This is a genomic window from Pseudomonas sp. PDM18 (genome assembly GCF_014852585.1).
Lineage (GTDB): Bacteria > Pseudomonadota > Gammaproteobacteria > Pseudomonadales > Pseudomonadaceae > Pseudomonas.
Genome location: NZ_JACVBX010000010.1, coordinates 57,672 through 114,734 on the forward strand (window position 1 = coordinate 57,672; position 57,063 = coordinate 114,734).

At 65.8% G+C, this 57,063-nt stretch carries 48 protein-coding genes, 2 tRNA genes, 1 pseudogene and 1 riboswitch (2 of these 52 running past the window's edge); of the genes and pseudogenes, 37 read left to right on the plus strand and 14 right to left on the minus strand.

The genetic code is table 11. The annotated features are described in order from the left end of the window. Positions 1 to 634: the 3' portion of a class II aldolase/adducin family protein gene (locus IB274_RS19920; protein WP_192434036.1), read on the plus strand. The gene continues 155 nt to the left of window position 1, outside the view; the window shows 634 of its 789 coding nt (coding positions 156-789); its start codon lies off the left edge, out of view; the stop codon is at positions 632 to 634. A 97-nt stretch (positions 635 to 731) separates the two neighbouring features. On the opposite strand, the gene IB274_RS19925 is transcribed toward IB274_RS19920, so the two are convergent. After that, entirely contained in the window at positions 732 to 2,180 is a 1,449-nt protein-coding gene (locus tag IB274_RS19925; RefSeq protein ID WP_192434039.1) for a TolC family outer membrane protein, read from the minus strand. 172 nt (positions 2,181 to 2,352) lie between these two features. After that, a riboswitch (TPP riboswitch) is annotated at positions 2,353 to 2,460 on the plus strand. Positions 2,461 to 2,573: 113 nt separating this feature from the next. Here IB274_RS19925 and thiC point away from each other — a divergent pair. Together thiC and cytX are read left to right on the plus strand one after the other, a co-directional pair. After that, positions 2,574 to 4,454, plus strand: coding sequence for a phosphomethylpyrimidine synthase ThiC (thiC, locus tag IB274_RS19930; RefSeq protein ID WP_192434041.1), 1,881 nt, complete (start codon positions 2,574 to 2,576; stop codon positions 4,452 to 4,454). 163 nt (positions 4,455 to 4,617) lie between these two features. Continuing rightward, positions 4,618 to 5,904 (plus strand): putative hydroxymethylpyrimidine transporter CytX, encoded by a 1,287-nt coding sequence (cytX, locus tag IB274_RS19935; protein ID WP_192434043.1) that lies wholly within the window; start codon positions 4,618 to 4,620, stop codon positions 5,902 to 5,904. 163 nt (positions 5,905 to 6,067) lie between these two features. On the opposite strand, the gene IB274_RS19940 is transcribed toward cytX, so the two are convergent. Next, complete coding sequence (locus IB274_RS19940; protein ID WP_192434045.1) at positions 6,068 to 6,820, minus strand: RsiV family protein; 753 nt, start codon at positions 6,818 to 6,820, stop codon at positions 6,068 to 6,070. Positions 6,821 to 7,048: 228 nt separating this feature from the next. On the opposite strand from IB274_RS19940, the gene IB274_RS19945 reads away from it, so the two are divergent. The 11 genes from IB274_RS19945 to IB274_RS19995 all read left to right on the plus strand — a co-directional run bounded on the left by IB274_RS19945 (position 7,049) and on the right by IB274_RS19995 (position 19,443). Next, on the plus strand, positions 7,049 to 7,666 hold the full coding sequence (locus IB274_RS19945; protein ID WP_192434047.1) for an NUDIX domain-containing protein: 618 nt from the start codon (positions 7,049 to 7,051) through the stop codon (positions 7,664 to 7,666). Then, the gene (locus tag IB274_RS19950) at positions 7,657 to 8,115 is read left to right on the plus strand and encodes a DUF1249 domain-containing protein (protein ID WP_192434049.1); all 459 of its coding nucleotides are present in this window, start codon (positions 7,657 to 7,659) and stop codon (positions 8,113 to 8,115) included. The genes IB274_RS19945 and IB274_RS19950 overlap by 10 nt, the downstream gene beginning before the upstream one ends. Positions 8,116 to 8,274: 159 nt before the next feature. After that, a complete protein-coding gene (cpdA, locus tag IB274_RS19955; protein ID WP_192434051.1) occupies positions 8,275 to 9,084 on the plus strand; it encodes a 3',5'-cyclic-AMP phosphodiesterase in 810 nt (269 codons plus the stop codon). A gap of 75 nt (positions 9,085 to 9,159) precedes the next feature. Next, on the plus strand, positions 9,160 to 9,789 hold the full coding sequence (locus tag IB274_RS19960) for a YqiA/YcfP family alpha/beta fold hydrolase (protein ID WP_192434053.1): 630 nt from the start codon (positions 9,160 to 9,162) through the stop codon (positions 9,787 to 9,789). A gap of 11 nt (positions 9,790 to 9,800) precedes the next feature. Beyond that, the gene (gene parE, locus IB274_RS19965) at positions 9,801 to 11,696 is read left to right on the plus strand and encodes a DNA topoisomerase IV subunit B (RefSeq protein WP_192434055.1); all 1,896 of its coding nucleotides are present in this window, start codon (positions 9,801 to 9,803) and stop codon (positions 11,694 to 11,696) included. Continuing rightward, on the plus strand, positions 11,696 to 12,736 hold the full coding sequence (locus IB274_RS19970) for an esterase-like activity of phytase family protein (protein ID WP_192434057.1): 1,041 nt from the start codon (positions 11,696 to 11,698) through the stop codon (positions 12,734 to 12,736). The genes parE and IB274_RS19970 overlap by 1 nt, the downstream gene beginning before the upstream one ends. Next, on the plus strand, positions 12,733 to 13,257 hold the full coding sequence (locus IB274_RS19975) for a TIGR02281 family clan AA aspartic protease (protein WP_192434059.1): 525 nt from the start codon (positions 12,733 to 12,735) through the stop codon (positions 13,255 to 13,257). The genes IB274_RS19970 and IB274_RS19975 overlap by 4 nt, the downstream gene beginning before the upstream one ends. A 7-nt stretch (positions 13,258 to 13,264) precedes the next feature. After that, positions 13,265 to 15,529 carry a DNA topoisomerase IV subunit A gene (gene parC, locus IB274_RS19980; RefSeq protein ID WP_192434060.1) on the plus strand — a complete coding sequence of 755 codons (2,265 nt, stop codon included), beginning with the start codon at positions 13,265 to 13,267 and terminating at the stop codon, positions 15,527 to 15,529. A 151-nt stretch (positions 15,530 to 15,680) separates the two neighbouring features. Then, positions 15,681 to 16,403 (plus strand): membrane integrity-associated transporter subunit PqiC, encoded by a 723-nt coding sequence (locus tag IB274_RS19985; RefSeq protein ID WP_192434062.1) that lies wholly within the window; start codon positions 15,681 to 15,683, stop codon positions 16,401 to 16,403. Positions 16,404 to 16,648: 245 nt separating this feature from the next. Then, positions 16,649 to 18,205: a phospholipid carrier-dependent glycosyltransferase gene (locus tag IB274_RS19990; RefSeq protein WP_192434386.1), complete on the plus strand. Its 1,557-nt coding sequence runs from the start codon at positions 16,649 to 16,651 to the stop codon at positions 18,203 to 18,205. Next, positions 18,205 to 19,443 carry a calcineurin gene (locus IB274_RS19995; protein WP_192434388.1) on the plus strand — a complete coding sequence of 413 codons (1,239 nt, stop codon included), beginning with the start codon at positions 18,205 to 18,207 and terminating at the stop codon, positions 19,441 to 19,443. The genes IB274_RS19990 and IB274_RS19995 overlap by 1 nt, the downstream gene beginning before the upstream one ends. 1 nt (position 19,444) lies before the next feature. Here IB274_RS19995 and IB274_RS20000 read toward each other — a convergent pair whose 3' ends face one another. Both IB274_RS20000 and IB274_RS20005 read right to left on the minus strand, forming a co-directional pair. After that, positions 19,445 to 19,981 carry a metal-dependent hydrolase gene (locus IB274_RS20000; protein WP_192434064.1) on the minus strand — a complete coding sequence of 179 codons (537 nt, stop codon included), beginning with the start codon at positions 19,979 to 19,981 and terminating at the stop codon, positions 19,445 to 19,447. A 49-nt stretch (positions 19,982 to 20,030) separates the two neighbouring features. Beyond that, complete coding sequence (locus tag IB274_RS20005; RefSeq protein ID WP_192434066.1) at positions 20,031 to 21,599, minus strand: AhpA/YtjB family protein; 1,569 nt, start codon at positions 21,597 to 21,599, stop codon at positions 20,031 to 20,033. A gap of 223 nt (positions 21,600 to 21,822) precedes the next feature. Between IB274_RS20005 and serB the strand changes: the two genes are divergently transcribed. Next, entirely contained in the window at positions 21,823 to 23,034 is a 1,212-nt protein-coding gene (gene serB / locus IB274_RS20010; protein ID WP_138524114.1) for a phosphoserine phosphatase SerB, read from the plus strand. Between the two features lie 70 nt (positions 23,035 to 23,104). Here serB and IB274_RS20015 read toward each other — a convergent pair whose 3' ends face one another. The 6 genes from IB274_RS20015 to IB274_RS20040 all read right to left on the minus strand — a co-directional run bounded on the left by IB274_RS20015 (position 23,105) and on the right by IB274_RS20040 (position 31,571). Continuing rightward, positions 23,105 to 25,189, minus strand: coding sequence for an EAL domain-containing protein (locus IB274_RS20015; protein WP_192434068.1), 2,085 nt, complete (start codon positions 25,187 to 25,189; stop codon positions 23,105 to 23,107). A 65-nt stretch (positions 25,190 to 25,254) separates the two neighbouring features. Beyond that, positions 25,255 to 27,063 carry a molecular chaperone gene (locus tag IB274_RS20020; protein ID WP_192434070.1) on the minus strand — a complete coding sequence of 603 codons (1,809 nt, stop codon included), beginning with the start codon at positions 27,061 to 27,063 and terminating at the stop codon, positions 25,255 to 25,257. Positions 27,064 to 27,191: 128 nt separating this feature from the next. Next, complete coding sequence (locus IB274_RS20025; protein WP_192434072.1) at positions 27,192 to 28,169, minus strand: HPP family protein; 978 nt, start codon at positions 28,167 to 28,169, stop codon at positions 27,192 to 27,194. 75 nt (positions 28,170 to 28,244) lie between these two features. Next, positions 28,245 to 29,114 carry an archaetidylserine decarboxylase gene (gene asd / locus IB274_RS20030; protein ID WP_192434074.1) on the minus strand — a complete coding sequence of 290 codons (870 nt, stop codon included), beginning with the start codon at positions 29,112 to 29,114 and terminating at the stop codon, positions 28,245 to 28,247. Between the two features lie 3 nt (positions 29,115 to 29,117). Continuing rightward, complete coding sequence (gene rhdA / locus IB274_RS20035) at positions 29,118 to 29,933, minus strand: thiosulfate sulfurtransferase (RefSeq protein WP_192434076.1); 816 nt, start codon at positions 29,931 to 29,933, stop codon at positions 29,118 to 29,120. Positions 29,934 to 30,047: 114 nt separating this feature from the next. After that, entirely contained in the window at positions 30,048 to 31,571 is a 1,524-nt protein-coding gene (locus IB274_RS20040) for an HDOD domain-containing protein (protein WP_225614941.1), read from the minus strand. Between the two features lie 121 nt (positions 31,572 to 31,692). On the opposite strand from IB274_RS20040, the gene motA reads away from it, so the two are divergent. Continuing rightward, a complete protein-coding gene (gene motA / locus IB274_RS20045; protein ID WP_081515523.1) occupies positions 31,693 to 32,544 on the plus strand; it encodes a flagellar motor stator protein MotA in 852 nt (283 codons plus the stop codon). 15 nt (positions 32,545 to 32,559) lie between these two features. Next, a complete protein-coding gene (motB, locus tag IB274_RS20050) occupies positions 32,560 to 33,618 on the plus strand; it encodes a flagellar motor protein MotB (RefSeq protein WP_151188499.1) in 1,059 nt (352 codons plus the stop codon). Positions 33,619 to 33,713: 95 nt separating this feature from the next. On the opposite strand, the gene rsgA is transcribed toward motB, so the two are convergent. Beyond that, positions 33,714 to 34,745 carry a small ribosomal subunit biogenesis GTPase RsgA gene (gene rsgA, locus IB274_RS20055; protein ID WP_184595179.1) on the minus strand — a complete coding sequence of 344 codons (1,032 nt, stop codon included), beginning with the start codon at positions 34,743 to 34,745 and terminating at the stop codon, positions 33,714 to 33,716. 89 nt (positions 34,746 to 34,834) lie between these two features. Here rsgA and orn point away from each other — a divergent pair, with 89 nt between their 5' ends. After that, entirely contained in the window at positions 34,835 to 35,377 is a 543-nt protein-coding gene (gene orn, locus IB274_RS20060) for an oligoribonuclease (RefSeq protein ID WP_192434078.1), read from the plus strand. 53 nt (positions 35,378 to 35,430) lie between these two features. Here orn and queG read toward each other — a convergent pair whose 3' ends face one another. Next, entirely contained in the window at positions 35,431 to 36,498 is a 1,068-nt protein-coding gene (gene queG / locus IB274_RS20065) for a tRNA epoxyqueuosine(34) reductase QueG (RefSeq protein ID WP_192434392.1), read from the minus strand. 98 nt (positions 36,499 to 36,596) lie between these two features. On the opposite strand from queG, the gene IB274_RS20070 reads away from it, so the two are divergent. From IB274_RS20070 to IB274_RS30170, 14 genes and pseudogenes are all read left to right on the plus strand, one after another. Further along, positions 36,597 to 38,099 (plus strand): NAD(P)H-hydrate dehydratase, encoded by a 1,503-nt coding sequence (locus tag IB274_RS20070; protein WP_318652903.1) that lies wholly within the window; start codon positions 36,597 to 36,599, stop codon positions 38,097 to 38,099. Further along, positions 38,087 to 38,554 (plus strand): tRNA (adenosine(37)-N6)-threonylcarbamoyltransferase complex ATPase subunit type 1 TsaE, encoded by a 468-nt coding sequence (tsaE, locus tag IB274_RS20075; RefSeq protein ID WP_192434089.1) that lies wholly within the window; start codon positions 38,087 to 38,089, stop codon positions 38,552 to 38,554. The genes IB274_RS20070 and tsaE overlap by 13 nt, the downstream gene beginning before the upstream one ends. 7 nt (positions 38,555 to 38,561) lie before the next feature. Further along, positions 38,562 to 39,992, plus strand: a complete 1,431-nt coding sequence (amiB, locus tag IB274_RS20080; protein WP_081515529.1) for an N-acetylmuramoyl-L-alanine amidase AmiB — start codon at positions 38,562 to 38,564, stop codon at positions 39,990 to 39,992. Next, positions 39,989 to 41,893 (plus strand): DNA mismatch repair endonuclease MutL, encoded by a 1,905-nt coding sequence (gene mutL / locus IB274_RS20085; RefSeq protein WP_192434091.1) that lies wholly within the window; start codon positions 39,989 to 39,991, stop codon positions 41,891 to 41,893. Before amiB ends, mutL begins: the two co-directional genes overlap by 4 nt. Positions 41,894 to 41,971: 78 nt before the next feature. Continuing rightward, positions 41,972 to 42,934, plus strand: coding sequence for a tRNA (adenosine(37)-N6)-dimethylallyltransferase MiaA (gene miaA, locus IB274_RS20090; RefSeq protein ID WP_192434093.1), 963 nt, complete (start codon positions 41,972 to 41,974; stop codon positions 42,932 to 42,934). Positions 42,935 to 43,040: 106 nt separating this feature from the next. Then, positions 43,041 to 43,289, plus strand: coding sequence for an RNA chaperone Hfq (hfq, locus tag IB274_RS20095; protein ID WP_017520393.1), 249 nt, complete (start codon positions 43,041 to 43,043; stop codon positions 43,287 to 43,289). 12 nt (positions 43,290 to 43,301) lie between these two features. Next, positions 43,302 to 44,603 carry a ribosome rescue GTPase HflX gene (hflX, locus tag IB274_RS20100; protein WP_081515532.1) on the plus strand — a complete coding sequence of 434 codons (1,302 nt, stop codon included), beginning with the start codon at positions 43,302 to 43,304 and terminating at the stop codon, positions 44,601 to 44,603. A 95-nt stretch (positions 44,604 to 44,698) separates the two neighbouring features. Then, a complete protein-coding gene (hflK, locus tag IB274_RS20105; RefSeq protein WP_192434095.1) occupies positions 44,699 to 45,871 on the plus strand; it encodes an FtsH protease activity modulator HflK in 1,173 nt (390 codons plus the stop codon). Beyond that, a complete protein-coding gene (gene hflC, locus IB274_RS20110) occupies positions 45,871 to 46,740 on the plus strand; it encodes a protease modulator HflC (protein ID WP_081515534.1) in 870 nt (289 codons plus the stop codon). The genes hflK and hflC overlap by 1 nt, the downstream gene beginning before the upstream one ends. A gap of 107 nt (positions 46,741 to 46,847) precedes the next feature. After that, complete coding sequence (locus IB274_RS20115) at positions 46,848 to 47,033, plus strand: DUF2065 domain-containing protein (RefSeq protein WP_192434097.1); 186 nt, start codon at positions 46,848 to 46,850, stop codon at positions 47,031 to 47,033. 34 nt (positions 47,034 to 47,067) lie between these two features. Beyond that, complete coding sequence (locus IB274_RS20120) at positions 47,068 to 48,246, plus strand: ATP phosphoribosyltransferase regulatory subunit (protein ID WP_192434099.1); 1,179 nt, start codon at positions 47,068 to 47,070, stop codon at positions 48,244 to 48,246. 66 nt (positions 48,247 to 48,312) lie between these two features. After that, positions 48,313 to 49,608 carry an adenylosuccinate synthase gene (locus IB274_RS20125; protein WP_192434101.1) on the plus strand — a complete coding sequence of 432 codons (1,296 nt, stop codon included), beginning with the start codon at positions 48,313 to 48,315 and terminating at the stop codon, positions 49,606 to 49,608. A 221-nt stretch (positions 49,609 to 49,829) separates the two neighbouring features. Further along, positions 49,830 to 50,831, plus strand: a pseudogene (locus tag IB274_RS30165) (HAMP domain-containing protein); the annotation flags it as partial. Further along, positions 50,805 to 51,689, plus strand: a complete 885-nt coding sequence (locus IB274_RS30170; protein WP_412548442.1) for a methyl-accepting chemotaxis protein — start codon at positions 50,805 to 50,807, stop codon at positions 51,687 to 51,689. The pseudogene IB274_RS30165 and the gene IB274_RS30170, both read left to right, overlap by 27 nt. Before the next feature lie 98 nt (positions 51,690 to 51,787). Here the strand turns inward: IB274_RS30170 and IB274_RS20135 are convergent. Both IB274_RS20135 and IB274_RS20140 read right to left on the minus strand, forming a co-directional pair. Further along, positions 51,788 to 51,874, minus strand: a tRNA-Leu gene (locus IB274_RS20135). 146 nt (positions 51,875 to 52,020) lie between these two features. Further along, positions 52,021 to 52,107 (minus strand) — tRNA-Leu (locus IB274_RS20140). Positions 52,108 to 52,312: 205 nt separating this feature from the next. On the opposite strand from IB274_RS20140, the gene rnr reads away from it, so the two are divergent. From rnr to IB274_RS20165, 5 genes are all read left to right on the plus strand, one after another. Further along, complete coding sequence (gene rnr, locus IB274_RS20145; RefSeq protein WP_192434105.1) at positions 52,313 to 55,042, plus strand: ribonuclease R; 2,730 nt, start codon at positions 52,313 to 52,315, stop codon at positions 55,040 to 55,042. Then, the gene (gene rlmB / locus IB274_RS20150) at positions 55,039 to 55,791 is read left to right on the plus strand and encodes a 23S rRNA (guanosine(2251)-2'-O)-methyltransferase RlmB (RefSeq protein WP_192434107.1); all 753 of its coding nucleotides are present in this window, start codon (positions 55,039 to 55,041) and stop codon (positions 55,789 to 55,791) included. The genes rnr and rlmB overlap by 4 nt, the downstream gene beginning before the upstream one ends. 203 nt (positions 55,792 to 55,994) lie before the next feature. Further along, positions 55,995 to 56,411, plus strand: a complete 417-nt coding sequence (rpsF, locus tag IB274_RS20155) for a 30S ribosomal protein S6 (protein WP_017518275.1) — start codon at positions 55,995 to 55,997, stop codon at positions 56,409 to 56,411. 29 nt (positions 56,412 to 56,440) lie between these two features. Continuing rightward, positions 56,441 to 56,671: a 30S ribosomal protein S18 gene (gene rpsR / locus IB274_RS20160; protein WP_003095634.1), complete on the plus strand. Its 231-nt coding sequence runs from the start codon at positions 56,441 to 56,443 to the stop codon at positions 56,669 to 56,671. A 34-nt stretch (positions 56,672 to 56,705) separates the two neighbouring features. Next, positions 56,706 to 57,063: the 5' portion of a hypothetical protein gene (locus tag IB274_RS20165; protein ID WP_192434109.1), read on the plus strand. 512 nt of this gene lie beyond the right edge of the window; the window shows 358 of its 870 coding nt (coding positions 1-358); its start codon is at positions 56,706 to 56,708; its stop codon lies off the right edge, out of view.

A 57,063-nucleotide genomic window follows, 5' to 3' on the forward strand; every position in this document is an offset into this window, starting at 1 on the left:
CCATTTCCTGATCAATCCCTATGGACTGATGTTCGACGAGATCACCGCCTCCAGCCTGGTGAAGATCGATCTCACCGGTCATGCCGTGGAGCCGTCGCCGTACAAGGTCAACCCGGCCGGCTTCGTGATCCACAGCGCCATCCACGGGGCTCGCGAAGACGCGCAGTGCGTGTTGCACACCCACACCCGCGCGGGTTGTGCGGTGGCGGCGCAGGCCTGTGGCTTGCTGCCGCTGAACCAGATATCCCTGGAATTCTACGGACGCATCGGCTACCACAACTACGAAGGTATCGCCCTGTCGATGGACGAGCAGGAGCGCCTGGTACGCGACCTGGGTGACCACTACGGCCTGATGCTGCGCAACCACGGTCTGCTGACCGTAGGGCAGACGGTGCAGCAGGCGTTCCTGCGCATGTACTACTTGGAGAAGGCCTGCGACATCCAGCTGGCGGCCCAGGCGGGCGGTGAACTGGTGATCCCGCCGGAAGAGGTGTGCCGTCACACCGAGCAGCAATTCAACGCTCCGGCGCGGCCGCTGGCGGAAGGGGAACTGAGCGACCCGGATGGCTACGACCTGGCGTGGTCGGCATTGCTGCGCATGCTGGACCGGGTGTCGCCGGGGTATCGCGACTGACCGGCGCCGTCGTTTCGGTCCGCTTCTGCGATCAATGCCAGGGCGATTGTCCGGCAAGAAAAAGCCCCGCGATGCGGGGCTTTTTCTTGGGGCAGGATCAGTACTTCGCGCCGGCCTTGAGCTGCGCCTCGGCGGCCTTGGCCAGGTCCGGCGGGAGGAAGTCCTTGTCCGGGTTGTAGTCTGGCTTCAGGTAGGTGCCCAGGGCCTCCAGGTCGCTCGGCGCGAGGGTGCCGGCGGTCTGCTTGAGGCTCAGGTTGTCGAGGATGTAGTCGTAGCGCGTGTTGTTGTAGTCGCGCACCGAGTTGTACAGCGAACGCTGGGCGTCCAGTACGTCGACGATGTTGCGGGTACCGACCTGGTAACCGATCTCGGTGGCTTCCAGCGAGCTCTGGTTGGAGATGATCGCCTGGCGACGCGCCTTTACCTGCTCCACGTCGGTGTTCACCGCGCGGTGCTGGTTGCGGGCGTCCTGGACCACCTGGCGGCGCTGGCTTTCGCGCAGTTGCTCGCTCTGGTTCAAGCGCTGGTAGGCCTCGCGGACCTGGGAACTGGTCAGGCCACCGCTGTAGATCGGCACGTTCAGCTGCAGGCCGATGCTGCTCTGGTCGACGTACTTGCCGTAATGCGGCTGGCTTCCATCGTTGGCAAAGCCCAGCGCGTCGTTGTCACCCTTCTGGTACTGGGCCACGGCGTCGACGGTCGGCAGGTGGCCGGCCTTGCGCTGGCGCAGGGTCTCTTCGGCGGCATCGACCGCGTAGTTGCTGGCCTGCAGGCGTAGGTTCTGCTGGACCGAGGTGTCCACCCAGGCCTTCGCGTCGTTGGGAACCGGCGCGACGACCGGCAGCGAATGGAGGATGCCCTCGATGGCGCTGTACTCGCGGTTGGTCAGGGTCACCAGTGCCTGGAAGGCGTCATCCACCTGCTGCTCGGCCACAAGGCGGTTGGCCCGCGCGGTGTCATAGCTGGCTTGGGATTCGAGTACGTCGGTCTTGTCGGAGAGGCCGACGTCGAAGCGTTCGTTGGATTGGTCCAGCTGGCGCTTGAACGCTGCTTCCTCGGCCTTGCTGGCGGCCAGGTTGTCCTGGGCGCGGAGCACGCCGAAGTAGGTCTGGGCGGTCTGCAGGATCAGCTGCTGCTGGGTTGCGGAGAATTCGAGCTGGGCCTGTTCGGTGGTGTTTTCCGCGGCTTTGAGCTGGAACCAGCGATCCGCGCGGAACAGCGGCTGGCTCAGGGTTGCCTGCACCAGCTGGGTATTGCGGTTCAGCGTGGCGCTGGGGGTGTCCAGCGAGGTGCGGGTGCTGCCCGTGCTGGCCCCGGCGTTGATCTGCGGCAGCAGGCCGGAGCGTGCCTGGGGCACGGCTTCCTTGCGCGCCAGGTAGTCGGCCTGGGCGGCGGCGAGGTCGGCGTTGTTGTCGACCGCGTCCTTGTAGACGCTGATCAGATCCGTCTTGGTGGGCAGAGAAGGGGCGGCCGGAGCGGGCTGTGCAGCCCAGGCAAAGCCTGTCGTTGCGGCTACAGCGACAGCCAGAGAGAGTCTGCGCAGCATTCGTTCATCCTGGAAAGTGATGCGAGGTGGGGCAAGGCTACGGTCGCCGCCGGTGGCGGTCAAGGCACGTTCGTACGAGCCTTCCGAGGCAGGAGTGTAGCCGCGTGTAGGCAATTGCGCGTTTTCGGCCGGGCGGCGTTGGCTTATCCGTGTGCACTTGATTAGACTGCGGGCGTTCTTGTCGGGGTGCCCCATTGCGAGGGGCTGAGATCGGATAGTTCCGGATCCCGTTGAACCTGATCGGGTTAGCACCCGCGTAGGGAACAAGAAGTACGCATCCCGCGGCGCATTCCGCCCCGGCCCCAGCCCTCTTCGGGATGCGTCCCTTCGCTGCAGCCAGCAGCTCCTCTCGTCCCAGGTTCTCCCCCGGCAATCAACCCCAGGAGAGCCAGGATGAGCACCCAGAAAAACAACGTCACCCGCCTTGAACAGCTGGACCGCCAGTCGACCCAGCCCTTTCCGAATTCGAAGAAGGTCTACCTGACCGGCTCGCGCCCGGACATCCGCGTCCCGGTGCGGGAAATCTCCCTCGCCGACACTCCGACCGCCTTCGGTGGCGAGAAGAACGCCCCGGTGATGGTCTACGACACCTCCGGCCCCTACACCGACCCGGACGTGCGCATCGACCTGCGCAAGGGCCTGCCGGACGTGCGCTCGCGCTGGATCGACGAGCGTGGCGACACCGAAATCCTTCCCGGCCTGACCTCCGAGTTCGGCCAGTCGCGCCTGGCCGATGCAAGCCTTGACGCCCTGCGCTTCGCCCACGTACGTACCCCGCGCCGCGCCAAGGCCGGGAAGAACGTCACGCAGATGCACTACGCGCGCCAGGGCATCATCACGCCGGAGATGGAATACATCGCCATCCGCGAGAACATGAAGCTGCAGGAAGCCCGCGCCGCCGGCCTGCTCGATGCCCAACATCCGGGCCAGAGCTTCGGCGCGAGCATCCCGAAGGAAATCACCCCCGAGTTCGTCCGCGAGGAAGTCGCTCGCGGCCGCGCAATCATCCCGGCGAACATCAACCACATCGAACTGGAACCGATGATCATCGGCCGCAACTTCCTGGTGAAGGTCAACGGCAACATCGGCAACAGCGCGCTGGGCTCCTCCATCGAGGAAGAAGTGGAGAAGCTCACCTGGGGCATCCGCTGGGGCGCCGACACGGTGATGGACCTGTCCACCGGCAAGCATATCCACGAGACCCGCGAGTGGATCCTGCGCAATAGCCCGGTACCCATCGGCACCGTGCCGATCTACCAGGCGCTGGAGAAGGTCAACGGTGTCGCCGAGGACCTGACCTGGGAAATCTTCCGCGACACCCTGATTGAACAGGCCGAGCAGGGCGTGGACTACTTCACCATCCATGCCGGCGTGCTGCTGCGCTACGTGCCGCTGACCGCCAAGCGCGTCACCGGCATCGTCTCCCGTGGTGGCTCGATCATGGCCAAGTGGTGCCTGGCCCATCACCAGGAGAATTTCCTCTACACCCACTTCGAGGAAATCTGCCAGATCATGAAGGCCTACGACGTCAGCTTCTCGCTGGGCGACGGCCTGCGTCCGGGCTCGGTGGCCGACGCCAACGACGCCGCGCAGTTCGGCGAGCTGGAGACCTTGGGCGAGCTGACCCGCATCGCCTGGAAGCATGATGTCCAGGTTCTGATCGAGGGCCCCGGCCACGTGCCGATGCACCTGATCAAGGAGAACATGGACAAGCAGCTGGAGTGCTGCGACGAGGCGCCGTTCTACACCCTCGGCCCGCTGACCACCGACATCGCGCCGGGCTATGACCACATCACCTCGGGCATCGGCGCGGCGATGATCGGCTGGTTCGGCTGCGCCATGCTCTGCTACGTCACGCCCAAGGAGCACCTGGGCCTGCCGAACAAGGATGACGTGAAGACCGGCATCATCACCTACAAGATCGCCGCGCACGCCGCCGACCTCGCCAAGGGCCATCCGGGCGCGCAGATCCGCGACAACGCGCTGTCCAAGGCGCGCTTCGAGTTCCGCTGGGAGGACCAGTTCAACCTCGGCCTGGACCCGGACACTGCTCGCGCCTTCCACGACGAGACCCTGCCCAAGGACTCGGCCAAGGTGGCGCACTTCTGCTCCATGTGCGGGCCGAAATTCTGCTCCATGAAGATCACCCAGGAAGTCCGCGACTACGCCAAGGAGAACGGCCTCACCGATGAGCAGAAAGCCATCGAGGCCGGTTTCCAGGAGCAGGCCGCGCGCTTCAAGGACGAAGGTTCGGTGATCTACAAGCAGGTGTGACCGGTCGCGCTCACCCTTGACGACAAGGGTGGGCAGACTTGTAGGAGCGAGCTTGCTCGCGAACAGCCCAACTGCGGAGCCGCCAGCGGGCACCGTTCGCGAGCAAGCTCGCTCCTACGAAAAACAACAAAATCCTATTCAACTTTCGAGCCCTGCACGCATCGTGACCACTACCGCCATCGACTATTCACCGACCTCCGCCGTGGGCAGCGCCCAGCGCGTGCTCGGCCTGCGCGACCTGTTCTCCCTCTGGTTCTCCCTGGGCATCGGCCTGATGGTGCTGCAGACCGGCGCCCTGCTGGCGCCGGGCCTGGGCCTGGCCGGCGCACTCGGTGCAATCCTGCTCGGCACCCTGGTCGGCGTGCTGCTGCTGGCCAGCGCCGGGGTGATCGGCACCGACACCGGCCTGTCCGCCATGGCCTCGCTCAAGCTCAGCCTGGGCAGCCACGGCGCCGCGCTGCCGGCTCTGCTGAACCTGATGCAGCTGATTGGCTGGGGCGCCTTCGAGATCATCGTCATGCGCGACGCCGCCAGCCTGCTGGCGACCCGCGCTTTCGGCGAGGGCAGCCTGTGGACCAATCCAGCCCTCTGGACCCTGGCATTCGGCGCGCTGGCGACTCTGCTCGCGGTTGCCGGACCGCTCGCTTTCGTGCGCAAGGTGCTGCGTCGCTGGGGCATCTGGCTGCTGCTCGCGGCGTGCGTCTGGCTGACCTTCGACCTGTTCCAGCGCGCAGACCTGGCCGCGCTCTGGGCCAAGGCCGGCGACGGCTCGCTGTCCTTCGCCGTGGGCTTCGACATCGCCATCGCCATGCCGCTGTCCTGGCTGCCGCTGATCGCCGACTACTCGCGCTTCGGCAAGCACGCCGGGCAGACCTTCACCGGCGCGGCGCTGGGCTTCTTCATCGGCTGCTTCTGGCTGATGGGCCTGGGCGTGGCCTACACCCTGGCGTTCGCCCAAGGCAGCGACGCCAATGCGCTGCTGCTGGCGCTGGCCGGCGCCGGCATGGGCATCCCGCTGCTGCTGATCCTGCTGGACGAGTCGGAGAAGGCCTTCGCCGACATCCACTCGGCGGCGGTTTCCAGCGGCATCCTGCTGCCGCTCAAGGTCGAGCTGCTGGCCCTGGCCATCGGCGTGATCTGCACCCTGATCGCCTGGTTTGCGCCACTTGAGCAGTACCAGAACTTCCTGCTGCTGATCGGCTCGGTGTTCGCCCCGCTGTTCGGCGTGGTGCTGATCGACCACTTCGTCCTGCGCCGCCGCGCCCCGGCAGCGATTCCCCACGGCCTGCGCTGGGGCTCGCTGATCGCCTGGGGCGGTGGCGTGGTGGTGTATCACCTGCTGGCGAACTACCAGCCGGACCTGGGGGCGACCCTGCCGGCGCTGGTGGTGGCCGGGGTGCTGCAGTTGCTGCTGGGGCGCGTCGGCGCCAGGGTACCGGCTTCGGCGTGATGCTGTTCGCGAGCAAGCTCGCTCCTACAGGCTCGACGCCGGTGCAACGGCTCTTGTAGGGCCGAGGGGGCGCCTAGCCCTTGCTCGCGAACACATCCAATACTGGCCTTGCCGGCTAATCGAGGATGAATCCGCGATTGACTACCGGTCGCTGTGAACCAACCTACTGCGCCCCGCGCCCCGGGAAGTAGTAGGGCTTCACGATGCCATTCAGGCGCGGATACGGAATCTTCAGCTCCGGGTGCCCGACCGAATGCGGCGCGATGCGGTCGATGTCGTACTTGAGCGTCATCGCCCCGAAGGTCAGGGCGAAGTGCTCGGTGGGCTGGAACGGCCAGTCCTTCGAGAAGTTCGGGTCCTGCTCGTCCAGCTTGTTCTGCAGGATCCACGCCTGGTGTGCCATGCGCGCCACTTTCCAGAAGTTGTCCTCCTGGCCGGGCAGAAGAATGTCCTGCAGGGCGAGCACCTTGTGGATGCGTCGATCATAATTGATGAACGCGCGGCCGGGCTGGCCGTACTCGCCGCCGGTGAAGCGATAGCTGGACAGCTCGATGATCACCAGACCGTCATGCTGTTCGCGGATCTTGGCCTGCAGGTAGCTGCTCCAGCCGGGCTGGGCCGAATCGAGGAAGCGTTTCTCGTAGACGTCCAGGCTCGCCGGGGGCGCACCGTCGCCTTCGCGGGACAGTTGCAGCAGTTGCGTGTTGATCGCTTCGTTGAGCGCCGGCTCGTCGTCGAAGCTTACGGTGTCGAGGTTGAACAGCGGGCATTGGTCACCCTGGCAACCCGGCTTGGCATGTTCGAAGGCGGTGTGTTGCGCAGGCAGCGGTTCGTCGAGCGCGGGCTTGAACAGACCCTGGCACGCCCCCAGTGACAGGCTGATGCCGCACAGGGCTGCTAGTTTCAGAAGTCGCATGGGATTCCTTGTCGTGGACGTTCGCCGGCAATGGAGTGGTTCGACCGCCATCGGCGCTGCCGGTTCGGCGGTTGATTATGAACCACTTTGCGAACCCCGGCTGCGTGCGGCGGTCACAGCCAATCTGGCCGTCCGGCCGCCCGCGAAAGAGGCTGCGTCGCCTTCGGCGGCGCGATAGGATGGCGCGAAGTTCAATGCACTGTCAGTAGGAACGGGAGTAGGAACGGGATGTCGGAAACGTTCAAACCAGGCCCCCTGGACATCGAGATCCAGAAGCGCGAGCAGTGCTTCAAGGGCTTCTACAAGGTCGACCGCCTGCACCTGCGGCACCGCCAGTTCGCCGGCGGCATGGGCCCGGTGCTCAAGCGCGAGTTGTTCGTGCGCCACGATGCCGTGTGCGTGCTGCCCTACGATCCGCAACGCGATGAAGTGGTGCTGATCGAACAGTTCCGCATTGGCGCCATGGACGCCGGGGTCAACCCCTGGCTGATGGAGCTGGTGGCCGGGCTGATCGACAAGGACGAGGAACCCGAGGAGGTCGCCCGCCGCGAAGCGGTGGAAGAGGCCGGCCTGACCCTCGGCGCACTCTGGCCGATCGCCCAGTACCTGCCGTCGCCCGGCGGCAGCAATGAGCTGGTCCACCTGTTCGTCGGCCGCTGCGACAGCAGCAACGCCTCGGGCATCCACGGGCTGGAGGAGGAGGGCGAGGACATTCGCGTCCACGTCATGCCGTTCGAGGAAGCACTGCAGGCCGTACGTGACGGTCGCATCAACAACGCGGCGAGCATGCTCGCCCTGCAATGGCTGGCGCTCAATCGCGCCGAGGTAAGGGGGTTATGGGTGTGAATCTGTTGCGCGAGCGCTATCGCGTCGACCTGGCGGGCCTGCAGGCGACCTGCGAGGCGAACTACTTGCGCCTGATGCGCCTGCTGCCGGAAATGCGCGAGACCCAGGTCTCGCGCCGTGTGGCGCTCAGTGAAGGCGAGCGGTTGCTCGGCGTGCTGGCGCTGGACGTGATCGAAGCCTGCCCCTACACCACCGTGCTGCAGGTGCGCCAGGAACTGGGGCTGCCCTGGCTGCCGGCACCCAGGCTGGAAGTGCGGGTCTACCACGACGCGCGCATGGCCGAAGTGGTCGGCGCCGAGCAGGCGCGCCGCCTGCTGGCGATCTACCCCTACCCGAACCAGGCGATGCACCAGCCGGACGAGAAGAACCAGCTCAACCAGTTCCTCGGCGAATGGCTGAGCCACTGCCTGTCCTGCGGCCACGAGCTGGAGCCGGTGCTGCAACGCTGAAATCAGGATGATGGCGGCATGCCATGATATCCTGCCCGCCCATCGCACACTCGTGTCCCTAACTGTGATCTGTGACGCTTTCCCGGTTTGCTCAGGGGGGCGCCTGTCACCATACTTCGTCACGAATCCCCGCACGCCCGCCTCACAGGAGAAGGCGTTTTGCCCACCCAGTCCAGCGCTTCCGATTCCGTCCTGGTCGTCCAGCTTTCTGACAGCCACCTGTTCGCGCAAGAGAACGGCCGGCTGCTGGGCATGGACACCGCCGACAGCCTGACCCAGGTCGTCCGCCTTGTGGGCGAGGAGCAACCGGCGATCGATCTGGTGCTGGCCACGGGGGATCTCTCCCAGGACGGCTCGGTCGAGTCCTACCGGCGCTTTCGCGACATTACTGCGCCCATCGCTGCGCTGACCCGCTGGTTCCCCGGCAATCACGACGAAATGGAGCCGATGCGCGAAGCCGCCGCGGGTACCGACCTGCTCGACCCGGTGATCGACCTGGGCGCCTGGCGGGTGATCCTGCTGGACTCGACCATTCCCGGGGCGGTGCCGGGCCAGATGACCGTCGAACAGATCCAGCTGCTGGAGCGTGCCATCCAGGCTGCGCCGGACAAACACCTGCTGATCAGCTTCCACCACCACCCGGTGTCCATCGGCAGCCAGTGGATGGATCGCATCGGCATCTACAACCCGGAACGCCTGTTCGCCGTCATCGACCGTCACCCGAACGTACGCTGCCTGCTCTGGGGACACGTGCACCAGGAGATCGACCGCATGCGCGGCGACGTGCGTCTGCTCGCCTCGCCGTCGACCTGCGTGCAGTTCACTCCGGGCAGCGAGGACTTCTGCGTCGACAGCCCGGCGCCGGGCTATCGCTGGCTGCGCCTGCTGCCCGATGGTCAGGTCGAGACCGGCGTTTCGCGTGTGACCGACATCGAGTTTGAAGTCGACTACAGCATCAAGGGCTATTGAACGGTCACGCTTCGAACGCCTTGCGACGCTGACCCACTTGCGGCATGCCACTTGCAGCTTGTAGCCTCCCGGCCCATGACCGCATTCCTCTATATCCACGGATTCAACAGTTCGCCCGGCTCGCAGAAGGCGCGCCAGTTCACGGCTGCCATGGAGCGCCTGGGTCTGGCCGACCAGCTGCGCGTGCCCGCGCTGCATCACCATCCGCGCAAGGCTTTGGCGCAATTGGAAGCCGCCATCGCCGAACTGGGCCAGCCGCTGCTGATCGGCAGCTCCCTGGGCGGTTACTACGCGACGTACCTGGCCGAGCGCCATGGCCTGAAGGCCGTGCTGATCAACCCGGCCGTGGCGCCGCACCGGCTGTTTGACGGCCAGCTCGGCCCGCAGACCAACTACTACAGTGGCGAGACCTGGGAACTGACCCCGGACCACGTCGCTGCGCTGGCGGAACTTGAAGTCCCCGCGCCCATCGACGGCTCGCGCTACCAGGTGTGGCTGCAGACCGCCGACGAAACCCTCGATTACCGCGCCGCCGAGCGCTACTACCGGGCCGGTGCGTTGCGCATCGAGTCCGGCGGCGACCACGGCTTCCAGCGCTTCGTCAGCCATCTGCCGGCTCTCCTGGCCTTTGCCGGGGTGCCGTCCAGCCAGTGGCGCGACGTGGATTTCTCCGAATTTGAAGCCATCACCTCTTCGACTGATTAAGCAGGAACCCCATGGCCCAGCAGAACGCCTATAACGCAGACGCCATCGAGGTTCTCTCCGGCCTCGACCCGGTGCGCAAGCGCCCGGGCATGTATACCGACACCTCGCGGCCCAACCACCTGGCCCAGGAAGTCATCGACAACAGCGTCGACGAAGCCCTTGCCGGCCACGCCAAGAGCGTGCAGGTGATCCTCCACGAGGACAACTCGCTGGAAGTGATCGACGACGGCCGTGGCATGCCAGTGGACATCCACCCCGAAGAAGGCGTGCCCGGCGTCGAACTGATCCTCACCAAGCTGCACGCCGGCGGCAAGTTCTCCAACAAGAACTACCAGTTCTCCGGCGGCCTGCACGGCGTGGGCATCTCGGTGGTGAACGCGCTGTCGACCCTGGTCGAGGTGCGGGTCAAGCGTGACGGTAACGAGTACCGCATGACCTTCGCCGACGGCTTCAAGTCCAGCGACCTCGAGGTCGTCGGCACCGTCGGCAAACGCAATACCGGCACCAGCGTGCACTTCTGGCCGGACGCCAAGTACTTCGATTCGCACAAGTTCTCCGTCAGCCGCCTCAAGCACGTGCTCAAGGCCAAGGCCGTGCTGTGCCCGGGCCTGCTGGTCAGCTTCGAGGACAAGTCCACCGGCGAGCGCATCGAGTGGCACTACGAGGACGGCCTGCGTTCCTACCTCGTCGACTCAGTCTCCGAGAACCTGCGCCTGCCCGACGAGCCGTTCTGCGGCTCGTTGGCCGGCAACAAGGAAGCGGTGGACTGGGCCCTGCTGTGGCTGCCCGAGGGCGGCGAATCGCTGCAGGAAAGCTACGTCAACCTGATTCCCACCGCCCAGGGCGGCACCCACGTCAACGGACTGCGCCAGGGCCTGCTGGATGCGATGCGCGAGTTCTGCGAGTTCCGCAACCTGCTGCCGCGCGGCGTCAAGCTGGCGCCGGAAGACGTCTGGGAGCGCATCGCCTTCGTCCTCTCGATGAAGATGCAGGAGCCGCAGTTCTCCGGCCAGACCAAGGAACGCCTGTCCTCCCGCGAGGCCGCGGCGTTCGTCTCCGGCGTGGTCAAGGACGCGTTCAGCCTGTGGCTCAATGCCCACCCCGAGTTGGGCCTGCAACTGGCCGAACTGGCTATCAGCAACGCCGGCCGCCGCCTCAAGGCGGGCAAGAAGGTCGAGCGCAAGAAGGTCACCCAGGGCCCGGCGCTGCCCGGCAAGCTGGCTGACTGCGCGGGGCAGGACCCGATGCGTTCCGAGCTGTTCCTGGTGGAAGGTGACTCCGCCGGCGGTTCGGCCAAGCAAGCGCGCGACAAGGAATTCCAGGCGATCATGCCGCTGCGCGGGAAAATCCTGAACACCTGGGAAGTGGATGGCGGCGAAGTGCTCGCCAGTCAGGAAGTCCACGACATCGCCGTGGCCATCGGCGTCGATCCGGGCGCGGCCGACCTCAGCCAGCTGCGCTACGGCAAGATCTGCATCCTCGCCGACGCCGACTCCGACGGCCTGCACATCGCCACCCTGCTGTGCGCGCTGTTCGTCCGCCACTTCCGCCCGCTGGTGGAAGCCGGCCACGTCTACGTCGCCATGCCGCCGCTGTTCCGTATCGACCTGGGCAAGGAAGTCTTCTACGCCCTGGACGAAGCCGAGCGCGATGGCATCCTTGACCGCCTGGCCGCCGAGAAGCGCCGTGGCAAGCCGCAGGTCACCCGATTCAAGGGCCTGGGCGAGATGAACCCGCCGCAGCTGCGTGAAACCACCATGGACCCGAACACCCGCCGGCTGGTCCAGCTGACCCTGGAAGACACCGAGGGCACCGTGGAAATGATGGACATGCTGCTGGCCAAGAAGCGCGCCGGCGACCGCAAGTCCTGGCTGGAAACCAAGGGCAACCTGGCGGACATCGCCTGATGCGCTGGCTGTTGCTCTCCCTTGGGCTTTGCGCCGGCCTTGCCGTCGCCGCCCAGGCGCCCGAGCAGGCTCCCAAGGCTGCCGCGCCGCTCGCCACCCCCCTGGCGCCAGCGTCGCTGCAGTTCGTCGCGGAACACCCGGTGGAAGGCATGCCCAGCGGCAATCTTTCCGGGCTGGCGCTGTGCGGCAACGAGATGTGGACGGTGTCCGACCGTGATGACGACCGCATCTACCGCCTGCTGGTCGACGAGACGCCGGGCAAGGCCTGGCAGGCCAGCGCCGAACCCTTCGTGGTGCCGGGTCCGCCGGAAAGCGGCCTGTCCTGGGGCACTCGCGCGCGGGTCAGCATCGGCGGCCTGCTGCGTGGCGGCGCCATGGACTTCGAAGGCATCAGCTGCGATCAGGCGGGCAACCGCTATTTGGTCAGCGAAGGTTATGCCGCCGTCCTGCTGCTGCCCGCCGTCGGTGAGCCGAGCTGGCTGCCTTTACCGCAGAACCTGCTGCGCCAGGCCCGCGCCAGTGGCCTGCTGATGGAATTCAATGCGCTTTACGAAGGCATCGCCATCAGCGCCGATGGTAAGCAGCTCTGGCTGGCCGCCGAGCGTCAGCGTCGCGGCCTGCTCAAGGTGCATAACGAAAACGGCACCTGGAAGTGCGATGGCAACTGCGTAATGCTCAGCGAAGGCGGCACCGCGCTGCCGCCGCCTGAACTGGGCGCCGAGCGCGCCCTGCCGATCGATTTCTCCGACCTCGCGCTGTACAAGGACAAGTTGTTCACCCTGGAGCGCCTGGCGCACCAGATCTGCCGCCGCGATGCCAAAAGCGGCGCGCAGGAGCTGTGCTGGTCCTTCGCCGCCGGTGCGCTGGCCCCGGAACGGCGCTATGACCTGCCTTATGGCGTGGCCGAAGCGCTGATCCTCGACGACCAGGGCGCCTGGATCGGCCTGGACAACGGCGAGCATGCCCGTGCCGATGGCGACAGTCGCCCCTACGTGCTGCGCTTCGCGGCGCCGGCCGGCGGCTGGCTCGGTGGCAAATGAACGACGCGGTGCCGGGCAAGCGGATCGGCAAGATCATGATGTTCCTCGCTTGGGGCGCGGGTATCCTGCTGGCCACCCGCTATTTCGGCGCCTGGGAAACTCGTCAGCACAACCCCAACCCGCAGCCGCAGTCGACCCGCGGCGACGGCTACGTGGAAGTACGGCTGATCGGCAATCGTGGCGGCCACTACGTGGTGGACGGCAGGATCGGCAGCGAGACGGTGACCTTCATGCTCGACACCGGTGCCACCCAGGTGGCCCTGCCGCAGCGCCTGGCCGACCGCCTCGGCCTGCCGCGCGGCTTGCCGGTGACCCTGGACACCGCCAACGGCCGCAGCCAGGGCTGGCGCACGCGCCTGCCCAGCCTGCAGCTTGGCGACATCCGCCTGACCGATGTGCCGGCGCTGATCGCGCCGGGCATGGAAGGCGACGAGGTGCTGCTCGGCATGAGCGCACTCAGACAACTCGATTTCACCCAGCAGGACGGCACCCTGGTGCTGCGCCAGCGATCTACACCGTGAGGCACGCATGAGCGAAACCCTCGATCTGAGTCTGGAGGGCGTGGAGCGCCGGTCACTGGCCGACTTCACCGAACAGGCTTACCTGAACTATTCCATGTACGTGATCATGGACCGCGCCCTGCCGCACATCGGCGACGGTCTGAAGCCCGTGCAGCGGCGCATCGTCTACGCCATGAGCGAACTGGGCCTGGACGCGGATTCCAAGCACAAGAAGTCGGCGCGTACCGTCGGTGACGTGCTGGGTAAATACCACCCCCACGGCGACTCGGCGTGCTACGAAGCCATGGTGCTGATGGCGCAGCCGTTCTCCTACCGCTACCCGCTGGTGGACGGCCAGGGCAACTGGGGTGCGCCGGACGATCCCAAGTCCTTCGCCGCCATGCGTTACACCGAGGCCCGCCTGTCGCGCTACGCCGAGACCCTGCTGTCCGAGCTGGGCCAGGGCACCGCGGACTGGGTGCCGAACTTCGACGGCACCCTGGACGAGCCGGCCGTGCTGCCGGCGCGCCTGCCGAACCTGCTGCTCAACGGCACCACCGGCATCGCCGTGGGCATGGCCACAGACATTCCGCCGCACAACCTGCGCGAAGTGGCCGCTGCCTGTATCCGCCTGCTGGATGAGCCGCAGGCGACCATCCCCGACCTGATGGAGCATGTACAGGGCCCGGACTTCCCCACCGAAGCGGAAATCATCACCCCGCGCGCCGACCTGCAGAAGATCTACGAAACCGGCCGTGGCTCGGTGCGCATGCGCGCCGTGTACCGCGTCGAGGACGGCGACATCGTGGTCACCGCGCTGCCGCACCAGGTCTCCGGGGCCAAGGTGCTGGAGCAGATCGCCGGGCAAATGCAGGCCAAGAAGCTGCCGATGGTGGCCGACCTGCGCGACGAGTCGGACCACGAGAACCCGACCCGCATCGTCATCATTCCGCGCTCCAACCGCGTGGACGCCGAAGAGCTGATGACCCACCTGTTCGCCACCACCGACCTGGAAAGCTCGTACCGGGTGAACATGAACGTCATCGGCCTGGACGGCAAACCCCAGGTCAAGGACCTGCGCCAGGTACTGAGCGAGTGGCTGACCTACCGCACCGACACCGTGCGCCGTCGCCTGCAGTTCCGCCTGGACAAGGTCGAGAAGCGCCTGCACCTGTTGGAAGGCTTGCTGGTCGCCTTCCTCAACCTCGACGAAGTCATCCACATCATCCGCACCGAGGACCAGCCCAAGCCGGTCCTGATGCAGCGCTTCGAGCTCTCCGAGCTGCAGGCCGACTACATCCTCGACACTCGCCTGCGTCAACTGGCGCGCCTGGAAGAGATGAAGATACGCGGCGAGCAGGACGAGCTGGCCAAGGAGCGCGCCAAACTACTGGCGATCCTGGGTTCCAACGCCAAGCTGCGCAAGCTGGTGCGTGACGAGCTGCTGGCCGACGCCGAGACCTACGGCGACGACCGCCGCTCGCCCATCGTCGCCCGCGCCGAGGCCCGTGCCCTGTCGGAAACCGAGCTGATGCCGACCGAGCCGGTGACCGTGGTGCTGTCCGAGAAAGGCTGGGTGCGTTGCGCCAAGGGCCACGATATCGACGCCACCGGCCTGTCTTACAAGGCTGGCGACGGTTTCAAGGTGGCCGCGCCGGGCCGCTCGAACCAGTACGCGGTGTTCATCGATTCCACGGGGCGCAGCTACTCGCTGGCGGCCCACAGCCTGCCGTCCGCCCGTGGCCAGGGCGAGCCGCTCACCGGTCGCCTGACGCCGCCGCCGGGCGCCTCCTTCGATCGCGTGCTGCTGCCGGAGGATAATGCCCTGTATGTGCTGGCCTCCGACGCCGGCTACGGCTTCGTCGCCAAGGGCGAGGATATGCAGGCCAAGAACAAGGCCGGCAAGGCGCTGCTCAGCCTGCCCAACGGCGCGCAGGTCATGGCGCCGCGCCCGGTAAACGATTTGGAACAGGACTGGATCGCCGCAGTCACTACCGAAGGTCGCCTGCTGTTGTTCAAGGTGTCCGACCTGCCGCAGCTGGCCAAGGGCAAGGGCAACAAGATCATCAGCGTGCCGGGCGACCGCGTGGCGAGCCGCGAGGAGTACCTCACCGACCTCGCCGTTCTTCCGACGGGCGCGACCCTGGTGCTGCAGGCTGGCAAGCGGACGCTCTCGCTCAAGGGTGACGACCTGGAACACTACAAGGGTGAAAGGGGCCGCCGGGGCAATAAACTGCCGCGCGGTTTCCAGCGAGTGGACGCCTTGCTGGTAGAATCGCTGTCTCAGGATTGAAACGCGGCTCGATACACTCTGCCTCTGGAGCTGAGGCGCCGGTTAAGGGATGATACGTCCCTTTGGGTAGCCGGCGCCGCGGCGCGTTGCCTGAAGTCATATTGGTTTTGTTGGAAGTAGCGCCGATATTCGGCGAATGACGGTGATCCAGATGAGCGCATTGCGCGCCTTGGCCTATCTTTCCCTCGTCAGCCTCCTCGGGCTGGCGGGTTGCACGGTGAATCGACCGACCCAGCTGTTCCAGCTGGATGCGGGCGCGGTTCCCGTCCCTACCCGTGACAACGGCGTTGCCGTACTGCTCGGCCCGGTCTCCCTGGCCGATTACCTGAAGCGCGAGACCATGGTCCAGCGTCAGGCAGACGGTATCCTCAACCTGTCCACCGAAGCCCGCTGGGCCGGCAGCCTCGAGACCAACGTCAGCCAGCAGCTGATGCGCCTGCTCTCGGGCGAGCTGGACAGCACCCGGCTGGCGCTGTTCCCGGAGAAGCCCGGCTTCACCCCGCAGGTCCAGGTCATGCTGACCATCAGCCGCCTGGACTCCGGCCCCAAGGAGCCGGCGGTGCTGGAGGCGCGCTGGCGCCTGCTCGACCAGAAGGGTGAACTGCGCGACAGCCGCGTTTTCCGCGAGGAAGAGGCGCATTCGGGTAGCGTGCAGGACCAGGTACGGGCGCAAGGCGACCTGCTGCGCAAGCTGTCCGTGCAACTGGCCCGTGACGTGCGCCCGGTTGCCGCAGCGGTTGCCGAGCAGCAGGCTGCGCCGCCACGCAAGCCGGCGGTGGCCAACACCGAGCAAGCGGCGAAGCCCAAGGAAGAAGGACCGAAGATCCCGCTGGTGGTGCCGATCCGCACTGATGTCGAGGTCTACCGCTTCTAAGTCGATCTTCGTGATCGCAGCATTCACGGCCCGCAGAGCATAGCTTTGCGGGCCTTTTTGCTTCTACTGTGGCCCGTTTTGACATCTTCTTGACGGCCCCCGTGGTATCTACAGGGGCTTGTGCAGGTGATTGGCGCTCGGACGCTTTCCGCGCGGAACCTGCGAGAGACTCGCGCGTGTCTTCACTCCCTCAATTCTCCGGTGTTCAGGCGGATTCCGCCCTGGGTCGTCAGACGCTGTGCGTGATGCTGGCGGCGCTGGTGCTGTTCCTGCTTGGTGTGCAGGGCGATGCCTTCGTCGGCTTCGATTCGCGCTTCGTGTTGTTCGCGCGCGAAATGCTGCGCCACGGGCCAGGCTGGTTCCCGACCACCTACGGCGCACCCTATCCGGACTATCCGGCCACCTCGACCTTCCTGACCTACCTGTTGTCGCTGCCGCTGGGCCGGGTCACCGAGTTCACCGCATGGCTGCCCACCGCGCTGGCCGGGGCGATCTGCGCCGGCGTCGTGTACCGCCTGGTGGCTCCGTTCTCGCGCTCCTGGGCGCTGGTCAGCGTGGCTATGCTGCTGCTGACCGCCACCTTCGTCAGCGAAACACGGGCTGTCTCCCTGGATCTGATGGTGGCCGCCGTCGGCCTGCTTGCCTTCTACGTTGCCTTCCACGCCGAACGCCATGGCGTCCCGGGCTTGCTGCTGCGCCTCTTGCCGCTGTTGCTGCTCGGTTTCGCTCTGCGTGGCCCGTTAGGGCTGGTGGTGCCGGCGGGCATGGTGTGCAGCCAGTTGCTGCTGGACCGGCGCTGGAAGCCACTGTTCGCCTTCTCGGCGAGCGCGCTGGCGCTGCTGATTCTCTGCGTCTTCGCGCTGATCGCCCTGGCGCGCTCGGTAGGGGGCGAAGTCTTCGTCCAGGACGTCCTGCGGATGCAAGTGATCGGTCGACTGGACGGTTCTGCTGGTTCCAGCGACGCGCTGTATTACTTCCGAAGCTCCCTGGGCAATTACGCGTTGGCCTTCCCGCTGGCTCTTCCGGCACTGGCGCTGCTCTGGCAGCGTCGCCGCGAGCCGGCGTTCCGTCTGGTAGCGGGCTGCGCCCTGGCGGCGCTGGTGGTCATGGCCGGGTTGTCGGTGCCGCAGGCCAAGAAGGCCCGCTACATCATCGCGCTGGCTCCGCTGGCCGCCATCGTGGCGGGGTACCCGTTCATGGTCGCCGGCAGTCGACTGGCGCAAGTGCTGCGGGGTTTGCTGAGTGTGCTGTGGGTGGCCCTGCCGGCCTTGCTGCTGGTGGGGTTGTGGCTGGCCTGGAAGCGTTATCCACAGGAGCTTGCCACGTTGGGCTGGCGCTTGCCGGCGTGTATCGTCGTGCTTGCCGCGCTGCTGGTATTTGGCGCGCTGCGCTGGCGACGTCCGGCAACATTGGCGCTGGGCGCCGCGCTCGCGCTTTGGGCAAGTTACATCCTGGTCTTCGAGCCGATGGAACACCGCCTGTATGACAGCCAGGGCTTTTCCCGCGAAGTGCTGCGCCAGCTCGATGCCGAGCCTGCGCCCCTGGCGCTCTATGGCATGGCGCCGGACGCGCAGGCGATCAAGCTCATGGTCAACCTCGACCGCGACCTGAGGCCACTGTTCCTCGACCGCCCGGAACAGTTGGCAGCGCAAGGCGGCCCGTTCTACCTCATGATCCAGGCCCGTGATGCCAAGCGCATTGCCGCCTCCTTGCCTGCCGCCTCCGAGTTGCTGTTCGAAGGCAGCTTCGACAAGGAAACCTTCCGCCTGCTGCGCCTTCCCGGAGTGGGCTCCAACCCGTGATGAAAGCATTGACTTCCCTGCTTGCCGGCTGCCTGTTGCTGAGCGGCTGCGGCGATTCCGATACCCAGGATGTGGTCGAGCGGGACCAGGCATTCTTCCGCCAGCACCCGTTGCCAGCGCTGGAGATCGCTTCAGGCGACGGCAGCTTCGTGCTGCCGTTGTTGCCTGATACCCAGTTCTACGCGGAGAACAACCACCGCAAGCGTCACCTGTTTCGCAGCGAGCAGCGCTTCCCCGGCCTGCCGTATCAGCCGGCGCTGGCGTTCTTCGCGCAGACTTTCTGGCTGGCCAAGTACGCCGAGGTACTGCAGGTCCCGCTGGTGGTGCACCTGGGCGACGTGGTGGAAAACGCCGGTGTCGCCACCCAGTGGCAGACCGCCAGCGGCGCCATGCGTACGCTGGAGGAGCGCGGTGTGCCATATAGCATCGCTACGGGTGAGCGTGATGTGCACGAAGAGGCCAGCACGGATGACCGCCGCTCCTTCCTCGATCGTTTCGCGGATCACTTCGGCCCCGAGCGAGCCGCCTGGCAGAGCACCTACGTCGGCAGCGATCCCAAGGGCCTGAGCCAGGTGCACCTGTTCCAGCGCTACGGTCAGTCGTTCCTTCTGCTGGCACTGGACTGGAGCCCTTCCGAGGCTACCCTGGCGTGGGCGCAGAGCGTCATCGATGAGCATCCCCATGTGCCGGTGATCCTCGCCTCGCATAGCATCCTGAGGCCCAGCGCTGGTGGCGTGGCGGAGCTGTCCCGCGAAGACAACGCCAGCGGCGCGCGGTTGTGGGATCGGCTCATTCGCCGTAACGATCAGGTATTCCTCACCCTGAACGCCCATTCCGATGGGGCAGTGCATACGCGGATGCTCAACGACCTGGGGCACAGCGTGGACATGGTGATGGTGGACTACCAGCACCAGTACTTGGGCGGTAATGGCCTGCTGCAACTGCTGGAACTGGACCTGCGGCGCAACAGCCTCGCCGGTTTGTCGCTGTCGCCCTGGGTGCTGTGGAAGCGCCAGTTCTACCCTCAGGCGTACAAACCCTGCGCGACGCCGCAGGCCCTGCATGATTGCGATCAGCTGATGCCTGAAGATTCTCCCGGCTGGGACAACCGCTTCCGGCTCGAACTGGATTACCAGGCGCGGTTCAGCAGCTTCAAGGGTTACAGCGCGAAGCTGCCTTTGCCGAGCGCGCAGGCGCCGTTGCTGGAGCAGCTTCAGGTGCAGCTGGGCAAGCGCTGAGTCAGTTGCTCCGACGCACTGCGCGGCGTAGGCCGATGCCGGCCGCCGCCACGCCCAGGCAGGGCAGCCAGACCCAGCGCGCCTCCGAGATCAACACCTCCAGCCCGCGCTGGCTGAAGAAGCGCGATAGGCCGATGGGCGAGACTTCGATGGGGTGCAGCGGCAGGAAGTAGCGCTGATCGCTCCACGGCCAGAACCATGCGACGCCCAGGCCGCCGTCTGTCATCGCATCCAGCACGCTGTGGGAGGCGGTGGCGAGTCCCATCCACAGGCCGGCCTTCAGCGGGCCGCTGCCCAGCGGGCGGCAGCACAGCGCCCCGAGCGCACCCATGCATGCCGCGAACAGCAGGGAATGGCTGAAGCCGCGATGGCCGAACGCGTCGTTGTAGGCAATGCCCAGCTTGAAGGCAAGCACATCGAGGTCGGGTAGGCAGGCGGCGAGCATGCCGGCCAGGAGCAGGCGTGGCGGGATGAAGCGCGAGCCGAGCGCAAGACCCACGGCGAGCGCGGGCAGGGGATGGGTGATCAGGGTGGTCATGGAATCCTTTCCACGAGGGGCCCGGCGGCCCCTTTCTTTCTATTGGGGGTCAGGTGGTGCGCAGGGCGCGCATGCGCGAGAGCTGGCGTTCGAGCATGGAAGGATAAGGTTCCTTCAGCCATTCCACGCAGCAGGCGTTTTCCGGGCTGGCGATAGGACGAATACGTGCGCGCTCGCGGACTTTTTCATCGTCGCCGATGGACTTCTCCACCAGCAGCAGGTTGCGGCTGTGCTGGCTGAGGGCTAGCGCATCCTGAGCGGAAGAGTCCTGCAGCAGCTCGGACTGTTCGAGGTCGGCGATGTCCTCGCCCAGCACCAGGCCCAGTTGCAGTTGCAGAGTGATGCCGCTGTCGGCCACTTCGATCTGCAGGGCATGGCCCAGGGCGCGCATCAGCTCGCCGCAGCACAGGGCGTTGGTGAGGAACTCTTCGTCCTGGTCGCGGCTGTGGAAGAGGATCAGGCTGCCGCCGTCGCTGAGGGTGTAAAGCGTGCCCTTGTACAGGCGCGCGGCCTGTTCCAGGCAGTCGCGGTAGCGCTGCAACAAATCGACCAGTCGCGCCCGCGGCAGGCGGCGCAGTTGTTCCTGGGCGCCCAGTTGTACGGCCAGCACGGCGCTTGTGCCGGCGGAAACCGGCTCCGGCTCGGCTTCGGGCTCTTGTTCTTCGACGCCGATCTCGTCTTCGGCTTCCTCGTCCGTCACCGCCTCGAACTCTTCCTCGGGGAAGTCCTCGTCGGCTTCGGACTTGCGGCGCGCGGCGGGAGCGAGCAGTTCGTCGTCGGAGAAGATGTTCTCGTCGAATTCGTGTTCGTCAGTGGCGTCGGCAGCTTCCAGAGAAGGCTCCTTGGCTGCGGGCTTGCCAGCCTTGGCAGGCGCTTTCGGACGCGGTGCGGGGGTGCTGATCACCGGCTCGGGGACCGGCGGCTTCTCTGGCGCCAGGCGCGCCTGGAGCTGGCGGGCGAGGTCGCCGATCTCGTTCTGTAGACCGGCGCCGGGCGCGCTGTCGTCCGGATCGCGCAGCCAGACACGAAGCTGTAGCAGGGGGGTGGAAATCTGCCGCCCCAGGCGCAGGCCGAAGGTCAGGGTGAGCAGCAACAGGATCAGGCTGATCAGCCCCATGCTCTGCAGGCTGACGGTCATCGGCTGCTCGAATTGGTGCATGTCGAGGCTGATGCGCAGGTGGCCGGCGATCACTTCCTGGAAGGTGATGGGCGTGGAGTACAGGCCCTCGGCGTCGCCCAGCAGGCCTTGCTTGGGTCGCGTGCCGGACTCGGCAAGGATGCGGTTGTCCACGCTGTAGATGGCTGCGTGGGCCACCAGCGGGTTTTTGGTCAGGTTGTTGAGCAGCACATTGAGGCTGAGGATGTCATTGGACACCAGCAGCTCGGTGGCCGACTGCGCGGTCTGCGTGGTCAGGCTCTGGCCAAGGGCATCGGCCTGCTGCTGCATGGCCTGCTTGAACTGCAGGCCCATCACGCAGGCGTAGATCACCAGGGCCGTGGCCACCAGCAGCAAGCCGTGGACGGCAATGCGCAGGGCAATCGGCACGCGGCGCTGGCGCAGGGCGTGGAAGAGCAGCAGGAAGAAATTGTCAGGCTTGACGGAGGTGGGCCGGGTCACAGCGGGCTCGGTCTTCTTTAGGGCAGATGCGGGGCAGTATAACGATGCCCTACCGAGGGGCAAAGCGCCGCAGGCGCTGTCAAGGCGGCGAAAGTCTGCGCGCTGCATCGATCAGGCGTGCATTCCGATCGGCGGCGCCGTCTCGCGGGCGGGCGAGCGGAGCATCCGCAGGCACTGAAAGCAGGTAGAATGACTGCCTTTTTTCCATGGCGGAGACAGCGCCTTGCGCGAGATCGTCCTGATCAACATCACCGGGGAAGACCGCCCCGGCCTCACCGCGGCCATTACCGGCGTCCTGGCGCAGGGTGGCGTGAACATCCTCGATATCGGCCAGGCGGTGATCCACGACACCCTGTCCTTCGGCATTCTGGTGGAAATCCCGGATAACGAGCGGGCCTCGTCGGTGCTCAAGGACGTGCTGTTCACGGCCTACAAGCTCGACCAGCAGGTGCGCTTCACTCCGGTCTCCGAAGACGATTACCGCCAGTGGGTCGGTGGTCAGGGCAAGCCCCGCCACATCGTCACCCTGCTGACTCGCCGGGTGACCGCCGAGCAGCTGCAGCGGGTCAGCTCGATCACCGCCAAGTACGGCCTGAACATCGACCAGATCGATCGCCTGTCCGGGCGCATGCCGCTGGATATGCCGGCCGACGAGGGCAAGGGCTGCATCGAGTTCTCCGTGCGTGGCGAGCCTGCCGATCCGGCGGCCCTGCGCGCCGAGTTCCTCAGCGTGGCCCAGGAACTGAACGTCGACATCGCCTTCCAGCAGGACTCGGTGTTCCGCCGCAATCGCCGTCTGGCGGTGTTCGACATGGACTCGACACTGATCGAGGCCGAAGTGATCGACGAGCTGGCCAAGGCCGCCGGCGTCGGCGAGCAGGTGTCCGAGATCACCGAGCGTGCCATGCGCGGTGAGCTGGACTTCCGAGCCAGCTTCAAGGAGCGCCTGGCGCTGCTGCAGGGCCTCTCCGAGGATGTGCTGGAAGAGATCGGCGCCTCGCTGCGCCTGACGGAGGGCGCCGAGACCCTGTTCGCCGAGCTCAAGCGCCTGGGCTACAAGACCGCGATTCTTTCTGGCGGCTTCAGCTACTTCGCCAAGCAGCTGCAGGCGAAGCTGGGCATCGACTATGTGTTCGCCAACGAGCTGCAGATCGTCGACGGCAAGCTGACCGGCGTGGCCATCGAGCCCATCGTCGACGCTCAGCGCAAGGCCGACCTGCTGCGCGAGCTGGCGGCGAAGGAAGGTCTGCAACTGGAGCAGACGATCGCCGTGGGCGACGGCGCCAACGACCTGCCGATGCTTGGCCTGGCCGGCCTGGGCGTGGCGTTCCGCGCCAAGCCGCTGGTCAAGCAGTCGGCCAAGCAGGCGATCTCCACCCTCGGGTTGGATGGCATCCTGTACCTGCTCGGCTTCCGTGACCGCGAAGGCGCCTGACCAGCGCTGATCTACGCCGGAATGAAAAAGCCGCCCCTTGGGGCGGCTTTCTTGTTTCTGCCGGTCGGAATTACTCGTCCGAAGCGAAGTCGTAGTCCATCGCTTGGCTCGGGCCCTGCAGGTAGCGGCCCTGGATGTAGTTGGCGCCGGCCTGCCACAGGGTGGCGAGGGCCGTGGCGCTTTCCACCATGGGCACGATGGTCAGCTTGGCCTGGGCGTGCAGGCTGGCCATCAGGGTCTTCAGGTTTTCCTGGTTCTCCGGGACGTTCAGGTCCTGCACGTAGGAGCCGTCGACTTTCACGAAGTCGACGTTCATGTGCTTGAGCGTGTTGAACGGGTTTAGCGCGCAGCCGAACTGGCAGAGCGCGACCTGGCAGTGCAGCTCGGCCAGCCCCTGGCTCAGCACCTTGGCCTGGCGCAGGAAGGCGATGGCGTCCGGTTCGCTGATCTGGATGATCAGGGCGTCGGCCGGCAGGCGCGAAGCCTTGAGGGCCACGCTCAGCCACGGCAGCAGTTCCGGGTCCTGCAGGCTGGAGCTGGAGAGGTGCACGAAAAGTTTGGTCTCGTGTCCCTTGGCGCGGTGCTCTGAGAGCAGCTTGATGGAGTTGAGCAGTACCCAGCGGTCGATCTTCTCGGCCAGGCCGCTGGCCTTGGCGGCGTTGAGGAAATCCGCCGGCGGCACTTCCTCGCCCTGCGGGTTGAGCAGGCGCAGCAGTACTTCATAGTGTTCGTGGGTGTCGCCGCGCAGGCTGATGATCGGCTGGAACAGCAGGCGGAAGCTGTTCTGTTCCAGCGCCTGGCGGATGATCGCGCTAATGTCGCCGCGGTAGGCGGCGGCGGCCAGTTCGTCGGCTGGGTTGTAGACCTTCAGGCCGTTACCGTTCTTTTGCGCGACCTCGTCGGCGCCGCGGTGGGCGCGTTCGATGACTTCCTGGGCGCGGGTAGTCTTCTCGTCCAGCCCGGCAGTGCCGATGGAGAGGGTGACCTGTGCGCTGCGGCCATGGATGTCGAACAGGTGGCCTTCGATTTTCTTCAGCAGCGAGCTGAAGCGTGGTGCGGAGTGCTCCGGGGCCTCGCCCGGCAGCAGCACGGCGAATACGTCGTCGCTCAGGCGCGCCAACTGGGCCGGCTCTGGGAATTGCCCGCGCAGGAGGTTGCCCAGGTCCGCCAGCAGCAGGTCGATGCTGGCGACGCCCAGGTCCAGTTGCAACGCCTGGGCGCGGTCGAGTTGCATGTAGGCGAAGGTGGCCGGCTGGCCGGCGGTCACCGCGCGCTCCACGGCGCTGTCCATCAGGTCGAGGAAGTGGGCGCGGTTGTACAGGCCGGTGACCAGGTCCTGGCTGCTGACTTCGCGGAGTTTTTCCTCAAGCTGGGCGTTGTCAGACTCGGCGCGGATCACCACCTGGATGCACGGCTCGCCGTCATAGGTGGCGGGCGAGAAGGTCATGCGCGCGGCGAAGGCCTGGCCGTCGCTGCGGATGCCGCTGCAGGCGAGGTCGGCGTTGTCTTCGCTGCTTTCCTTGGTGATGTGGTAGCCCTTGAGGAAGTCCTTGAAGGTGGCCTGGTCGCAGCCGGCGATCAGGTCGATCATCGGCATGCCTTCCAGTTCCTCGGCGTCCTCGTAGCCGAACAGGCCGACGTAGGCGCGGTTGGCGTAGATGTGCATGCCGTCGTGGACGTAGGTGATGGCGTCCACCGAGCTGTCCAGCAGCAACTGGCAGCGCTTCTCCGCTTCGCGCAGGGCGACTTCGGCGGAGCGGCGCGCGCGGCGTTCCTCAAGGTTGGCCAGCTCGCGGTTGGCCACCAGGATCAGGCGCTCGTCCTCGCCTTGCGGCAGGGCATCCTGAGCGCCGAGGGCCAGGGCCTCGGTCACGGCTTCGGAATCATTGCCGCTGACCAGCTGGATGAAGGGAATGTCCTTGGCCTGGCGGCGAATGGCGCCCAGCGCTTCGCTCGGGTCCAGCGCCTCGGCTTCCGGGGCGGCGATCAACAGGTCCCAGCCCTGGGGCAGGATGTCCGTCAGGTCTTCACTGGAGGTAATGCGGTGGACGCGGGTCGCACGACCGGCGTTGCGGAACAGGCTGACCAGGCGCTCGGCTTCGTTCTGCGAGTCTTCCAGGATCAGCAGGCGGATGGTTTTCTTTTCATTGGCCATGAGGAAGGCTGCTTATACCGCGCTGGACGGCAGCAAAAAGGCGACGAAAGGGAAGTCCCCGGAATCTACAGAGACTTCCACAGCGAGTCAAAGTCTTCCTCCCCGCCAGGGCCGCGAGCGTTCGGGGCTGTGATGGGCTTATCGCTCGGCGCGCCGGCGGCATCCTGTGCCTGGTATTCGAACTGGGTGAAGCTGGCGGTGGCGGTGACCTTGCGCGTCAGGCTGGCGCGGCGTTCATCCCCATGCAGGTTGAGCTGCACTCGGTTGCCTTCCTGGAAGGGCAGGCGCGGGGTGATGACGGTGGCCGGGCGGGAGATCGCGGCGATTTCCGGCAGCAGCAGGGCGCGCAGGTACTGGCTGCCCTGCTCGGTCTTGCGCAGCAGCTGCAGGCCACAGGGCTGGGCGAGCGGGGCGATCAGCTCGATACCCATCTGCGTGCCGCCGCCACGGACCTGGCGGATCCAGCGCACCACGGCGACGCTCCAGCTGTGCTCCGGGGTGTCCTGGATGCCGAGCAGTTCGCCGGCTTGCAGCTGGCTGGGAATGTCCTTCGGCCAGGTCAGGCAGTAGCCGCCGGGGCTGTGGTTTACAATGGCCAGGGTGTGTACCGGGTAATCGTCGCGCGGAGTTTCCGTCACCCCACCCAGGGCACTCTCATCGGTGGAGCGCGGTGCGGTGTACTCGATCTCTTCCAGCGGCATGCCGGGTTGCCAGTCGTTGAGCTTCTGCGCGTCGAAGGCGTCGGACCAGGCGTCTTTCACCTCGGTCTTGAAGGTCGGTATCTGTTCCTGCACCTGAATCTTCAGCAGGTCATTGAAGCTTCTGCGGCCGGCGAGGAAGTAGTGCAGGGCGCTCATGCCGATGCACAGGGTCAGTTGGCCCTGACCGGGCGTGCGGTGGAAGGTGCGCTCGGCGATATCGCCCCAGGCCGCGGCGAGGTGCTGCAGCAGATCGATGCTGACGCCCTCGGGCACCTTGAGGCGGGCCTGCGCGCGGTTTTCCGGGGGCAGCAGGAGGTATTCGCGGATCACGTCCACCAGCGGCTGCGGGTCGATGCCCAGAGCGCCGACGAGGTCGCTCTCCTTGAACAGGGTGCGATAGCGCGGCGGGCCATCCACTTGCGGAACTACGACGAACAGGGTGGAGGGCGCATCGGCGGCCTGCACTTTCACCTGCGCCGCCCAGCCCTCGAGGACTTCGGCAACGCGGGCGATGTTGTTCTGGCGCATCTGGTTGCAGCGCGCAGAGCCGAGCATCAGCGCCACCAGGTAGGACTGTTCGATGGACAGTCCCTGGGCCTGGCGGGCCAGCGCGTCGCGCACCGGGGTGTGTTGCAGACCGTGCTGGCGGGCCAGTTGGTAGAGCTGGTGGAGTTCCAGCCAGAGGTTTTCCGGCACCGGGCAGTACAGCTGCGAGGCGCGCACCAGCGGACCGCAGAGGCTTCGGATCGCGCGCTGGATGGCAGCGGTCATGACCTGGGCGCGCTCGCGGGTGAAGCGCGAGGCTTCGCGTACGACAATCAGCTTGTAGCCGATGGCCAAGTGGTTCTGCAGTGCCTGGCAGAGGTTGGCGACCTTGCGCGGACGTTCGTCCAGGACGATGGACTGGTTGAGGAAGTGGCGTTCCAGGTTATGGCAGACGAAGTGCACTTCCGGGCGGAACAATTCCAGCAATTGCAGACGCGTCTCGACCGGCAGCTTGAGCTGGTTGAGTTCGATCAGCCCCTGGTAGAGCTGGCGGGCCGTTTCCCCGAGGTTGGCCTTGGGCAGGTGATCCAGCCAGTTTTTCAGCTCGCGCGGGTTGGCGTTGCAGAAGCTCAGGCTCTCGTGCGTCGGGGTGGGAACACGCAGAAACTGCTGGGGACTGTTGTCCATGGCGGGAATGGTTTCTCCACAATCCGCTTCGTTGTACGAACCGGTTGGTCATAACTGTCGGCTTTTTCCGAACTCTAGCAGCATCCGTCGCCCGCCGCAGCCCATCGCCCGGATGGTGCGCGCGCAGGTCACGCTGGCGGCGCTTCGCCTTTGATCTGGCGTTGCAAGGCGTTTTTCGCCGAGTCCTGCGCCGTGCTGCGTACCCAGCCGTCGCCCTGGGCGATCACCGGATGGGCGGCCCAGTCGAGCAGATCCTGGCGGCGGCACACGCCGGTGTTGCCCTTGCCGGCGCCGGCCACCACCTTGTAGACCACCTGGTCCTGGCGGCCGCGCTTGTCCGGGTGGTCGTCGATTACCTGGCGCACGGCCCAGGCGTCGCCGCTCAGGGCGTTGCTGTAGCAGGCGCCGAGCTGGATGTCGTCTGGCCTCAGGCGCTGCGCCTGGGCGTGTTCCTGGGCCAGTTGGAGGATCTTCAGCAGGTCGTCGAACTGCACGTCGATGAAGGAATCCATTTTGCGCAGCGCGTGGTAGAGGTCTTCCGGGGACGGGCCGGCGGGCAGCTTTGGCGAGCCCGGCAGGCGCGCCAGCGGCGCGGGGTAGCGGCGCCAGGCGAACAGTCCATTGAACAGCACGGCGACGGTGAGGATCAGCACCACGTTGAGCAGCACCGGGCTGAGCACGTAGTGGAAGCCCAGCGTGGTGACGGCCGGGCCGCCGGAAACCGCTGCAAGCGCGGTGGCGCCACCCGGTGGATGGATGCAACGCGCGTAGTGCATGACCAGGATCGCCGCGCCTACCGCCAGGGCGGGGGTGAAGGGCTGGTCGGGAAAGAGTTTCTGGCAGACCACCCCGACGATGGCCGAGAGGACCTGGCCGCCAAGCACGGCCCAGGGCTGCGACAGCGCGCCATGGGGCACGGCGAACAGCAGCACGGCGCTGGCGCCCATCGAGGCGACGACCCAGATGGCCGCTTCGCTGGGCAGGACCCAGTGAGTGACGGCATAGATGGCGGCGATGCCGCACAGCGCTCCAATTGCGGAGAGCCATTTTTCCAGATGACTGGTGGCATTTGTCCGCCAGCCGAAGAGATGCAGGAAGTGTTTCATGGCAGGGAAGTGGCACGGTGAGGCGAAAAGCGATGGCGGGCGACTCGTTGGCCGCCCGCCTTATAAGAGTGGGCGTCAGCCCTGGCGCGCGCCACCCAGGCGCTCGCCCATGCGCACGGCGCTGGTGGCGGCGAGGTTTTCCGCCCAGCTGACTTGCTCGGGTCCGAACAGCACGATGGCGGTGGAGCCCAGCTTGAAGCGGCCCAGTTCTGCGCCCTTTTCCAGGTGGATCGGCGCGCGGGACGCTTCGTCGTAGGAGAAGGACTTCAGCTCGCGCTTGGGCGGCGTGACCAGGCCGGCCCAGACGGTCTCGATGGAGGCGACGATCATCGCCCCTACCAGAACCACGGCCATCGGCCCGCGCTCGGTGTCGAAGATGCACACCACGCGCTCGTTGCGGGCGAAGAGTTCCGGCACCTGCTCGGCGGTCAGCTGGTTCACCGAGAACAGGCGGCCCGGTACGTAGACCATCTCGCGCAGGGTGCCGGCCAGCGGCATGTGTACGCGGTGGTAGTCCTTGGGCGACAGGTAGACGGTGGCGAACTCGCCGCCCATGAAGGGCGCGGCGCGCTCGGCGTCGCCGCCCAGCAGCTCCATCAGGCTGTAGCTGTGGCCCTTGGCCTGGAACACGCGGCCGTGCTCGATCGGGCCGAGCTGGCTGATGGCGCCATCAGCGGGGCAGAGCACCGCGCCTTCACTTTCGTCCAGCGGGCGCGCGCCTTCTTTCAGGGCGCGGGTGAAGAAGGCGTTGAAGTGCTCGTAGGCATGCAGGTCCTCGACCTGGGCTTCGCGCATGTCCACCTGATAGCGGCGAGCGAACCAGGGAATCAGCCGGTCCTTGAACCAGGGCGCGCGGCATTCCGCGGCGCAGCCGATCAGGCGCGACAGCAGGTGATGCGGCAGCAGGTACTGGGCGAGGATGAACAGACGATCTTTGAACGACATTCCTTAAACCTCTACGGGGGTGTCGGGATGGTTGCCCCATTCCGACCAGGAACCGGCATAGCCCTTGACCCGCGGATAGCCGAGGGCCTTGGCCACCAGGTAGGTGAAGCCGGAGCGGTGGTGGGTCTGGCAGTGGGTGATCACTTCCTTGTCCGGGGTGATGCCCAGGTCCTTGAGGATCTGCGGCATATCGGTACGGATGCGCAGGGCGCGGGCCGGGTCCATGCCGGCGGTCCATTCGAAATTGACGGCGCCGGGCACGTGGCCGGCCTTGGCGGCGAGGACTTTCTGGCCGCTGTATTCGCTGGGGTTACGGGCGTCCCAGACGGCCAGGTCGGCGGCGCCCAGGCGGCTCTGCAGGTATTCGCGGGTGGCGGTGGGCTCGTCGTGCAGGGTCAGCGGCAGTGGGCCGCCGGCCGGCGCCGGGACGTCCTCGGAGAGCGGCAGGCCGTCGGCGAGCCAGGCGTGCAGGCCGCCGTCGACGTAGTGGTAGTTGCTGTGGCCGATCACATCCAGCAGCCATATGAAGCGGCCGGCCCAGCCGCCGCCTTCATCGTCGTAGACCACGTAGACGGCATCAGGGTTGTGCCCCAGTTCGCCGAACAGCGCTTCCAGGTCGGCCTTCGCCGGCAGCAGGCCCGGTGCCGGCGTGCCGCCCAGCTGGGTGCGCGCAGGGGCAACGAAGTGGGCGCCGGGGATGTGGCCCTGGGCATAGCGCGCAGCGCTGGTCAGGTCGACCAGAATCAGTTCGGGGGCGTCGAGGCGGCTGGCGAGGTCAGCCGGTTCGATCACCAGGGGCAGGGCGGAGAAAGCGGACATGTCGGAGTCTCCCGGCGGGAACGGTGGGGGAGGCAACGTGAGCAGGCGCCCTGGGCTACCCCGTGAGGGCGGTTAGTTTAAAGGGGACGCGGCGGGGCGCAAACCTTTCGCGGATCAAGCGCCTCGCGCCATGTGTTTCACCGCGTGCTCGACGCACTGCATGGTGCGGCCAAAGGCCTGCGCGTGCAGGTCTGCCAGCGGCTGGCCGTGGCGATCGCAGACGACCAGCATGACGACCCGCACGCCATTGCCCAGCGAGCGCAGCAGCAGGTGTTCGCTGGGGATCAGCGCCTTCAGCGCGCCGGGAATCAGCGCCGAGAACTCAGCCATGTTGGCCGGGCTCAGGCGTAACTGTCCGGGTTGTTGCAGGAGTTTGCGCAGCACCGGGCTGGCGGCGACTTCCAGCTTGAAGTCGCCGATCTCGCTGTCCAGGCCGAAATGCCGACGCGCCTGCAGCCAACTGCCGCTCTTGTCGGCCAGCAGGATGATCCCGCGTTGCAGCCCGCAGGCCTTTAGTGCGTCGGTGGCGCAGTCGAGCAGTTGCACGGCGTTGCCGAACGGGCTGGGCGTCTGCATCAGGCGGGTGCAGTGCTGGCGCCATTGCGCCAGGGTGTCTGGCGCCTTGGCGGGTTCCTCGGCTTTCGGCCCGTTGAGCCAACGGCGGGCTTCCCAAGGCCAGAGCAGCGCCTCGGCTGGGTGCCAGAGCTGCGGGCGGGCGTGGCGCCGGGCGCTCTGCGCGGCGAGGCCGTGGACGGTCTGCTGCAGCTCGTCCAGAGGCATCTGCAGGTAGAGACTGGTCAGCCTTTGCCAGCGCAGCATGTGCACGCCGCCCCAGGACTGGTGCGCGGCCATGGCGATGCTGTTGGCGAGGAGGATGGTGTTGGCCGGGCGGGTCAGCCAGCGCTGCAGCTCCGGGTCGGCGTCCAGGCGCTGCTGCTGTCCCAACGCATCGTGTTCGGTATGGGTAACGTGCAGGGCGCGCACCAGCAGGCGCTTGTCGTCGCTGAGCAGGGCGTAGCCCTGGCCGACCCAGTCCGGCAGTCGCCAGCTGTCGGCGAGTGCGCGGCACAGTGGCAGCAGGCGGGTGCCAAGTAGTTCCTCTTCGACTTCGCTGCTGCAGCGGCCCAGGCCGTAGACCTGGCGCTGCCAGTTCTCCATCAGCTCCGGTCTTGCGGTGGCCAGCGCCCACAGCGGTGCCAGGGTGAACAGGCTGCCCCAGTGGATTTCCTGCCAGAGCCGCGCCAGGCGGTTGGCGAACAGGCCGCTGGCCTGCTGCATGGCGTGGCGGCTGATCAGCAGCAGCTGGTTCAGCGCGCGCGGCATCTGCGCTTCGGGTACCGCGGGCAGGCTGTCGAGCAACTGGCTGGCGCGGCTCAGGCCCAGGCGGTTGAGCGCGACCTCCAGGCTTTCCGCCGGATTGTCCCGTGCGCTCTGCGCCCGGTTGGCTTCGCGCAGGATGGCGAAAGCCAGTGTCGGCGCGTCCTGCAACAAGTCGGCAATATCGCGGATCGAGCGCCGGCTATCGTTCAACGCACGGCGAATGTCATCGCGCTGCTCCAGCGGAACCGGCAAAGGCAGGTCTTCCAGCTGGGTGAGCCAGGCCTTGAGACGCTCTGGATGAAGCATTTGCTTGGGCATGCGTGAGGCGCCGAACTGGTTTTTAGTGTTTTCGGCCTATAGTCTTGCCCGAAATCTCCGATAACAACAGGGAGGCGGGAAACTTGCCTCCCTTTCTGTTCACCGTTTCAGTCCGGTCCCCATGGCAAAAATCATCGGCATCATCGTTCTCATGGCCAGCGTGCTCGGCGGCTACATGCTCTCCGGCGGCAAGATCGCGGCCATCATCCAGCCGTTCGAGGTGCTGATCATCGGCGGCGCCGCGCTGGGCGCGTTCCTCCAGGCCAACCCTGGCAGCACCTTCATGACCGTGCTGAAGAAGGCGCCGAAGATGTTCGGCAACCGCTTCACCCACACCTTCTACCTGGAAGTGCTGGGCATGCTCTACGAAGTGCTCAACAAGAGTCGTCGCGAAGGCATGATGGCCATCGAGGCCGACGTCGAGGACCCGGCGGCGAGCCCGATCTTCAGCAAGTACCCGGCGGTGCTCAAGGACGAACGCATGACCGCGTACGTCTGCGACTACCTGCGCATCATGTCCTCCGGCAACATGGCCCCCCACGAGCTGGAAGGCCTGTTCGACATGGAACTGGGCAGCCTCAAGGAAGACCTCGAACACCCGGCCCATGCGGTGACCCGTGTGGCCGACGCCCTGCCGGGCTTCGGTATCGTCGCGGCGGTACTGGGCATCGTGATCACCATGGCCCTGCTCGGCCAGGGCAGCCAGGCCGAGATCGGCCACCACGTCGCCGCGGCGCTGGTGGGTACCTTCCTCGGTATTCTCGCCGCCTACGGCTTCGTCGGCCCGCTGGCCAACGCCCTGGAGCACGATGCCAAGGAAGAGCTGAACCTCTACGAATCGATCAAGGCCTGCCTGGTGGCTTCCGCCTCCGGCATGCCGCCGTCGCTGGCCGTCGAATTCGGCCGCAAGGTGCTGCTGCCGGCGCATCGCCCGAGCTTCAGCGAGCTGGAGCAGGCCGTTCGCGGTCGCTGATAGGTCGTCTGACGCATGGATAACAACCAGCCGATCATCGTCAAGCGCATCAAGCGCTACGCCGCCGGCCACCATGGCGGTGGCTGGAAGATCGCCTTCGCCGACTTCGCCACCGCCATGATGGCGTTCTTCCTCGTACTCTGGCTGCTGTCTTCGGCCACGCCGGAGCAGAAGAAGGCCATCTCCGGCTATTTCCAGGACCCCATCGGTTTCACCGAGAGCGCCAGTCCCTACGTCATCGACCTGGGCGGCACGCCGACGCCGGCGCCGGACAAGACCCTGAACCCGCAGATCCAGGCCCAGCCGGATGCCGACGAGACGCGGATCAACCCGGACGAGAACGCCAAGATCACCGAGCAACAGGCCCAGGACGTCGCCGAGCAGGTCGAGAAGGAGCGCCTGGAGCTGCTGCTGCAGGAGCTGCAGAACAAGGTCGACGAGAACCCGACCCTCAAGCGCTTCAAGGACCAGATCCTCTTCGAAATCACCCAGGACGGCCTGCGCATCCAGATCGTCGACTCGGACAACCGGCCGATGTTCGACCTGGGCAGCGCGCGCCTGCAGCCGTACTTCGAGGACATCCTGCTGGCGCTGGCCGAGACCATCAAGCAAGTGCCGAACAAGATCAGCATCAGCGGCCACACCGACGCCAAGCCCTACGCGGGCAATGGCGATTTCGGCAACTGGGAGCTCTCGGCCAACCGCGCCAACGCCGCGCGCCGTGCGCTGGAAGCCGGCGGTTACCCGGAAGACCAGATCGCCCGCGTGGTCGGTTACGCCTCCTCGGCGCTGTTCGATCGCGACAAGCCGCTCAACCCGGTGAACCGCCGCATCGACATCATCGTCCTGACCAAGAAGGCCCAGCGCGCTATCGAAGGCCAGGATGGCGGGGCTGACAGGCCTGTCGATGGCGCCGCTCCGGCAGCTCCGGGCGCGGCGGCACCCAACGGTGCGCCGGCCAAGCCGGCGGCCGGGCCGGGCGATCCGCTGCCGCCTGACCAGCTCAAGCAGAAGCTCAATCTGTTCGACGACGGCGGCACGCTGAAGCTCGACGAGCTGAACAAGCAGCAGTGAGAAACCAGAAGGCCAGCTGAAAAGCTGGCCTTCTTCGTTGCACCCTGCGTGCATTTGTAGGAGCGGGCATGGCCCGTTCCTACAGGTCGGAAGGGCTAGTACTCGTCTTCCGGCAGGCTCGCGAGGATGTGCCGGTAGCTGGCCATCCGCTGCGGCGAGATGCGCCCGTCTTCCAGCGCCTTGAGCAGCGCGCAGCCCGGTTCGCGGTCATGCTTGCAGTCGCGGAAGCGGCAGTGGCCGAGCAGGTCGTGGAACTCGATGAAGCCCGCTTCCACGTCGTCACGGCTGACATGACCGAGGCCGAACTCGCGGATGCCGGGGGAGTCGATCAGGTCGCCGCCGGCGGGGAAGTGGAACAGCCGCGCGGTGGTGGTGGTGTGAGTGCCCTTGCCGGTGACTTCCGAGAGGTCGCCGACGCGGGTGTCGACGCCCGGCAGCAGTGCATTCACCAGTGACGACTTGCCCACGCCCGACTGGCCGACGAACACGCTGACGTGCTCGTTCAGCGCGGCGCGCAGGGCGTCCAGCGCCAGGCCGTTGGCGGCCGAGACCTCCAGCAGCGGGTAGCCCAGCTCGCGGTAGGTGCCCAGCAGCGAGTCGAGGAAGGGTGCATTTTCCTCGTCGATCAGGTCAGCCTTGTTCAGCAGCAGCAATGGTTTGATGCCCGCGTGCTCGGCAGCCACCAGGTAGCGGTCGATCAGGTTGGCGTGGGGCTCGGGGCGCGGCGCGAAGACAATGACGATGCGATCGACGTTGGCCGCGACCGGCTTAAGCACGCCGCGCATGTCCGGGCGGCGTAGCTCGGAGGTGCGCGGCAGCTGCGCGACGATCACGCCAATGCCCTGATTGCCCGGGCGCCAGACCACCTGGTCGCCCGTCACCAGCGGCGGCAGGTTGGCGCGCAAGTGGCAGCGGAACACCTGGCCGGCAGCGTCGCCGTCCTGGGCCTCGACTTCCACCTGCACACCGAAGTGGGCGATCACCTGGCCGGTCTGTTCCGGTCCGAGGTCGCCGCCTTCCAGTTCTTCCAGGGCGCGCGACTCGCGCTTCGCCGCGCGCGCGGCGCGTTCTTCCTGGACTTTTTCGATCCGCCAGCTCTGCCGGCGGGTGAGGTGACGCTTGGCCATAGGGTATCCACAGGGAAAATCGCGGCGGAGTTTAGCATGCGCCGGCGTGCTTCCCGCTAAACTAGAGGGCTGAGCTGAGGAGCCCCATCATGCAGAACCCGCAGAACCTGATCTGGATCGACCTGGAAATGACCGGGCTGGACCCGGACAAGGACGTCATCATCGAGATGGCGACCATCGTCACCGACAGTGACCTGAATATCCTCGAGGAAGGCCCGGTGATCGCCGTGCACCAGAGCGAGGCGCTGCTCGCCGGCATGGACGAGTGGAACACCCGTCAGCATGGCCAGTCCGGCCTGACCCAGCGCGTGCGCGAAAGCACCATCTCCGCCGCCGAGGCCGAGGCGATGACCATTGCCTTCCTGGAAAAGTGGGTGCCCAAGCGCAGCTCGCCGATCTGCGGCAACAGCATCTGCCAGGACCGCCGCTTCCTCTACCGTCACATGCCGAAGCTGGAAGGCTACTTCCACTACCGCAACCTGGACGTGTCGACCCTCAAGGAGCTGGCCGCGCGCTGGGCGCCTTCGGTGCGTGACGGCTTCAAGAAGGGCAACACCCACCTGGCCCTGGACGACATTCGCGAGTCCATCGCCGAGCTGCGCTACTACCGCGAGCATTTCATCAAGGTGTAAGTGGCGCGATTCTGCTCTTGCAGGAGCGAGCTTGCTCGCTCCTACGAAAAGCTTCAGATTCCGGCGTTATGGCGCGCCAGCGCCCACTCCACATGCTCGCGCACCAGTTCCGACGGGAACTCCCGCCGCGCGCGCAGCGCCTCGATCACCGCAATGGTCGACGGTGCATTGCCCAGCCCCACGGCCAGGTTGCGCAGCCAGCGCTCGTAACCGGCGCGCCTTAGCGGCGAGCCCTCGGTGCGGCTGAGGAACTCCTCTTCCGTCCACAGGAACAGCTCCGCCAGCGCGGCGTTGTCCAGGCTGTGGCGCGGCTGGAAGTCGCCCTGGTCGGTGGCCCGGGCGAAGCGGTTCCACGGGCAGACCATCTGACAGTCGTCGCAGCCGAACACGCGGTTGCCGATCAGCGGGCGCAGGTCTTCGGGGATCGGGCCCTTCAATTCGATGGTCAGGTAGGAAATGCAGCGCCGCGCATCCAGCACATAGGGCGCGACGAAGGCGGCGGTGGGGCAGATGTCCATGCAGGCCGTGCAACGCCCGCAGTGCTCCGTGCCGTGCGGCTCGTCCACGGGCAGCGGCAGGTCGGTGAACAGCTCGCCGAGGAAGAAGTAGCTGCCGGCCTTGCGGTTGAGCACCAGGGTGTTCTTGCCGATCCAGCCCAGGCCCGACTGCTCGGCGATGGCCTTCTCCAGCACGGGTGCGCTGTCGACGAAGGCGCGGAAACCGAACGGCCCGATCCGCTGCTGGATGCGCTCAGCCAGTTGCTGCAGACGCTTGCGGATCAGCTTGTGGTAGTCGCGGCCCAGGGCGTAGCGCGACACATAGGCCTTCTCTGGATCGCCCAGAACCTGCGCCATGCGCGTGTCGCCGGGCAGGTAGTCCATGCGCAGCGACACCACCCGCAGCGTGCCGGGCACCAGTTCATCCGGACGCCAGCGCTTGCTGCCGTGGGCGCCCATATAGTCCATCTCGCCGTGGTAGCCCGCCTCCAGCCAGCGCTGCAGGTGCTCGCCGTGGGCTTCCAGGTCGAGCCCGCTGATGCCGACCTGCTGGAAGCCGAGTTCGCGCCCCCAGTCCTTGATGGAGAGGGCGAGGTCGGCGTAGTCGAGTGTTGAATCGTGCATGGAAGGCGAGAAAGCGAAGTCCGGGTGCGTATAATTCTGCCAGACCTTGCCGGCGTCGGCCCGTCCGTACGCCAAGGCGACACATTCTGCCGCCCGGAATCGCGATGACTGCCCACGACGATTTGCCCCTGAATCTCTACAGCGCCCAGCAGGTGCGCGACCTCGACGCGCGCCTGATCGCCGCCGGCACCCCCGGCTTTGAGCTGATGCGCCGCGCCGCCCATGCGGCCTGGCGCGCCCTGCGTCGCCAATGGCCGGATGCTGGCGAAATCACCGTGCTGGCCGGCCACGGCAACAACGCCGGCGATGGCTATCTGATCGCTGCCCTGGCCCTGCGTGCCGGCTGGCGCGTGCGTGTGCTGGCGGTCGGCGACGTCTCCCGCCTGTCCGGCGATGCCGCTTCGGCCCATGGCGAAGCGCGCGCGGCCGGCGTGGATATCGAAGCCTGGAGCGACCGTGCCGAGCTGCGTGGCGTGCTGGTGGACGCGTTGCTGGGCACCGGTCTCGGCGGTTCGGTGCGCGAGCCTTATGCCTCGGCCATTGCTGCGATCAACGCCAGCGGCCTGCCGACGCTGGCCGTGGACATCCCTTCCGGTCTAAGTGCCGATACGGGGCAAGTGCTGGGCTGTGCGGTGAGAGCCGACCTGACGGTGACTTTCATCGGCCTCAAGCTCGGCCTGTTCACCGGCAATGGCCCCGATCAATGCGGCGAGCTGGTCTTCGACGGGCTCGATGCTGACCCTGCGCTGATTTCCGAGAGTGGCGTGGCGCGCCGTCTCGCTCCGGCCTCGCTGGCTCGCCTGGCCGAGCGCCCGAAGGCCGCACACAAGGGCCTGTTCGGTCATGCGCTGGTGATCGGCGGTGATACCGGCATGGGCGGTGCCGCGCTGCTGGCCGCCGAGAGCGCGCTGCGCTGCGGTGCAGGGTTGGTGTCTCTGGCGACCCGTGCCGCCCACGTACCCGCTGCACTGGCTCGCCGACCTGAGCTGATGGCGCGTGGCGTCTCTTCTTCCGCTGAGCTGCTGCGTCTTGCCGAGCGCGCCGATGTGCTGGTGGTCGGCCCTGGTGTCGGCCGCGAAGCCTGGGGGCGCGTGCTGGTCAGCGCTGCCGCGAGCCTGGAGCGCCGACAGGTGTGGGACGCCGATGCGCTCAATCTGCTGGCAGAAGGCCTGGTTGCTCGCCCGTCCGGCGACTGGGTGATCACCCCCCATCCGGCCGAGGCGGCCCGCCTGCTGGGCATCTCCACCGCTGAGGTCCAGGCCGACCGGCCGAAATCCGCGCACGCGCTGGCGCAGCGCTACCATGCGGTGGTCGTGCTCAAGGGCGTCGGCAGTCTGGTCGCCTCCCCGGATGGCCGGCTGGCGCTGTGCAGTCACGGACATCCCGCCATGGCAGGTGCCGGGCTGGGGGATGTGCTGTCCGGCATCCTCGGTGCGCTGCTGGCGCAGCGGATGCCTGCTTTCGAGGCCGCGTGCCTGGCGGTCTGGCTGCATGCACGTGCTGGCGAGTCGCTTGGCGCACAAGGGCGGGGCCTGGCTGCCGCCGATCTGATTCCTGCCGTTCGTCAGTTGCTCGAGGAGCTGTCCCCATGCCTGAACTGAATCTGTTCGCCGACGGCGAAGAGGCCATGGTCGAACTTGGTCGCCGTATTGCCGACGCGACCGCTGGGCACGGAGTGATCTACCTGCATGGCGACCTGGGGGCGGGCAAGACCACGCTGTCGCGCGGCATCCTGCGGGGGTTGGGCCATGGGGGATCGGTGAAAAGCCCGACCTTTACCCTGGTCGAGCCCTACGAAATCGGCGATCTGCGCGCCTTTCACTTCGACCTCTACCGCCTCGCCGATCCGGAGGAACTGGAGTTCCTCGGCATCCGCGACTACTTCGAGGGCGATGCGTTGTGCCTGATTGAGTGGGCGGAGCGCGGCAAAGGCATTTTGCCAAAGGCCGACATGGACATTACCATTGTTCCGCATGCGGGCGGACGCATGCTGCGCCTCGACCCGCACGGAACACGGGGCGAAGCCTGGTGTGCCGCCCTGGCCACGGGAGCATAGAAAAAAGATGGGTTGGGGGTTGCGCCTTCGGGCGTTGTTTATCGGGGTGTCCGTTCTGCTGGCATTCTTTGCCGGCGAGGTTTCTGCCGCCACGCAAATCAAGAGCGTGCGCATCTGGCGCGCGCCAGACAACACACGGCTGGTGTTCGATCTGTCCGGCCCGGTGCAGCACAGTCTGTTCACCCTGAGCGCGCCCAACCGCATCGTCGTCGACATCAATGGCGCGCAGATGTCCGCTGCCCTCGACAAGCTCAAGCTGAACAACACGCCGATCACCGCGATGCGCTCTGCCCAGCGCTCGCCCACCGACCTGCGCCTGGTGCTCGACCTGAAGAATGCGGTCACGCCCAAGAGCTTCGTGCTGCCGCCAAACCAGCAGTACGGCAACCGCCTGGTCGTCGACCTGTACGATCAGGGTGCAGATATCGCTCCGGACGTCCCCGCGACTCCAACGCCCAGTGTGCCCGCCACGCCCGTCAGCCCTGCGCAATCGGTCGCCAAGATCCCCGCGCCGAGTAGCGGCGGCAAGCGTGACGTGGTGATTGCCATCGACGCCGGCCACGGCGGCGAAGACCCCGGCGCCCTTGGCCCGAACGGCCTGCACGAGAAGAACATCACCCTGTCGATCGCCCGCGAACTGCAGCGGCAGATCAACCAGATGAAGGGCTTCCGCGCCGAGCTGACGCGGACCGGTGACTACTTCATCCCGCTGCGCAACCGCACCGTGATCGCCCGCAAGAAGGGCGCGGACCTGTTCGTCTCCATCCACGCCGATGCCGCGCCTAGCCGCAGCGCCTTCGGGGCCTCGGTGTTCGCCCTGTCCGACCGTGGCGCAACCTCCGAAACCGCGCGCTGGCTGGCCGACACGGAAAACCGTTCCGACCTCATCGGCGGCGACGGCGGCGTGAATCTCGACGACAAGGACAAGATGCTCGCCGGCGTGCTGCTCGACCTGTCGATGACTGCCACCATGTCCTCCAGCCTGGATGTTGGCCACAAGGTGCTGACCAGCGTCGGCCGCGTCACCCCACTGCACAAGCGCCGGGTGGAACAGGCCGGTTTCATGGTGCTGAAGTCCCCGGATATTCCGTCGATCCTGGTGGAAACCGGTTTCATCTCCAACCCGAACGAGTCCGCCAAGCTGGCCAGCGGCTCGCACCAGCAGGCGCTGGCGCGCTCGATCGCCGCTGGCGTGCGCCAGTACTTCGTGCAGACCCCACCACCGGGCACCTACATCGCATCGCTGCGTGACGGCGGCCAGTTGGCTTCCGGCCCACGCGAATATGTCGTGCGCAGTGGCGACAGCCTGGCAATGGTTGCTAGCCGCTTTGATGTCAGCACCGCTTCGATCCGCAGCGCCAACTCGCTCAAGAGTGACGAGCTGAAGATAGGCCAGGTGCTGAAGATTCCGGGCACCTCTCTGGCGTCGCAGCAATGAGTGACGTACGCCGCATCCAGTTGCTAACTCCGCGGCTGGCGAACCAGATCGCCGCCGGCGAAGTGGTCGAACGACCCGCGTCGGTCATCAAGGAGCTGCTGGAAAACTGTCTCGACGCCGGTGCCAAGCGCATCGACATCGAAGTCGAGCAAGGCGGCGTCAAGCTGTTGCGCGTGCGCGACGATGGCAGCGGCATTCCTGCAGACGACCTGCCGCTGGCCCTGGCGCGCCACGCCACCAGCAAGATTCGCGAGCTGGAAGACCTTGAACGGGTGATGAGCCTGGGCTTCCGGGGCGAAGCGCTCGCCTCGATCAGCTCCGTCTCGCGCCTGACCCTCACTTCGCGCACCGCCGACGCCGAGCAGGCCTGGCAGGTGGAAGTCGAGGGCCGCGACATGGAATCCACCGTGAAGCCTGCGGCTCACCCGGTAGGCACCAGCATCGAAGTGCGCGACCTGTTCTTCAATACCCCGGCGCGGCGCAAGTTCCTGCGCGCCGAGAAGACCGAATTCGATCACTTGCAGGAAGTCATCAAGCGCCTGGCACTGGCGCGCTTCGACGTGGCTTTCCATCTGCGCCACAACGGCAAGACCATCCTTTCGCTGCATGAAGCCAAGGACGAAGCCGCCCGCGCCCGCCGCGTGGGTGCCGTTTGCAGTACCGGCTTCCTCGAGCAGGCGTTGCCCATCGAAGTGGAGCGCAACGGCCTGCACCTGTGGGGTTGGGTCGGCCTGCCGACCTTCTCCCGCAGCCAGCCGGACCTGCAGTACTTCTATGTGAACGGCCGCATGGTGCGGGACAAGCTGGTTGCCCACGCCGTGCGCCAGGCTTATCGCGATGTGCTGTACAACGGTCGCCATCCGACCTTCGTGCTGTTCTTCGAGGTCGACCCATCGGTGGTGGACGTCAACGTCCACCCGACCAAGCATGAAGTGCGCTTCCGCGACAGCCGCATGGTCCATGACTTCCTCTACGGCACCCTGCATCGGGCGCTGGCGGAAGTGCGTCCGGACGACCAGCTGGCACCGCCGGGGGCGACCACCCTGACCGTGCCGCGCCCGACCGGCGCGGAAGCCGGCGAATTCGGCCCGCAGGGCGAAATGCGTCTGTCCGAGACCGTGCTGGAGGCCCCGGCTGCCGCGCGTGCTTGGCAGCCGAGCCCAGCCTCCGGCGGTTCCAGTGGTGGTGGTGGCTACAGCTACCAGCCAACTCGTCCGGAAATTCCGCCCATTCAGGAAGCCCAGGGCGCCTACAAGGCTTATTTCGCGCCGCTGTCCGACCAGGCGCCGCAGGCGCTGCCGGAAAGCAGCCAGGACGTGCCGCCGCTGGGTTATGCCCTGGCGCAGCTCAAGGGCATCTACATCCTTTCGGAGAACGCCCACGGCCTGGTTCTGGTGGACATGCACGCCGCCCACGAGCGGATCATGTACGAGCGCCTGAAGACTGCCATGGCCAGCGAAGGCCTGCGGGGCCAGCCGTTGCTGGTGCCGGAGTCCATCGCCGTCAGCGAGCGCGAGGCAGATTGCGCGGAAGAGCATGGGGCTTGGTTCTCCCGGCTCGGCTTCGAACTGCAGCGGCTCGGCCCGGAAACCCTGGCGATCCGTCAGATTCCCGCGCTGCTCAAGCAGGCCGAGGCTACCCAGTTGGTGCGCGACGTCCTCGCCGATCTGCTGGAATACGGCACCAGCGACCGCATCCAGGCGCATCTCAATGAATTGCTCGGCACCATGGCCTGCCACGGCGCCGTGCGCGCCAACCGCCGGCTGACCCTGCCGGAGATGAACGGCCTGCTGCGCGACATGGAAGTGACCGAGCGCAGTGGCCAGTGCAACCACGGCCGGCCGACCTGGACTCAGTTGGGGCTCGACGAATTGGACAAGCTGTTCTTGCGGGGCCGTTGATTTTCGTAAGCCTGCGTTCAGGAAAGTGCAGTAAACTGCACGCCAATCGATTCAGCAGTCCGCAGTAACGAGCTCCCGATGTCCCTGCCTCCCGCGATATTCCTCATGGGCCCCACCGCCGCCGGCAAGACCGACCTGGCGCTGGAGCTTGCGCGCTTGCTGCCGGTGGAGCTGGTCAGCGTGGATTCGGCGCTGATCTACCGCGGCATGGATATCGGTACCGCTAAGCCGCCCCGCGAGGTGCTTGAGGAATTCCCGCATCGCCTGATCGATATCCGTGACCCCAGCGAGGCCTATTCGGCGGCGGAATTCCGCGCCGACGCCCTGGCGGCCATGGCCGAGATCACCGCGGCGGGGAAGATTCCGCTGCTGGTCGGCGGCACCATGTTGTATTTCAAGGCGTTGCTGGAGGGGTTGGCCGATATGCCCGCCGCCGACGCCGCCGTGCGCGCCGAACTGGAAGCCTGGGCCGCTGCCGAGGGCTGGAGCGCCCTGCATGAAGAGTTGGCGCGCGTCGATCCGGAGTCGGCCGCGCGCATCCACCCCAATGACCCTCAGCGACTTGTCCGGGCCCTCGAGGTGTACCGCGTGAGCGGTATGTCCATGACTGCACACCGCCTTCGCCAGGCGAGTGAAAATGCGGGTCTCGGCGCGCAAGGCGGTGGACAATTACCGTATACTGTGGCTCATCTGGCGATCGCGCCTCTGCAGCGCCAGGTGTTGCACGAGCGTATCGCGCAACGTTTTGACCAGATGCTGGAACAGGGCTTCATCGCCGAGGTCGAATGCCTTCGCGCAAGGAATGACTTGCACGTAGGGCTACCGTCCATAAGAGCGGTGGGCTACCGACAGGTATGGGATTACCTCGAGGGCAAACTGTCCTACGCTGAGATGGTGGAGCGCGGCGTCATCGCTACGCGGCAATTGGCCAAGCGCCAGTTCACCTGGCTCCGTAGCTGGAGCGATCTACACTGGTTGGACAGTCAGGCAAGCGACAATTTGCCGCGTGCCTTGAAATACTTTGAGGCGGTCTCCATATAGGCTCGAGACCTTAATTCCGGCCGTCTATCCTTGGGGTTCAGGACGGCGTTAAGCCAAATTCGACTACTACTAAATCAGTTTTTTACCCTTACAAGGAGTGCGGCATATGTCAAAAGGGCATTCGCTACAAGACCCTTACCTCAATACCCTGCGCAAAGAACGCGTTCCGGTTTCCATCTACCTCGTCAACGGCATCAAGCTGCAGGGTCAGATCGAATCCTTCGACCAGTTCGTCATCCTGCTGAAGAACACTGTCAGCCAGATGGTCTACAAGCACGCCATTTCCACCGTGGTTCCCAGCCGCCCCGTGCGCCTGCCCACCGGTGATCAACCGGCCGAGCCGGGCAACGTTTGACGGGAGTCCGCCTTGTTCTTTGAGCGCCCGGGTGGTGGGGAACGGGCCATTCTGGTCCATCTGGAAGGTCAGGACCCCGAGGCGCGCGAAGACCCGCAGGAATTCCAGGAGCTGGCCCGTTCGGCAGGCGCGGAAGCGGTTGCTTTCGTCAGCATTTCGCGTCATCAGCCCTCAGCCAAGTACCTGATCGGCAGCGGCAAGGTCGAAGAGTTGCACGACCTCGTCCACGCCGAGAAGGTCGAGCTGATCATCTTCAATCACACCCTCACGCCGAGCCAGGAGCGCAACCTCGAGCGAGCGCTCGAATGCCGCGTGCTCGATCGTACGGGTCTGATCCTCGACATCTTCGCCCAGCGCGCCCGTACCCACGAAGGCAAGCTGCAGGTGGAGCTCGCCCAGTTGGAGCACATGAGCACGCGCCTGGTGCGCGGCTGGACTCACCTTGAACGCCAGAAAGGCGGTATCGGCCTGCGCGGCCCGGGTGAAACCCAGCTGGAAACCGACCGCCGCCTGCTGCGTGGGCGCATCCGCCAGATCAAGTCACGCCTGGAGAAGGTCCGCAGCCAGCGCGAGCAGGCTCGTCGCGGCCGTCGCCGTGCGGAGATTCCGGCGGTGTCCCTGGTGGGCTACACCAACGCCGGCAAGTCCACGCTGTTCAATGCGCTGACCACTTCCGAGGTCTATGCGGCCGACCAGTTGTTCGCCACCCTCGACCCGACCCTGCGCCGCCTGGAGCTGGATGACGTCGGTCCGATCGTGCTGGCCGACACCGTAGGCTTCATTCGCCACCTGCCGCACAAGCTGGTGGAGGCGTTTCGGGCTACCTTGGAAGAATCCAGCAACTCCGATCTGCTGCTGCATGTGATCGACTCCCACGAGCCGGATCGCGATGCGCAGATCGAACAGGTGCTGGCGGTGCTCAAGGAAATCGGCGCGAACGAGTTGCCGATGCTCGAGGTGTACAACAAGATCGACCTGCTGCCGGACTTGCAACCGATGATCCAGCGCGACGAGCTGGGCAAGCCGGTCCGAGTCTGGCTGTCGGCGCGGGAATCGCGCGGGCTGGAGTTGCTGGAGCAGGCGATCTCCGAGTTGCTGGGGGAGGACATGTTCGTTGGAACGCTCTGCCTGCCACAGCGGCTGGGACGACTCCGGGCTCAGTTCTTCGAGCTGGGTGCGGTACAGTCGGAGAATCACGACGAACAGGGACGCGCCGTTTTGCAGGTCCGCCTGCCGCGTGTCGAGTTGAACCGCATGGTGAGCCGCGAAGGCTGGCAGCCGGCAGAGTTCATTGCGCAACACACTTTGCAATAAAGCCCGGCACACTGTTTTTGGCAGCGTAATGGGCATTCGGTAGCATAGGTGGGCGCGCCGTAGGCGCGTTTTCGCGTTATCAGATGGAGAGCGCTATGGCTTGGAATGAGCCGGGTGACAACTCGAACAAGAACGACCAGGACCCCTGGGGTGGACGCCGTGGTGGTGGTCGCCAGGGTCCTCCTGATCTGGATGAAGCGTTCCGCAAGCTGCAAGACAGCCTGAATGGAATTTTCGGCAAACCCAAGCGCGGCAGTGGTTCGGGCGGTGGCGGCAGCGGTCGGGGCGGTAGCCTCGGCCTGTTCGGTATCGGCCTGGCGATCCTCGCCGTGCTGTGGCTGTACAACGCCATCTACGTAGTGGATGAGCAGGAGCAGGCGGTGATCCTGCGCTTCGGCCAGTACCACGAGACCGTGGGCCCCGGCCTGAATATCTACTTCCCGCCGATCGACAAGAAGTTCCAGGAGAACGTCACCCGCGAGCGTGCCTACAGCAAGCAGGGTCAGATGCTCACCGAGGACGAGAACATCGTCGAGGTTCCGCTGACCGTGCAATACAAGGTCAGCAACCTGAAGGACTTCGTGCTCAACGTCGACCAGCCGGAAGTGAGCCTGCAGCACGCCACCGAAAGCGCCCTGCGGCACGTGGCCGGCTCCACCACCATGGACAAGATCCTCACCGAGGGCCGCGAACAGATGGCCACTGAGGTGCGTGATCGCCTGCAGCGTTTCCTCGATACCTACAAGACCGGTATCACGGTGACCCAGGTGAACATCCAGAGCGCCGCCGCGCCGCGTGAAGTACAGGAAGCGTTCGACGACGTGATCCGTGCCCGCGAGGACGAGCAGCGCGAGAAGAATCAGGCCGAAGCCTACGCCAACGGCGTGGTGCCCGAAGCCCGTGGTCAAGCCCAGCGCATCATCGAGGAAGCCAACGGCTACCGCGATGAAGTGGTCTCCCGCGCCCAAGGTGAGGCGGATCGTTTCGCCAAGCTGGCCAGCGAGTATCACAAGGCCCCGGAAGTCACCCGTCAGCGTCTGTACCTGGACACCATGCAGGACGTCCTGAGTCAGACCAGCAAGGTGCTGGTGACTGGTCAGCAAGGTCAGAACAACCTGATCTACCTGCCGCTGGACAAGATGATGGATGGCCGTGGTTCGGCAGCTCCGAACGCCGCGCCGAGCGCGAGCAGCAGCACGCCGGATATCGGTTCGCGGGTCGCCAACGACCTGCAGCAGCGTGATACGCGTACCCGGGAGAGCCGCTGATGAGTAACAAGTCCCTGATCGCCCTCATCGCGGGTGTGGTGGTTGCTGTTGCCGTCTGGAGCAGCGTCTACGTGGTGCAGCAGACCGAGCGCGCCGTCATGCTGCGCTTCGGTCGCGTGGTCGAGCCGGACGTGAAGCCCGGCCTGCACTTCAAGATTCCGTACGTCAATACGGTGCGCAAGTTCGACGGCCGCCTGCTGACCCTGGACTCGCCGACCCAGCGTTTCCTGACGCTGGAGAAGAAGGCGGTGATGGTCGACGCCTACGCCAAGTGGCGCGTCTCCGATGCCGAGCGCTTCTACACCGCGACTTCCGGCATGAAGCAGATCGCCGACGAGCGTCTGTCCCGTCGTCTGGAAGCCGGCCTGCGTGACCAGTTCGGCAAGCGCACCCTGCACGAAGTGGTGTCGGGTGAGCGTGATGCGCTGATGGGGGATATCACCGCTTCGCTGAACCGCATGGCGCAGAAGGAGCTGGGTATCGAAGTGGTCGACGTTCGCGTCAAGGCTATCGACCTGCCCAAGGAAGTGAACCGCAGCGTGTTCGAGCGCATGAGCACCGAGCGTGAGCGGGAAGCTCGCGAGCACCGCGCCAAGGGGCGCGAACTGGCCGAAGGTATCCGCGCGGATGCCGACCGTCAGCGTCGTGTACTGCTGGCCGAGGCCTATCGCGAGTCGGAAGAGACCCGAGGTGACGGCGATGCGAAGGCAGCGGCGATCTACGCCAAGGCCTACACCGCCGATCCGGAGTTCTACGCCTTCACCCGCAGCCTCAAGGCTTACCGCGAGAGCTTTGCCGACAAGAAGGATGTGCTGGTGCTCGATCCGAGCAACGAGTTCTTCCGCTATCTGGAAAAAGCTAAACCGTAAGTCAAAGTCTCCGGCGGGCGGCAGCGCCCGTCGGAGAAATCGTGTTATCATGGGTCAGCCGGGAAATCCCGGCTTTTTTGCGTCCGCGAGAATGATGTACGAGAGCCATGTGGCAGGAATTCGGCAAGGCGTTCTGTCTGTTGCTGGTGCTGGAAGGCATCCTTCCATTCCTGTATCCGCGTGGTTGGCGCGACGCCGTGAGCGGACTCGGGCGCATTGGCGACCGCGGTCTGAGACTCATCGGGCTGGGCAGCATGCTGCTCGGCACCGTCCTTCTTTACTGCATTCATTGAAGTGCCGCCCGGCCTAAAAAAGGAGAGAGGCGACATGGCAACGGTAGACCGCTGGCTGCTGCCAGATGGAATCGAAGAAGTGCTGCCACCGGAGGCGGCTCGCGTTGAAGCAGCCCGCCGTCAGGTGCTGGACCTGTTCCAGCGCTGGGGTTACGAGTTCGTCGTCACTCCGCATATCGAATACCTGGAATCCTTGCTGACCGGTGCCGGCCAGGATCTGGACCTGCGTACCTTCAAGGTCACCGACCCTGCGTCCGGCCGTCTGATGGGTTTCCGTGCGGACATCACGCCGCAAGTGGCGCGCATGGACGCCCACAGCCTGCGTCGCGAAGGTCCGAACCGCCTGTGCTACGCCGGCAGCGTGCTGCATGCCCGCCCGCGTGCGCTGGCCACTTCGCGCAGCCCGATCCAGCTGGGTGCCGAGCTTTACGGCAACACCGGCTCGGCCGGTGACGTCGAAGTCATCAGTCTGCTGCTCGACATGCTCGAGATGGCCCAGGTGCCGGATGTGCACATGGACCTCGGTCATGTCGGCATCTACCGTGGCCTGGCCCAGGCTGCCGGGCTGTCCGGCGAAGTCGAGCAGTTGCTGTTCGACGCCTTGCAGCGCAAAGCCGTGGACGAAGTCGCAGCGCTGACCGAAGGCCTGCCGAGCGAGCTCGCCGGCATGCTCCGTGCGCTCGCCGAGCTGTGCGGCAGTCGTGAGGTGCTGGAGCAGGCGCGCGAAGTGCTCGCTGGTGCTCCGGCCAACGTCCAGGCGGCGCTGGCCGACCTGACTGCCATCGCCGACTCGCTGGCGGCGCGCTTCCCGCAGCTGCCGCTGTACTTCGACCTTGGCGAGCTGCGTGGCTATCACTATCACACGGGCGTGGTGTTTGCCGCGTTCGTGCCTGGGGTTGGCGAGTCCATCGCCCAGGGCGGCCGTTACGACGACATCGGCGCCGATTTTGGCCGTGCGCGTCCGGCCACCGGTTTCTCCACCGACCTCAAGACCCTGGTCACTCTTGGCCGCGCCCAGCTCGACGAGCCGCGCACCGGAGTCTGGGCGCCGGCCGATGGGGCTGGCTTGTGGCAGGCGGTGCAGCAGTTGCGCCGTCAGGGCGTGCGTGTGGTACAGGCGCTGCCCGGGCAGGATGCGGCTTCGGCTTCCGAAGCGGGCTGCGACCAGCAATTGCTGGCTCGCGATGGCAATTGGCAGGTGGCTGCGCTCTGAGGCGCGCCACTTCGAGTTTCTGCCGGCCGCGGCCGGCACCGAACATCCACGATGGGGACAAGAGTTATGGGTAAGAATGTCGTAGTCCTGGGCACCCAGTGGGGTGATGAGGGCAAAGGCAAGATCGTCGACCTGCTGACCGACCAGGCTGCTGCCGTGGTGCGTTACCAGGGCGGCCACAACGCTGGTCATACCCTGGTGGTCGCTGGCGAGAAGACCGTACTGCACCTGATCCCGTCGGGCATCCTGCGCGAAGGCGTGCAGTGCCTGATCGGCAACGGCGTTGTACTGGCGCCCGACGCGCTGATGCGCGAAATCGCCAAGCTGGAAGAGAAGGGCGTACCGGTGCGCGAGCGCCTGCGCATCAGCCCGTCCTGCCCGCTGATCCTGTCCTTCCACGTAGCCCTCGACCAGGCTCGCGAGAAGGCCCGTGGCGACGCGAAGATCGGCACCACCGGTCGCGGCATCGGCCCGGCTTACGAAGACAAAGTGGCCCGTCGCGGCCTGCGCGTGGGCGACCTGTTCCACCGCGAGCGCTTCGCCGCCAAGCTCGGGGAGGTTCTGGACTACCACAACTTCGTCCTGCAGCACTATTACAAGGAGCCGGCTGTCGACTTCCAGAAGACCCTGGATGAGTGCATGGCCTACGCCGAAGAGCTGCGCCCGCTGATGACCGACGTGACCTCGGCCCTGCACGACCTGCGTCGCGCCGACGAGAACATCATGTTCGAAGGCGCCCAGGGCTCGCTGCTGGACATCGACCACGGCACCTACCCGTTCGTCACCAGCTCCAATACCACCGCTGGCGGCACCGCTACCGGTTCGGGCTTCGGTCCGCTGTACCTGGACTACATCCTGGGTATCACCAAGGCCTACACCACCCGCGTCGGTTCCGGTCCGTTCCCGACCGAGCTGTTCGATGAGGTCGGCGCGCGCCTGGCCAAGGTCGGTCACGAGTTCGGCGCCACCACCGGGCGTGCCCGTCGTTGTGGCTGGTTCGACGCCGTCATCCTGCGTCGCGCCATCGAGATCAACAGCCTGTCGGGCCTGTGCCTGACCAAGCTGGACGTCCTCGACGGCCTGGAAACCGTGCGTATCTGCACTGGCTACAAGAACGCCGCCGGCGAACTACTGACCGACGCGCCGACCGACGCCGACAGCTACATTGGTCTGCAGCCGATCTACGAAGACCTGCCGGGCTGGAGTGAATCCACCGTCGGCGTACAGAGCCTGGAAGGCCTGCCGGCCAATGCGCGTGCTTACATCAAGCGCATCGAGGAGCTGGTCGGTGCGCCCATCGACATCATCTCCACCGGCCCGGACCGTGCCGAGACCATCGTCCTGCGCCATCCGTTCGGCTGATACACCGCTGCACACTGCAACGGGCCGCTCATGCGGCCCGTTGTCGTTTCTGGGGGTTGGTTTTTGCTTAGCGGCACGCGCTTTGCTGGAGAAACGGATTGGTGCTTTTCGCGCCAGACATCCGTTATATCCGGAGGAAGCCCGCCGTGTCCGCCGTCCTGTCTTTATTGCGCAGTCGCTTACTGCGCCCCGCTTTCATCGCCCTTGGAGTCGCACTGCTGGTGCAGCTGGCGATTGCCCTCTGGCTTACCCGTAACACCGTCGATGGTCTGGTCAGCGACCTCGGGGCGCACCTGGGTAACGAATCGCAACGCCTCGCCGGCGAACTGGAGCAGGCCGGCAAGGAAGTCACTTCCGGCCTGAATGACCTGTCAGCGCGCACCCGTGAGCGCCTGGGCTCAGCGCTCTCGGCGCGCCTGGAGGAAGAGCAGGGACAGTTGCGCGAGGGGCTGGAGCAGAGCCTGCGCCAGTCCGCCACCGAATTGGCGCAGTTGCTGGCGGCTGTTGCGCCCAAGGCCATGTGGGACAACGACGTCCCGCTGCTCTCCGACTACGCCCGGCGCGCCCAGGCCAATCCGAACGTGCTCTTCGTGGTCTACGACGATCCACAGGGGCAGCACCTGACCCGCTACCTCAATCGCGAGGATCCGCGGGTCCAGGCGCTGCTGGAGAAGGGCAAGGGCGAGCGCGCCCTGGACAAGGTGCTGGAGGCGGCAAGTCATGACGGTTCGGTGTTCCTCGTCGAGGCGCCGATCAGTCCTAATGGCGTGGTGATCGGCACGGTGCGCCTGGGCGTTTCCACCGATGCCATCGAGAAGCAGATCGCCTCGCTGGATCAGCGTTTCTCGGCGCTGGTCGCCAGTGGTGACCAGTTGGTGGGCGATAGCCTTTCCGGTGCGGCGGCCGACAGCTCCAAGGCGCTGACGGCGCGCCTGCAATCCGCGAAGCAGGCAGCGGTGGGCATGAGTCAGGGCACGAAGGCGTCCATCGAAGAGGCGGCGGGAACGTTGCGCTGGCGCATCGGCATGGGGCTGCTGCTGGTGGGGCTTGGTGTATTGCTCTGCCTGGCTGTCGTGCTCGGTCGGCGTGTGGTGAATCGCCTGCGCCTGCTGATCGATGCGCTGAATGACCTGGCGGCCGGGGAGGGTGACCTGACCCGGCGCGTGCGCCTGGATAGCCGTGATGAGCTGGGTGAAATGGCGACCGCGGTTAACCGCTTCGTCGATAAGCTCCAGCCCATCGTGCGCGAGGCGGGGCAGGTTGCGCAGCAGACCGGCAGCGAAATTGCCGCGCTGGCCAGTCGCAGCGCGAGTGCCGAAGCGGCAGCGGATCGGCAGCGTAACGAAGTGGCCGGCAGCCTGGAGGCGCTCTCCGGGATGGCGGCGGAAGCCGAGATGGAAAGCCGCTCCATGCAGGCGGCGCTGGCGCGGGTTGGAGAGATTCGCAAGGCGGCGCAGGCCAATGCGGCTATTGCGCGCAAGGTTGGCGGGCTGATCGAAACCCTGGAGTCCCGCGTACAGAACGGCGCTGGCGTGATTGAGCGTCTGGCGCGGCAGAGCGAGCAGATTGAAGTGGTGCTCTCGGTGATCCATGGGATTGCCGAGCAGACCAACCTGCTTGCGCTGAACGCGGCCATTGAGGCGGCGCGTGCGGGTGAGAGCGGGCGCGGGTTCGCCGTGGTGGCGGACGAGGTGCGCGCGCTGGCCAGCAAGACCCAACAATCCACTGGCGATATCCAGTCACACATTGGTGCGCTGCAGGAAGGTGCGCGAGAGGCGGTGTCCGCAATCGGGCACGCTCGCGAGCAGGCGGTGCAGGGTTTGGCAGCTTTGCAGGATAGTGAGCGGCTGCAGCGCGAAGTGCAGAGCGCAGTGGAGGAAGTGCACGGCGCCATCGAGGCGGCGACTCATTCGGCGCAACAGCAGGCCGCAGGCGCTGCGGCGGTGCGTGGGCGAGTCGAGGTGATCCATGCCGAGGCGAGTCGCGCGGCGGAAGCGGTGAGTGCGACCGCCAGCAGTGGGCGAGTGCTCGATGGATTGGCTGATCAGCTGCGCGCCAGTCTGGGGCAGTTTAAGGCTTGAGGTTGGTAGACCTCGCCGGGCGTTCGCGCCTGGCGAGGTAAAAGACGGAAAGCCGAAAACAAAAAAGCCGAGCTATGCTCGGCTTTTTTGTTTGAAGATGGTGCCCAGGAGAAGACTCGAACTTCCACGGTGTTGCCACCGCTAGGACCTGAACCTAGTGCGTCTACCAATTCCGCCACCTGGGCATGCTTTTCAGCATGGGGTGCGATGATCGCTCATCGTCTTGCGGTGATGCAACCCTTGGGTGCATCTGACGGTCTATTGTTCGGTTATCAGGGTTCCGAACCCGCCTGATAAAGCCTGTCAGGAACTGACTTTATCCTTGAATAAGTGGTGCCCAGGAGAAGACTCGAACTTCCACGGTGTTGCCACCGCTAGGACCTGAACCTAGTGCGTCTACCAATTCCGCCACCTGGGCACTGGAGTCGATGATTACTCATCGTTTCCGTGTTACAACATCTGTCTGACGCTGTGGGCGCGAACTATACGGAGAGCGTTTTCGCTTGTAAACCCCTGATGCGATAAAAAATTTATTCTTGCCCGAAGCTGACCGACGGGCGGATTTCGCGCTTCAATAAGCAGATGGCGAACCATACCCCTATATATAAGGTGACCGCACTTTAATGGCCGATTGGCAAAACCTCGATCCCGAGGCCGCCCGCGAGGCGGAAAAATACGACAACCCCATCCCCAGCCGTGAACTCATCCTGGCGCACCTCGCCGAGCGCGGCGCACCCGCGACGCGGCCCCAGTTGCTGGAAGAGCTCGGCCTCTCCGGCGAAGAGCAGGAAGAAGCACTGCGTCGCCGACTGCGCGCCATGGAGCGCGACGGCCAGCTTATCTATACCCGCCGTGGCGCCTATGCGCCGGTGGACAAGCTCGACCTGATCCTCGGCCGCATCGCCGGCCACCGCGACGGCTTCGGCTTCTTGATCCCTGATGACGGCAGCGACGACCTCTTCCTCAGCCCGACGCAGATGCGCCTGGTGTTCGACGGCGACCGCGCCCTCGCGCGCGTCTCCGGCTTCGACCGCCGTGGTCGCCGCGAAGGCGCGATAGTCGAAGTGGTCGAGCGCGCCCACGAGACCATCGTGGGTCGCTACTTCGACGAGAGCGGCATCGGCACGGTCGTCGCCGACAACCCGAAGATCCAGCAGGAAATCCTGATCCCGCCGGGCAAGGCCGGCAAGGCCAAGCACAACCAGTTCGTCCAGGTGCGCATCGACGTCTGGCCGAGCGTGCATCGTCAGGCCCAGGGCGAAGTGGTGGAAGTGCTCGGCGACTACATGGCGCCGGGCATGGAAATCGAAGTCGCGCTGCGCAGCTACGACATTCCCCACACCTGGCCCGAGGCCGTGGAGAAGGAAGCCGCCAAGCTCAAGCCCGAAGTGCTGGAGAAGGACAAGGAAAAACGCGTCGACCTCCGCGCCCTGCCGTTCGTCACCATCGACGGCGAGGACGCCCGCGACTTCGACGACGCGGTTTATGCCGAGAAGCGCAAAGGTGGCGGCTGGAAGCTGTTCGTCGCCATCGCCGACGTCTCTCATTATGTGAAGGTCGGTTCTGCCCTGGATGAAGAGGCGGCCAAGCGCGGCAACTCGGTGTACTTCCCCGAGCGCGTGATCCCGATGCTGCCGGAGATTCTCTCCAACGGCCTGTGCTCCCTGAATCCGTTGGTCGATCGCCTGGCCATGGTCTGCGAGATGAATCTCTCCAAGGCCGGCAAGATGACCGACTACCAGTTCTACGAGGCGGTCATCCATTCCCATGCGCGCCTGACCTACACCAAGGTCAGCCAATACCTCGAAACCCCGGACAGTCCGGAAGGCCAGCGCCTGAAGGAACAGCTGCCGGCGGTGGTACCGCACCTCAATACCCTTTATGACCTGTACAAGGTCCTCGTCGGCGCGCGACACGTGCGTGGAGCGATCGATTTCGAGACCCAGGAAACCCGCATCGTCTTCGGCGCGGACCGCAAGATCTCGGAGATCCGCCCGACCCAGCGCAACGACGCACACAAGCTGATCGAGGAATGCATGCTGGCGGCCAACGTCGCCACCGCCAAGTTCCTCGAGAAGCACGCCATTCCGGCGCTGTACCGCGTCCACGATGGCCCGCCGCAGGAGAAACTGAACAACCTGCGCCAGTTCCTCGGTGAGCTGGGCCTGACGCTCTATCGCGGCAAGGGCGATCCGACCCCGGCGGACTACCAGAAGCTTCTGGAGTCGATCCAGGGCCGCCCGGACCTGCAACTGATCCAGACCGTGATGCTGCGCTCCCTGAGCCAGGCGGTGTACAGCCCCGAGAATGCTGGCCACTTTGGCCTGAACTACGAGGCCTATACCCACTTCACATCGCCGATCCGCCGCTACCCGGACCTGCTGACCCACCGCGCCATCCGTAGCCTGATCCGCTCCAAGGCAGCCTCCGAGCACGTGCAGCGCGTCGGCGCCGCCAGCATGCCGAAAGCGCGCATCTATCCGTACGATGAGGCCCGTCTGGCTCAGCTGGGCGAGCAGTGTTCGATGACCGAGCGCCGCGCCGACGAGGCGACCCGCGACGTCACCAACTGGCTGAAGTGCGAGTTCATGCGCGAGCGCGTGGGCGAGACCTTCCCCGGCGTGATCACCGCGGTGACCGGCTTTGGCATTTTCGTCGAGCTGACTGACATCTATGTGGAGGGCCTGGTGCACGTCACCGCGCTGCCTGGCGACTATTACCACTTCGATGCCGTGCATCATCGCCTGAGCGGCGAGCGCACCGGCCGCAGCTTCCGTCTCGGCGACACCGTGGAAGTCGTGGTGGCACGCGTCGACCTGGACGAACGCAAGATCGACTTCGAGCTCTCCGACAACGTGCTCAGCGCGCCCATTGGTCGCAAGAAGCGTGGCGAGAAGGCTGAGCCGGTCGCCAAGGGCAAGGCTGCCAAGGGCAGGGCGCCCAAGGCGGTAGCGGCGAAAGATAAGCCTGCCCGGGCTCCTCGTTTGGTTGCGGACGATCCGTATCTCGCTCCGGACGTTGCCGTGCAGCCGCGCAAGCGCAAGGTCGGCGTGGTCCAGGCGCTGCCGTCGGTAGCCCCTGAAATGCTCGCCAAGGCCGACGAAATGCTCGGCAATACCGATGTGCGCAAGAGCCGCGAAGTGAAGAAGGCGCTGCTCGAAGAGGCCAAGGTCGGCGGGAACAAGCCGGCAGCCGGTAAAGGCAAGGGCGCTCCCGCGGCGGGCAAGCCGCGCAATCCTTCGAAACAGAAAGCCCGGTCCGCCAAACCGTCCAAGCACCGCAAGGGCTCTGCTGCGCCCAAGGCAGGTGCTACTGGCGGTGCGCCGGCCAGCAAGCGTAAGGCGAAGAAATGAGTCAGTGGGAACAGGTCTACGGGGTCCATGCCGTAGAAGCGCTGCTGCGCCATCACCCTAAGCGGGTCAAGCAGCTGTGGCTGGCCGAAGGCCGTCAGGATCCACGCATCCAGGCGCTGGTCGAGCTGGCCGGTCAGGCGCGCGTGCCGGTGGGCACGCGCGACCGCAAGGAACTGGATGAGTGGGCCGAGGGCGTGCACCAGGGCGTGGTCGCCGAGGTCAGTCCGAGCCAGGTGTGGGGCGAGAACATGCTGGAGGAGCTGCTGGAGCGCTCCCCCGGTCCGGCGCTGCTGCTGGTGCTGGACGGTGTGACCGACCCGCACAACCTCGGCGCCTGCCTGCGCACCGCCGACGCGGCGGGCGCGCTGGCGGTCATCGTGCCGAAGGATAAGTCCGCCACCCTCAACGCCACCGTACGTAAGGTTGCCTGCGGCGCTGCCGAAGTCATCCCGCTGGTGGCGGTGACCAACCTCGCACGCACCCTGGAGAAACTCCAGCAGCGCGGCCTGTGGATCGTCGGCACCGCCGGCGAGGCGACCCAGATGCTCTATGAGCTCGACCTCACCGGGCCGACCGTGCTGGTGATGGGCGCCGAGGGTAAGGGCATGCGCCGCTTGACCCGCGATCACTGCGACTACCTGGCCAAGCTGCCGATGCAGGGCAGCGTCAGCAGCCTGAACGTCTCGGTGGCCACCGGTGTGTGCCTGTTCGAGATCGTCCGCCAGCGCCAGCTCAAGGTCGGAGCCTGACGTCCCTTCGTGAGGCGGGTCGTTCCGCCTCGCGCTGTTCAAACTTTCACCAGTTTTCCTTGCGCCCCCCGGCGCGCTTCTCTAGAATGTCGGCCCTTGTCGTCCGGGCAGGCGTTCGCGCGTGCTTCCGAGTGGCAAGGAAAAAATCATTCACTCCTTGTCTGACCGCTTTGTCGGCAGGCTGCAATCCGTAAGGAGCATTTATGCGTCATTACGAAATCGTGTTCCTGGTTCACCCGGACCAGAGCGAACAAGTCGGTGGCATGGTCGAGCGTTACACCAAGGCCATCGAAGAAGACGGCGGCAAAGTCCACCGTCTGGAAGACTGGGGCCGTCGTCAGCTGGCTTACGCCATCAACAACGTGCACAAGGCTCACTACGTTCTGATGAACGTCGAGTGCACCGCCAAGGCCCTGGCAGAAATGGAAGACAACTTCCGTTACAACGACGCCGTGATCCGTAACATGGTCATCCGTCGCGACGAAGCCGTTACCGGCCAGTCCGAAATGCTGAAGGCCGAAGAGAGCCGCAACGAGCGCCGCGAGCGCCGTGAGCGTCCCGAATCGAACGAGGGCGAGTCCGCTGACGGCGATGATAGCCGCGACAGCGCTGACGAGTAATCCCGGACCAGTATTGAGGAGCCACACACATGGCACGTTTCTTCCGTCGTCGTAAGTTCTGCCGTTTCACCGCTGAAGGCGTGAAAGAGATCGATTACAAGGATCTCAACACCCTGAAGGCCTACGTTTCCGAAACCGGCAAGATCGTTCCGAGCCGTATCACCGGCACCAAGGCCAAGTACCAGCGTCAGCTGGCGACCGCAATCAAGCGCGCCCGCTACCTGGCCCTGCTTCCCTACACCGACAGCCACGGCCGTTGATCGGGCAGTCGACTGGAATTGATGGATAGATCGCATGCGCGCATTGGCTGAATTTGTCATGCGAGGCCGCATGCAGGCGACCCTGGTGGTCGTCGCAGCCGCGGTACTGCAGCCTTTGTTCTGGCTCGGTGCCGCAGCAGGCAGTCTGGTGCTGTTGCGCCGTGGTCCGCATGATGCCTTTGGCATCCTGGCCTGGGCGTTGCTTCCGGCACTGGCCTGGTGGTACCTGGGTGACCCCAGCGTGAGTTTGGTTCTGGTGGGTAGTGCCGTGCTGGCGCAGGTTCTGCGCAGCAAGGTGTCCTGGAACCAGGTGATGCTGGCGAGCGTTGTGCTCGGTGCGGTGTTCGTGCTGCTGCTCAGCACGGTGTCGGCCGGGTTGGTCGCAGGTCTGG

Bases quoted from the DNA above. Each gene is read 5' to 3' on its own strand.
- rsgA (WP_184595179.1), bottom strand. From the start codon at position 34,745: ATGGCCAAGCGTCACCTCACCCGCCGGCAGAGCTGGCGGATCGAAAAA.
- parE (WP_192434055.1), top strand. From the start codon at position 9,801: ATGGCCCAGCAGAACGCCTATAACGCAGACGCCATCGAGGTTCTCTCC.
- IB274_RS20125 (WP_192434101.1), top strand. From the start codon at position 48,313: ATGGGTAAGAATGTCGTAGTCCTGGGCACCCAGTGGGGTGATGAGGGC.
- parC (WP_192434060.1), top strand. From the start codon at position 13,265: ATGAGCGAAACCCTCGATCTGAGTCTGGAGGGCGTGGAGCGCCGGTCA.
- motA (WP_081515523.1), top strand. From the start codon at position 31,693: ATGGCAAAAATCATCGGCATCATCGTTCTCATGGCCAGCGTGCTCGGC.
- rpsF (WP_017518275.1), top strand. From the start codon at position 55,995: ATGCGTCATTACGAAATCGTGTTCCTGGTTCACCCGGACCAGAGCGAA.
- IB274_RS30170 (WP_412548442.1), top strand. From the start codon at position 50,805: ATGGCGACCGCGGTTAACCGCTTCGTCGATAAGCTCCAGCCCATCGTG.
- IB274_RS19990 (WP_192434386.1), top strand. From the start codon at position 16,649: ATGCTGGCGGCGCTGGTGCTGTTCCTGCTTGGTGTGCAGGGCGATGCC.
- rhdA (WP_192434076.1), bottom strand. From the start codon at position 29,933: ATGTCCGCTTTCTCCGCCCTGCCCCTGGTGATCGAACCGGCTGACCTC.
- rpsR (WP_003095634.1), top strand. From the start codon at position 56,441: ATGGCACGTTTCTTCCGTCGTCGTAAGTTCTGCCGTTTCACCGCTGAA.
- mutL (WP_192434091.1), top strand. From the start codon at position 39,989: ATGAGTGACGTACGCCGCATCCAGTTGCTAACTCCGCGGCTGGCGAAC.
- hfq (WP_017520393.1), top strand. From the start codon at position 43,041: ATGTCAAAAGGGCATTCGCTACAAGACCCTTACCTCAATACCCTGCGC.
- amiB (WP_081515529.1), top strand. From the start codon at position 38,562: ATGGGTTGGGGGTTGCGCCTTCGGGCGTTGTTTATCGGGGTGTCCGTT.
- IB274_RS19950 (WP_192434049.1), top strand. From the start codon at position 7,657: ATGGGTGTGAATCTGTTGCGCGAGCGCTATCGCGTCGACCTGGCGGGC.
- IB274_RS19960 (WP_192434053.1), top strand. From the start codon at position 9,160: ATGACCGCATTCCTCTATATCCACGGATTCAACAGTTCGCCCGGCTCG.
- IB274_RS19985 (WP_192434062.1), top strand. From the start codon at position 15,681: ATGAGCGCATTGCGCGCCTTGGCCTATCTTTCCCTCGTCAGCCTCCTC.
- rlmB (WP_192434107.1), top strand. From the start codon at position 55,039: ATGAGTCAGTGGGAACAGGTCTACGGGGTCCATGCCGTAGAAGCGCTG.
- thiC (WP_192434041.1), top strand. From the start codon at position 2,574: ATGAGCACCCAGAAAAACAACGTCACCCGCCTTGAACAGCTGGACCGC.
- hflC (WP_081515534.1), top strand. From the start codon at position 45,871: ATGAGTAACAAGTCCCTGATCGCCCTCATCGCGGGTGTGGTGGTTGCT.
- IB274_RS19975 (WP_192434059.1), top strand. From the start codon at position 12,733: ATGAACGACGCGGTGCCGGGCAAGCGGATCGGCAAGATCATGATGTTC.
- IB274_RS20040 (WP_225614941.1), bottom strand. From the start codon at position 31,571: ATGCCCAAGCAAATGCTTCATCCAGAGCGTCTCAAGGCCTGGCTCACC.
- asd (WP_192434074.1), bottom strand. From the start codon at position 29,114: ATGTCGTTCAAAGATCGTCTGTTCATCCTCGCCCAGTACCTGCTGCCG.
- IB274_RS19940 (WP_192434045.1), bottom strand. From the start codon at position 6,820: ATGCGACTTCTGAAACTAGCAGCCCTGTGCGGCATCAGCCTGTCACTG.
- IB274_RS20015 (WP_192434068.1), bottom strand. From the start codon at position 25,189: ATGGCCAATGAAAAGAAAACCATCCGCCTGCTGATCCTGGAAGACTCG.
- IB274_RS19925 (WP_192434039.1), bottom strand. From the start codon at position 2,180: ATGCTGCGCAGACTCTCTCTGGCTGTCGCTGTAGCCGCAACGACAGGC.
- queG (WP_192434392.1), bottom strand. From the start codon at position 36,498: ATGCACGATTCAACACTCGACTACGCCGACCTCGCCCTCTCCATCAAG.
- IB274_RS20025 (WP_192434072.1), bottom strand. From the start codon at position 28,169: ATGAAACACTTCCTGCATCTCTTCGGCTGGCGGACAAATGCCACCAGT.
- IB274_RS20120 (WP_192434099.1), top strand. From the start codon at position 47,068: ATGGCAACGGTAGACCGCTGGCTGCTGCCAGATGGAATCGAAGAAGTG.
- IB274_RS19945 (WP_192434047.1), top strand. From the start codon at position 7,049: ATGTCGGAAACGTTCAAACCAGGCCCCCTGGACATCGAGATCCAGAAG.
- hflK (WP_192434095.1), top strand. From the start codon at position 44,699: ATGGCTTGGAATGAGCCGGGTGACAACTCGAACAAGAACGACCAGGAC.
- IB274_RS20000 (WP_192434064.1), bottom strand. From the start codon at position 19,981: ATGACCACCCTGATCACCCATCCCCTGCCCGCGCTCGCCGTGGGTCTT.
- IB274_RS19995 (WP_192434388.1), top strand. From the start codon at position 18,205: ATGAAAGCATTGACTTCCCTGCTTGCCGGCTGCCTGTTGCTGAGCGGC.
- miaA (WP_192434093.1), top strand. From the start codon at position 41,972: ATGTCCCTGCCTCCCGCGATATTCCTCATGGGCCCCACCGCCGCCGGC.
- IB274_RS19970 (WP_192434057.1), top strand. From the start codon at position 11,696: ATGCGCTGGCTGTTGCTCTCCCTTGGGCTTTGCGCCGGCCTTGCCGTC.
- IB274_RS20020 (WP_192434070.1), bottom strand. From the start codon at position 27,063: ATGGACAACAGTCCCCAGCAGTTTCTGCGTGTTCCCACCCCGACGCAC.
- motB (WP_151188499.1), top strand. From the start codon at position 32,560: ATGGATAACAACCAGCCGATCATCGTCAAGCGCATCAAGCGCTACGCC.
- IB274_RS20115 (WP_192434097.1), top strand. From the start codon at position 46,848: ATGTGGCAGGAATTCGGCAAGGCGTTCTGTCTGTTGCTGGTGCTGGAA.
- orn (WP_192434078.1), top strand. From the start codon at position 34,835: ATGCAGAACCCGCAGAACCTGATCTGGATCGACCTGGAAATGACCGGG.
- tsaE (WP_192434089.1), top strand. From the start codon at position 38,087: ATGCCTGAACTGAATCTGTTCGCCGACGGCGAAGAGGCCATGGTCGAA.
- rnr (WP_192434105.1), top strand. From the start codon at position 52,313: ATGGCCGATTGGCAAAACCTCGATCCCGAGGCCGCCCGCGAGGCGGAA.